We start from the raw sequence: 57,671 nt of genomic DNA, 5'->3' as shown, positions 1-57,671 counted from the left end.
GGAATGGTCGCAGCAGGACATTGAGGAAGCGATTAGCGGAGAAGAAAAAACAATTCTTATCTATTTGTATACGCCTATGTGCGGAACCTGCCAGATGGCAGGAAAGATGCTGGCAGTTACAGAGCAATTGCTGCCAGGTCAAAAAATGGGGAAAGCGGACTTAAATTATATGCCGCAATTGGCTGAAAAATGGGGAGTGGAAAGCGTACCCTGCCTCCTCATCTTCAGAAAAGGAACTTTACATGAAAAATTATATGCTTTCCGATCCGTACCCTATTTATTGGATAAAATCAGAAGCATCGATTAGCAGAAACCAGGAGCAAAGCAGCCTGGTTTTTTGCATGTTTTAAAAAAGCCTTTTCACTATTCAAAATATATTTACAAACCCATTCCGAAAGAGTATGATACTTAGGGAGTCGAAATAAAAATCATACAGTGCAGGAAGGGATCCGCATGGCATTTTACAGGGAGTGGGCTGGTCAATTTAAAGGTTATAACCGCAACATAAAATTGGCTTTTATGGCGAATATCCTTACACAAATTGGTTTTGGGATATTCATGGTAATTTATAATTTCTACATAAGGGAGCTCGGCTACTCAGAAAGTGTTAATGGACAAATCATATCCATGACTGCTCTCGCGACAGCAATGATTCTTGTGCCGGCAGGGATCGCCAGCGACCGAATTGGCAGAAAAAAAGCGATGATGTTTGGTGCAGTTGCAACAGGTGTAGTTATGCTCTTCAGAAGTATAGTTGAAATGCAGGAGCTCCTGATTTTATTTGCATTTTTAACCGGGCTGACAACAGCCTTTCTTCAGGTATCCGGCATACCATGGCTGGCTGAAAATTCAAAGGCTGATCAAAGGGTTCATTTATTCAGTATCCATTTTGCTATAATGACGGGCGCCAATGTGATCGGGAACTTAAGCGGGGGCATCTTAACGGATGTATTTTCTTTGTTTACGGATCAGCTCACCAGCATACGCATCACCCTTCTGATTGCAAGTGTGTTTTTCATAGCCGGCTTATTTCCAATTTTGCGTTTCGCAGAGGTTTCGAAAGATCGAAAAGGTGCAAAGGGCATAAAAGGCTGGTCATTCAAAAAACTCTCAGCTAAAAATGACGGTGTCAAAATTATCGCGATGTTTGCTTTTGCTCAGCTGCTGATTGGAATTGGTGCAGGACTAGTTATTCCCTATCTGAATCTATACTTCGCAGACCGCTTTGAAGCCTCCAATTCAGCTATTGGCATGATTATTTCATTAGGGCAGGCTGCCACGGCCTTTGCCATGATTATCGGACCGGTTGTGGTAAGAAAAGTGGGAGAGGTAAAAGCTGTTGTGATCCTGCAGCTCATGTCACTTCCTTTCCTGCTTTTAACCGCTTATACTGAAAACCTTTGGCTGGCTGCCATTGGCTTTTTGTTCCGGCAGGCGTTGATGAATGCGGGAAATCCTATACAAATGTCATTGATGATGTCAAAGGTAAATGATTCGATGAAAGGACTGGCAAACTCAGTCAATCAGATGGTGTTCAATCTGGGCTGGGCTGTAATGGGCCCGGTTTCAACAGGAATCGTCATGAGATATGGAGATTATTGGGGATATGCACTCGTATTCACCATTACAGCTTCTTTATACTTGATTGGCTCTCTCTACTTTTTCTTTGTATTCAGAGGCTATAAAAAGACAAAAACTGAAGCAGCCTCTGTGAAAATAGTATGATCTGACATATTTCTCGGGAAATGAAAAGGCAATGCCAATTAAACAGGCAATGCCTTTCTGATTTTGTCGAATGAAAAATAAAGGATTAAAGCACTTTATTACTGAATATTAAAGTCAATTGACCCCATTAAAAGAGGTGAGGCTGTGAGGAGTTTACCTGATGTATTTATCCGGGAATTAAAGGCTAAAGGGCATCTTGGATTTTTCTTAAGAAGTTCAAACTTTTCTCTGCTTATTAAGGCGGGAAACACATGCATTCCTTTGAAAATTTCGAATGGGGAAATACAGAAGGCAAGCCGCACCAGCCATTTTGATGTTGAAATCTCGGGATCGGAAGAAGCTGTATTGTCACTGATTACAGGAAAAGTAAAGCTAAGGGATGCCATTTCCCAAAACGAAATAATGCTTGAAACCACTTACAGAAAAAAGTTGCTTCTCGAGTCTTTTTTCTGTTTAGGGAAAATTTCACTGCACAATACTTGACCGTTTTTTTAATAGTATGATAATATCGTTTTAATATTAATTAACTGAATATTCTTATCAAGAGAGGCGGAGGGACTGGCCCAGCGAAGCCCGGCAACCGGTAAAATACACGGTGCTAAATCCAGCAGAGCAGAATGCTCTGGTAGATAAGAAGAGTCGATATAGCCCTCTTCTTATGAAGAGGGTTTTTCTGCTTTTAAGAAATGAAATAAAAACATTTTTATAGAGGAGAGATAGCGATGACGGACAAACAGAAAAATTACCGCTTTGAAACAATTGGAGTACATGGGGGGCTGAAGCCTGACCCTGTAACTGGCGCGAGGGCGGTCCCAATTTATCAGAATAATGCTTATCAGTTCAAAAATACAGATCACGCTGCAGATCTCTTTGCCCTGAAAGAACCGGGATATATTTATAGCAGGATACATAATCCAACTGTCAGTGTGTTTGAGGAAAGAGTGGCCATGCTTGAAGGAGGAGTGGGTGCGCTGGCTCTTGCCAGCGGCCAGTCTGCTATTACACTTGCCATTTTAAATATCGCCGAAGCTGGTGATGAAATTGTAGCCGCATCCAATTTATATGGGGGCACTTATAATTTATTTGCAGTTACACTTCCCAAGTATGGAATAAAGGTAAAACTGGTGGATCCAAAGGATCCGGAAAATTTCCGGAGTGCCATTACAGATAAAACAAAGGCTGTCTTCGCCGAAACAATTGGAAACCCCAGCCTGAAAATCCTGGATATTGAAAAGGTTGCCGCAATTGCCCACGAAAACGGTGTGCCGCTGATTGTCGATAACACTTTTGCTACCCCTTATCTTTGCAGGCCTATTGAACATGGAGCTGACATTGTCATACACTCTGCGACAAAATGGCTGCTCGGCAATGGGACCACAATGGGGGGAGTTATTGTGGACGGCGGAAAATTTGACTGGAATTCTCCTAAGTTTCCGGGCTTTACAGAGCCTGATCCGAGCTACCATGATATTGTCTATAGCGAAGCAATTGGCGAAGCTGCTTATATTATCAAAGCACGGGTACAGCTGTTAAGAGACTTAGGACCTGCAATGAGTGCGCAAAGTGCATTCCAGTTCACACTGGGTCTTGAGACTCTGCATGTGAGAATGAAGGAACATGTTGCCAATACCAAAAAGGTAGTGGAATATTTGGAGGCGCACCCAGCCGTTAATTGGGTGCTCTATCCAGGTCATGAAAACCACCCGGACAAAGACTTGGCAGATAAATATTTGCCAAAAGGAGCCGGGGCAGTGGCTGTATTTGGAATTGCGGGCGGACGAGAGGCTGGAGCCAAGCTGATCAATAGCTTGCAGCTATGGGCACATGTGGCAAATGTCGGGGACGCAAAGAGCCTGATTATCCACCCTGCAAGCACTACTCATCAGCAGCTGGATGAGGAAGGTTTAAAGGCTGCAGGAGTGCCGGAGGACCTGATTCGGATTTCGATCGGCATCGAAAATGCAGAAGATTTAATTGAAGACCTGGAACAGGCGATAGAAGCAGCTGCAGGTCTCACATCGCTAGCTGCAAAAGCGTAAAGGAAAATTTACCATTCACTTTTTTCCGAAAGTTTGAAATTTCATCGTTGACACCTTTTTAATGGCTATGATACGATAGCAAACGTAGTTAAAAAACTGCTTAATTCATTTAAAGTATTAATTTAATATAGAACGTTACGCTCTTATCAAGAGAGGTGGAGGGAAGTGCCCTATGAAGCCCGGCAACCGTCAATTAGTTGAAATGGTGCCAATTCACTCAAAGCATAGCTTTGATAGATGAGAGAAAGGACTAAATTTTTTTATGCCTTTCTGCTCATGTGCAGAAAGGCATTTTTGCTTTTGCGCATGAAAGCCTATATAGAGTGAAGAATAGGGAATAAAAGCAGTCTATTAATTATTATCTGTATCTTTCGATAAAAGAGGTGACTATCACGTTGATTTCCATAAAAGATGTACAGAAGATATTCTCTTCAAAAAACGGTCAGGTAAAAGCAGTTGACGATGTGAACCTGGAGGTAAAAGAAGGAGAAATCTTCGGTGTTATCGGATACAGCGGTGCAGGTAAAAGTACCTTAATCCGCATGCTGAATGGGCTGGAGCTTCCTACCCATGGCAGTGTAACAGTAGCAGGCAATGAGGTTTCAAAGATAAAGGGAAGCAAGCTAAGAAAAGCGCGGCAGGAAATAAGCATGATTTTCCAGCACTTCAACCTGTTATGGTCGAGGACAGTAAGAGAGAATATTGCATTTCCGCTTGAAATCGCATCCGTTTCCCGGCAGGAAAGGCTCAAAAGAGTAGATGAGCTCATTAAACTCGTCGGTCTCGAAGGAAGAGAAGATGCCTATCCTTCCCAGCTTAGCGGGGGTCAAAAGCAAAGAGTTGGGATTGCCAGAGCCCTAGCCAATAATCCAAAAGTGCTGCTTTGTGATGAGGCAACATCTGCCCTTGATCCGCAGACAACAGACTCCATTTTGGAGCTGCTTGTTGACATCAATGAGCGGCTGGGCTTAACCATTGTCCTCATTACACATGAAATGCACGTAATCCGTAAAATTTGCCATCGGGTTGCTGTTATGGAAGGCGGCCGGATTGTGGAAATCGGCCCTGTATTGGATGTCTTTAAGAATCCGAAAGCTGTGATTACAAAGCGTTTTGTCCAGCAGGTGACAGAGCCTGAAGAAACGAAGGAAACAATTGATCATCTGGTCGATTTGTATCCAAAAGGAAAAGTAGTCCAATTAGGATTTGTCGGCGAAGCAGCTGAACAGCCATTGATTACAAACCTGATCCGTCACTTCCAGGTAACTGTTAACATTCTGCAGGGGAAGATCTCCCAGACGCAGAATGGCTCCTACGGTACCCTATTCATCCATGTTGATGGAGAAGCAGAGGAAGTTGCAAAAGCGATTGAATTTATCCATTCTCAGCAGGTGGGCGTGGAGGTGATTTCCAATGCTTAATGAATGGTTTCCAAATGTGAAATGGGACTCCATGTGGGAAGCTACTGTGGAAACTCTCTATATGACAGCTATTTCTGTTATTGCAACGTTTATTTTAGGAGCGATTTTGGGGCTGCTGCTCTTTTTGACCTCAAAGGGGAATATCTGGGAAAATGCAGCAATCAATAAAATTATCTCTGCGTTCGTCAATATTTTCCGTTCGATTCCATTTATTATCCTTATTGTATTACTGATTCCATTTACGAAGTTTTTGCTTGGGACAATGATTGGGGAGGATGCAGCATTGCCTGCATTAATTATTGGTGCTGCCCCGTTTTATGCCCGAATGGTGGAAATCGGCTTGAGGGAAATTGACAAAGGGGTAATTGAAGCGGCCAAGTCAATGGGCGCAAAAACAAGCACGATTATCTGGAAGGTTCTGCTTCCGGAATCAATGCCCGCCCTTGTTTCGGGAATAACCGTGACAGCTATCGCGCTGGTTGGCTACACAGCCATGGCTGGTGTAATCGGCGCCGGGGGTCTAGGAAATCTGGCTTATCTGGAAGGATTCCAGCGGAGCCGAAGTGATGTAACGCTTATGGCGACAGTCATTATTCTAATCATCGTATTTATCATCCAGTTTATTGGAGATATCATTACAACAAAATTAGACAAACGATAAGGAGAGATTGACATGAAAAAATGGTTATCACTTGTTCTTGCACTGGCAGTTGCACTTGTACTTGCAGCTTGCGGCACTTCAGAAGAGGGCGGCAATGCCGGTGAAGGCGGAGATAGTAAAGAAAGCAAAAAGATTACAGTGGGGGCTTCCAATGTCCCTCATGCTGAAATTCTTGACGAAGCAAAGCCATTACTTGAAGAAAAAGGCTTTGAACTTGATGTTGTGACATTCCAGGATTATGTATTGCCAAACCAGGCTCTTGAATCTAAAGAGCTTGATGCAAACTACTTCCAGCACATTCCTTATCTTGAGTCACAAAAGGCTGAGCATGGATATGATTTTACGAATGCAGGCGGAATTCATATTGAACCAATCGGTGTGTATTCCCAAAAGTATAAGAACCTTGAGGAGCTTCCTGAGGGTGCAACCATCATCATGAGCAACTCTGTCGCTGACCATGGCCGCATCCTTTCCATGCTTGAAGCTGAGGGACTTATCACTTTAAATGCAGATGTGGAAAAAACGGAAGCAACACTGGAAGATATAAAAGAAAATCCGAAAAAATTAAAGTTTGATACTGAATATGAAGCATCACTTCTTCCTCAGATCTACAATAATGGAGAAGGAGACGCAGTCCTGATTAACTCCAACTATGCAATCGATGCAGGGTTAAATCCTCTTAAAGATTCAATTGCCATCGAGGACAAAGAATCACCATATGTAAATGTGATAGCAGTCCGCACAGGTGATGAAGAAAAAGAAGGAATTAAAGCTCTTGTAGAAGTGCTTCGTTCAAAGGAAATCCAGGATTTCATTCTTGAAAAATATGAAGGTGCCGTTGTGCCGGTATCTGAGTAAAGGCAGAAATGCAGGCGTTCACAGCGCCTGCTTTTTTTTGTGGATCAGCAGCCCCACTTGCCGTATAGATTGAAATGCAATCAAACATACTAACCTTGATACTATTTGAAATGGAGTGGAGATCGATGGAACATTATCATGAACCTTCAAACTCAATAGAAGAAGCCCTGCATGATTATAAAGTCGGATTAGGAGTTTTCACTGAAAAAATGCCTGATTTGGCAAAGCATTATAATGCTTTTACAGAAGCCTGCTTTAAAGAAGGGGTTTTATCTCAAAAAGAGAAGCAGCTGATCGCGCTCGGCATCAGTTTATATTCTCAGGATGAATATTGCATTATTTACCACACAAAAGGCTGCATTGATCAAGGGGCGTCCGAAGAAGAGATTCTTGAGGCAGTAGGAGTAACAGCAGCTTTTGGTGGCGGAGCGGCCATGAGCCAGGCGGTTACGCTCGTCCAGGAGGCCATGACCGAATTGAATCAGCAAAATCACTGAGAATCTTCTCCTGCTTGGCAGCAGGAGTTTTCTTTTGCAATGGTGATTTTTCAGAAAATTTATAAAAACAACCATTAATCCAGAGCATTCGGCCAGAATTCTAAGGATAGGAAGTATGAAAGCGTTTCACCAGTTCTCATTCCTTATTTTGCTAAAAAAATCAGGTTTTTTCCGCTTTGTGCGGGGTATAGTGTGAGTGTTAAGATTTTAGATGTAAAACCAAATGCTGAAAAGCATAAAAACCGAAAGGATTGATTCATTATCAGTCAGTTACAGCTGAACTACACGAGTGAAATGGAAAAAGCTATGCAAGCTGCCCATGGAGTTGGATATGAAGTGTACAGCCGGAAACATGATATTCGAATGGAAGTTGAAAAAAGACGTGAAGAAGATTATCTTCAAAGCCAGCGATTAGTTGCAGATCTTGAAAGAAAAATTCATTCCTAAGTTAAAGGTATATATAATAATGAAGTAAATAGTAACCAGTGCCAATGATGCACTGGTTTTCTTTTTGCAATACATGAAATTACAGTACCGGGAAAAAATAGACAGGACATGCTGGTTTCCGGTAATTTCACTCTTTGATGACAAAGAATTTATATGATAAAATTTATATTTACAGGCTTTCTAAACTTTTTCGTTTGAAAAGTTTGTTAATGGTCTCAAAGAGTTGCTATGATATTTGATTTGTTATAAGATTGTAATGAGAATAAAATGAGAATAGAGATTTGCGGATGAAACCGATTTACAAATCTTCTTTTATTGACGGAGGTATATATTATGGCAGGATCAGTACTTACAATTAAAGACCTTCATGTTTCTATTGAGGGAAAAGAAATACTAAAGGGTGTAAACCTTGAGATTAAAGGCGGAGAAATTCACGCAATTATGGGGCCGAACGGTACAGGTAAATCTACTTTATCTTCTGCTATCATGGGCCATCCAAAATATGAAGTAACACAGGGAAGCATCACTTTAGATGGTAAAGATGTTCTTGAAATGGAAGTTGACGAGCGCGCACGTGCCGGCCTGTTCCTTGCAATGCAATATCCAAGTGAAATCAGCGGCGTAACAAATGCCGATTTTTTACGTTCTGCAATTAACAGCCGCCTTGAAGAAGGAAATGAAATTTCTCTTATGAAATTCATCCGCAAAATGGACAGCAAGATGGAATTCCTTGAAATGGATCTTGACATGGCTCAGCGTTATCTTAATGAAGGTTTCTCAGGCGGAGAAAAGAAGCGCAATGAAATTCTTCAATTAATGATGCTTGAACCTAAAATGGCTATCCTGGATGAAATCGATTCCGGTTTGGATATCGATGCATTGAAAGTTGTTTCAAAAGGAATCAATGAAATGCGCGGAGAAGAGTTTGGATGCTTAATTATCACACACTACCAGCGCCTTCTTAACTACATCACACCTGACCATGTTCACGTGATGATGCAGGGCCGCGTTGTAAAATCAGGCGGACCGGAGCTTGCACAGCGCTTAGAAGCTGAAGGATATGACTGGATTAAGAAAGAATTGGGCATTGAAGACGAAACAGTTGGGCAAGAAGCGTAAGCGTTAGGGGGATCACTATGACAACGGAAATAAAACTACCATTTGATAAGGAATATGTTAGTTCCTTTTCAAAAGATATGGGCGAGCCGGCATGGCTGACAGAACTCCGTCTAAATGCGCTTGCAGACGCGGAAAGCCTGCCAATGCCAAAGCCTGATAAAACCAAAATAGCTAAATGGAACTTCACACAGTTCGAAAAGCACATTGTCGGAAGCGAAGACTTTGCGTCTCTAAACGACCTTCCTGAGGATGTAAGAAACCTGATTGATACAGAAGCTGGCGATCAGAATTTATATATTCAGCGCAATAATAGACCAACTCATTTGTCTGTATCTAAAGAACTTCAGGAAAAAGGTGTTATTTTCACAGACATCTTTACAGCGGCAAGAGAACACAGCGAGCTTCTTCAGAAATATTTTATGAAGGATGGCGTCAAAACGGACGAACACCGTTTAACTTCTCTGCACGCGGCTCTTTTAAACGGCGGAGCGTTCTTGTACGTTCCGAAAAATGTGGAAATTTCAGCGCCAATTCAGGCTGTATATATCCATGATGATAAAGAGGCAAACCTATTCAACCATGTATTGGTTGTAGCTGATGATAACAGCTCAGTTACTTACGTGGAAAACTATGTTTCTGTAGTTGAGGAAGCGAACGGCATCTTCAATATTGTTACAGAGGTCATTGCCAATGCAAATGCACGAGTACAGTATGGTGCAGTTGACACACTTGCTAAGGGAACAACAGCTTATGTGAACCGCCGCGGGGTTGCAGGCCGTGATGCCCGCATTGAATGGGCTCTTGGACTTATGAACGATGGCAATACAGTTTCAGAGAATACAACTAACCTTGTTGGAGACGGTTCTTTCGGGGATACTAAAACAGTTGTTGTAGGACGCGGAGAACAGACTCAAAACTTTACAACGAAAGTAGTTCATTTCGGAAAGAATTCCGAAGGCTACATTTTAAAGCATGGGGTTATGAAAGACTCTGCTTCATCCATCTTTAATGGAATCGGTAAAATCGAGCATGGGGCTTCCAAGTCAAATGCCGAGCAGGAGTCACGCGTACTGATGCTAAGCGAAAAAGCGCGTGGGGATGCCAACCCGATTTTATTAATCGATGAAGATGATGTAACAGCAGGACACGCAGCTTCAGTTGGCCGTGTGGATCCATTGCAGCTTTATTATCTAATGAGCCGCGGTATCTCCCAAAAAGAGGCTGAACGTCTTGTTATTCACGGCTTCTTGGCGCCTGTTGTTAATGCTCTTCCGATCGAAGGCGTTAAGAAGCAGCTGACTGCCGTCATTGAAAGGAAAGTAAAATAATGAATGCCCGTGAGATTCGGCAAATGTTTCCCATCCTGGATCAGGAAGTCAATGGAAAGCCTCTTGTTTATCTGGACAGTGCCGCTACTTCCCAAAAGCCTGTTCCGGTAATTGAGGCGATTGATAAATACTACCGGGAATATAATTCGAATGTTCATAGAGGCGTCCATACGCTAGGCACGAGAGCAACGGATGGCTATGAAGGTGCCAGGGAAAAGGTGCGTAAATTCATTAATGCCAAATCGACTGAGGAAGTTATTTTTACAAGAGGAACAACAACTTCCATCAATACAGTTGCAGCAAGCTACGGACGTGCTAACCTGTCTGAAGGCGATGAAATTGTGATCTCCTATATGGAGCACCACAGCAATATCATTCCGTGGCAGCAGGTAGCTAAGCAGACGGGTGCCACATTAAAGTACCTTCCCTTGCAGGAAGATGGTACCATCTCCCTAGAGGATGTCAGGACAACCGTAACAGCTGATACGAAAATCGTATCCATTATGCAGGTGTCGAATGTGCTTGGTGTTATGAACCCGATTAAGGAAATTGCAAAAATTGCCCATGAGAACAGCGCAATTATGGTTGTGGATGGTGCGCAAAGTGCTCCGCATATGAAAATTGATGTTCAGGATCTGGATTGTGATTTTCTTGCTTTTTCCGGTCATAAGATGTGCGGCCCTACCGGCATTGGTGTTCTTTACGGAAAGAAAAAGCACCTGGAAAAAATGGAGCCGGTTGAATTTGGCGGTGAAATGATCGACTTTGTCGGCCTCTATGAATCAACATGGAAGGAGCTTCCGTGGAAATTCGAAGGAGGCACGCCAATTATTGCAGGTGCCATTGGATTAGGTGCTGCAATTGATTTCCTTGAACAGATTGGCCTGGACGAAATTGAGGCGTACGAGCACAAGCTGGCCGCTTATGCTATGGAAAAAATGTCTGCTATAGACGGAATGACCATTTATGGGCCAAAAGAAGCCTCAAAAAGGGCCGGCCTGGTTACGTTTAATATAGACGATGTTCATCCACATGATGTGGCAACTGTATTGGATGCAGAAGGAATTGCAGTCCGCGCCGGCCACCATTGTGCACAGCCGCTGATGAAGTGGCTCAAGGTGTCGGCAACTGCACGTGCAAGCTTCTATCTGTACAATACGGAAGAAGATATTGATAAGCTTGTTTCAGGACTTGTCAAAACAAAGGAGTATTTCAGCGATGTCTTCTAAAAATTTAGATACCCTTTACCGCCAGGTTATAATGGATCATTATAAAAACCCTCGTAACAAAGGGGTACTTGAAGATGACAGCCTGACGATCAATATGAATAACCCTACATGCGGGGACCGGATTCAATTGACGCTGAAGCTTGAGGACGGCAAAGTGGCTGATGCGAAATTTGAAGGCGAAGGATGTTCCATCTCCATGTCCTCAGCTTCCATGATGACTCAAGCCATCAAGGGTAAAAATATTGAAGAAGCCTTAAAGCTTTCCAAAGTTTTCTCGGACATGATGCTGGGAAAAGAATATGATGAAGATGATCTGGATCTTGGCGATATCGAAGCTCTTCAGGGAGTTTCCCAATTTCCTGCCCGAATCAAATGCGCCACTTTGGCATGGAAAGCAATGGAAAAAGGCGTTGGCACGGAGAAAGAAGAACAGGAATAAATTAATCAAACGTTTGATTAAAAACTTTTTCGTCTGCCTTGTGTGCTAAAAAACTATGAATTGATAGGGTGTGAACCCTTTCCTATATGAATGGAGGAATACGACGATGGCAAAAAAGATGCCTGAGATCGGCGATTACAAGTATGGTTTTGCCGATAAAGACGTTTCCATTTTCCGATCAAAACGCGGTTTGACAAAAGAAATTGTTGAAGAGATTTCAAAATTGAAGGAAGAGCCACAATGGATGCTTGACTTCCGTTTAAAATCATTGGACCATTTCTACAACATGCCTATGCCGCAATGGGGCGGAGATTTAGCGTCATTAAACTTTGATGAAATTACGTATTATGTAAAGCCTTCTGAAAAAACTGAACGCTCTTGGGATGAGGTTCCTGAAGAAATCAAACAAACGTTTGATAAATTGGGTATTCCGGAAGCGGAGCAGAAGTATCTTGCTGGTGTTTCTGCACAGTATGAATCAGAGGTTGTTTACCATAACATGCAGGAAGACCTTGAAGCAAAAGGAATCGTATTTAAGGATACAGATTCCGCTCTTCGTGAAAATGAAGATATCTTCCGTGAGCACTGGGCAAAGGTTATCCCTCCAACAGATAACAAATTTGCTGCATTAAACTCAGCCGTTTGGTCTGGCGGATCGTTCATCTATGTTCCTAAAGGAGTTAAGGTTGATACGCCATTGCAGGCTTATTTCCGCATTAACTCTGAGAACATGGGGCAATTTGAGCGTACCCTAATTATTGTTGATGAAGGCGCACATGTACACTATGTAGAAGGCTGTACAGCACCTGTGTACACAACCAACTCTCTTCATAGTGCGGTTGTTGAAATCATCATCAAAAAAGACGCATATTGCCGTTATACAACCATCCAAAACTGGGCAAACAATGTATACAACCTGGTGACGAAGCGTGCGGTTTGTGAATCAAACGCAACAATGGAATGGATTGACGGAAACATCGGTTCAAAACTGACAATGAAATATCCGGCAGTTATTCTTAAAGGAGAAGGCGCACGCGGTATGACCCTTTCCATTGCATTAGCAGGCAAAGGGCAGCATCAGGATGCAGGTGCGAAAATGATCCACCTTGCACCAAACACGTCTTCAACGATTGTATCGAAATCGATATCCAAGCAGGGCGGTAAAGTAACATACCGCGGAATCGTTCACTTCGGCCGCAAAGCTGAAGGTGCACGTGCCAACATCGAGTGTGATACGTTGATTATGGATAACCAGTCAACTTCAGATACGATTCCATACAATGAAATCCTGAACGACAACATTTCTCTTGAGCATGAAGCGAAGGTTTCAAAAGTATCTGAAGAACAGCTATTCTACCTTATGAGCCGCGGAGTTTCAGAGGAAGAAGCAACAGAAATGATCGTAATGGGCTTCATCGAGCCATTTACGAAAGAACTTCCAATGGAATACGCAGTAGAAATGAACCGCCTGATCAAGTTTGAAATGGAAGGTTCTATTGGTTAATAATAATTTTAAAAAAAATGATTGAACGGCTATGCCGTTCAATCATTTTTTTGTTTAAGAGACTCTACCTTTGAAGGAAGGCAGTTAGTCAACCTGTATTTTTCCACTCCAAGTCCTGCCGATTTCTTTATGTCTTCATTTAGGATTTCCATCTTTTATAAAATGAATGATAAATAAAGTGTTAGGTGAAAATAAATAGCAGGTGATGAGTTTATGGAGAAAATCATATCTTTCCTTCCAAAATGGGAACACTTATTTGGTGCATGTTTAGCTTTTTTAATTCCCTATTCTATTTCCAAAGTTTCAAAATGGTTACGATCAATAAAATCCAGTTAAAGATTTAGCATCCTCTTAATCAAAATTTCCACACCTAAAGTGTAGCTTAAAACTTACCAGTCTCGAAAAAATATTTTATGTAAGCAGGTGAGGGAGATGAATCAATGGGCTTGGCTGCAAAAAAAGAAAAAACAAACGAAAAATGCTCATCAACAAGTAAAGATACATGGGACAGATGTATTCTTTTCATCTAGTTTGGATTCTAACCTCGAGCAAATACAAAATATTTTAGGAAATAACCCTGATATCGCGATTCGCAGATTTAATATTGACTTATATAACGTTAAAGCAGCTGTCGTTTTTATTAAAGGGCTTGCCGATAAAGAGCAAATTCATGAACAAATATTAAAGTCAATCATGTTAGAACTTCAAATGCGAGAATGCTATGTAAAACAAGACCGGGCCACCGGCTCGCACATCAAAGAAATCATTAAAGACCATGTTGTAACGCTAACCGATGTCGAAGAAAACAACAAGATAGAAGACTGTGTGATAGGGGTTTTGAATGGAGATACGGCATTACTAATTGATAACGTCGATACATCCCTTATACTTGGAACAAAAAAATGGCCATCAAGACAAATTGAAGAACCAATTACAGAAGCTTCTGTAAGGGGGGCAAGAGAAGGGTTTGTCGAAAATATTCTTGTGAATATATCTTTAATTCGAAAGCGAATAAGAGATCCCCATTTAGTTTTAGACAAATATACAATCGGACGCAGAAGTCAAACACCGGTTATCATGGCATATATAAAAGATATTACAAATGACAGCATCATCCAAGAAGCCAAAAAACGAATAGAAAAAATTGATATTGACCAAATACTTGAATCGGGGATTATTGAGCAGTTCATTGAAGATGATTTTTTATCACCGTTTCCACAACTCATAACAACTGAAAGGCCGGATAAAGTAGCAAGTGGATTATTAGAAGGTCGTGTAGCCATCTTAGTTGATGGAACGCCTTTTGTATTGCTTCTGCCAGTCACGATTACCTCTATTCTTCAGGGGCCGGAAGATTATTATGAACGATGGTTTGTTGGTACCCTCATTCGCTTCATGCGGTTTGGAGCAGCGTTTGTCTCTTTATTTGGTCCTTCATTATACGTAGCACTTATTTCGTATCATCCAGGGTTAATTCCAACTGATTTAGTAATTTCGATTGCAGGAAGCAGGGAAGGAGTGCCATTTCCAAGTATTGTAGAAGCATTATTGATGGAAATCACAATTGAAATACTGCGGGAAGCAGGTGTAAGGCTTCCTAAACCAATTGGACAAACAGTTGGAATTGTAGGAGGGCTAGTTATTGGGGAGGCGGCTGTTACAGCGGGCTTAGTCAGCCCAATGATGGTCATTGTTGTGGCAGTTACGGCAATTTCTTCCTTTTCTTTACCGCAGTATGGGGCGGCAATAGCTATTCGAATCTTACGCTTTGGAATGATGCTTTCAGCTGCTGTATTAGGGTTATTTGGAATTATTATGTTTGCGATGGCCATTACGATTCACCTTGTCAAGCTTAAAAGTTTTGGTGTTGAATATACCTCTCCATTTGTTCCGTATCAATTTAAAGATTGGAAGGATGCAATACTTCGATTACCATATAGTGTTCTTAAAGAGAGACCTGAAATGTTAAAACCCAAAGACTCCACTCGGATTAGATAAAGGAAGATCATAGTGAATGGTTCAAACGAAAAAATTACACCTACACAGGCTACAGTCGCTTTAGTAATGACAATCATTGGTGTGGGGATTGTAACATTACCCCGCGTAAGTGCAGAGGAAGTTCAAACGCCTGATATTTGGATCAGTATGTTTTTAGTGGCGGAATCACATTTGTTGCTGCTTTTTTTCTAACCAAGTTATGCCTTCGATTTAAAGGAATGACGATTTATCAATTTAGTCCTATATTGGTTGGCAAATGGGCAGGTCTTGTTTTTAATCTATTTATTATTATGTATTTCATATTAGTTAGTGGATATCAGGCACGATCAATGGCTGAAGTGCTTCGCGCTTATTTGCTGGATAAAACTCCGATAGAAGCAGTGATTATCGTTTATATCGCAGTAGGCGTGTATATCGTGATCAGCGGCATATATCCTATTGTAAAATTGCTTCAAATTTACTTTCCGGTTGTTTTGGTATTTATTTTTTTTATGCTGGGTCTTAGTGTAACAAATGTTGATCTAAATAACCTTCGCCCTGTCTTAGGTGAAGGATTTAAGCCAGTTGTCAACGGGATTAAGCCAACAACTTTATCTCTTGCTGGAATTGAAAGTTTTCTTATATTAATCGCATATATGCAACGTCCACAACAAGCTATGAAAGCTGCAGCCGTGGGAATATTTATCCCGTTATTTTTGTATATCCTGATCGTAATAACTGTTATTGGCTCATTAACAGTAGATGAGGTTAGGCAGTTAACATGGCCGACGATCGAACTGGTCAAATCAATTGAAATGAAATTCCTCCTTTTAGAAAGGTTTGAAAGCTTTTTTATCATTCTTTGGGTGATTACAACGTTTACATCCTTTATAATGAATTTTTATTTTGCTAGTTTAGGTTTGAGTCAAGTTTTTAAGAAAGCGTACAAACCTTTTGTGTATGGTCTTATACCATTCATTTATCTATGTGCGATGTATCCGGAAGATATAAATGGAGTTTTTAAATTAGCTGACTATATTGGCAACATGGCCATCATAATTACAGGAATTATCCCCATCCTTTTTTTAATAATTGCCTTCATAAGGAGGAAACGAAATGCGAAGAATTAAAAAAAGCATCTTGATATACTGCTGCATCTCGATCCTTTTTATGGGAGGGTGTTGGGATCGCGTTGATATTGAAGATATAGGTCTGGCTGTTGGTGTCGGAGTGGATTATCAAGAACATTCAACAAAACGCATAACTCCTGAATTTACAATTCAATCTGTTGTACCTAAAGTATTGGCTGGAGAGAATGGAGGCGGCGGCAGTCAAGCAGAGCCATTTCAAAACTTAACAATGGAGGAATCCTCTTTATTTGAAGCGGGCCGTGAAGCTTCCACGGCTACAAGTCGCAGTCCGAATTATGCCCATTTAAAAGTATTGGTAATTAGTAAGGAAGCAGCACAATCCATTAATTTACTCCAATTATTGAATTTTTTCTTTCGCGACCATGAAATAAGACGGACAGTTCATGTATTGATATCAGAGGAAAAAGCAAGCGAAATATTAAGCATAAAAGGAACAAAGGATCCAGTACCTGCTTTAAAGCTATTGTCTATAACTGAAAATATGAAAACGAAAACAGCAAAAATGCCCCCAAAATTATCCTTAGGCGATTTCTCGGAAAAAATGTCGGCCAGTTCAAGCTTTTTGGTTCAGAAAGTACAAAAATTTAAAGGTGGAGTTCAAATCATTGGAGCAGCAGTTATCAAAGGGAATACACAGAAAATGATTGGGGAGCTTGATGAAGATGAAACCATTGGCATTAATTGTATTACAGGTGAAGCAAAAGCAGGTGCCGTAACAGGAGTCGATAAAGAAACGGGCAAAATCATTACATATGAAATTGATCAGCTGAAAAGTTCAATTAGGCCTCAGGTAAATGGAGGGGATATTTCGTATACAGTAAACATTAATACTGAAGGCCGATTATCTGAAGATTGGATTCCAAACAGTGATGCTTTTAATGAGAAATTTATTCGAGAAGCAGAAAAAACAGTTGAAAAAGAATTTATGCGATTAATGGAATCAGGATTAACCAAGACTCAAAAAGAATTAAAAGTAGATGTCGCTGGATTTGGAGAGAGTTTACGAATCAATCAACCGAAAGTGTGGAAAAAAGTAAAGGGAAATTGGGAGGAACGGTTTCCTGAAGCTTCAATTAATATTAACGTGAAGGTTAACATTAAACAATTCCAGACTCAAGGCAGAAAAATGAATAAATCGAAATAATAAAAGTGCAAAAGGAGCAAAACCTTCAACTAGCTTATACACGCCCCTTTAATTTATATAAGTAGCAACTTCCCAATATAGGGTAAAATCAGAGGAGTAACAAAATAAGAATACTTCACAGCCATAGGACGCTTTCTTAGAGTTAAGGAGAAAGCGTCTTGTTTTATATATGGCAAGAACTTGGAGTTCAATAAAATCAATGCTTAGCAATCAATTGTTTATTATTTTAAAGGAAGTTTAAAAAATCCTATGGTAAACTGGATTAAAAATCTTGGAAATTGAAACTTTTAATAAATTATAATCATATAGAGTTTCAGTACAAAATTTTCCGTTAAAAGAAAAGTAGAGTAAAAAAACGGAGGTGTTTCAATGATTATCATCGGCGTAACAGGCTGGGGCGACCATGATAGCCTATATACGGGCAATGTTTCACCTAGAGATAAGCTAAAAGAATATGCGGGCCATTTCCCTACTGTGGAGGTGGACTCTGCTTTTTATGCGGTGCAGCCAAAGCGTAACTCTTCCAAATGGGTAAAGGACACGCCTGAATCTTTTCAATTCATAGTAAAAGCGTACCAGGGCATGACAGGTCATCAGAGAGGTGAAATCCCTTTTGAAAGCAAAGAAGAAATGTTTGAAGCGTTTAAAGATTCATTGGAGCCTTATATCGAATCCGGCAAACTGGCTATGGTACTGTTTCAATTTCCGCCATGGTTTGACTGCAAAAAAGCCAATGTCGATTACCTCCGCTGGTGCAAGGAGCAGATGGGGGATATCCCATGTGCCCTGGAGTTCAGGCATCAATCATGGTTTCGTCCGGAGTTCAGGGAAAGCACATTAAGCTTTATGAAAGAGGAAGATTGGATTCACAGCATCTGTGACGAGCCGCAAGCCGGTGAAGGTTCAGTTCCGACAGTTCTGGAAACAACCAGTACTGACAAGGTACTCGTTCGTTTTCATGGACGCAATTTTCACGGCTGGCAGAAAAAGAATGCGGACAACTGGCGGGAGGTCCGCTATCTTTACCGCTATAACGAAAAAGAACTGGCAGAATGGGCAGAACATCTGAAATTGCTCGAGAAAAAATGTAAAAATGTATTCGTCGTTTTCAACAACAACTCTGGCGGTGACGCGGCAGACAACGCTAAACAAATGATCGAAATGCTGGATATCGAATATCAGCAGCTTGCTCCAAGACAGCTTGATTTATTCTAAAGCGGGTGACAGGCACCTACACCACTTCAGCCAACTGGTATAGGTGCCTGTCACTTTCACCCTTTTCCTTGTCCGCACATATTGTGTAAGGGAAAAGGAAAGGAGTGGGTGCAGGTATGATTGATTTGAAGCCGATTGATATAGATGGCCACACTTTTTTGAGTGTTTCAGTGCAGCTGCCGAAGACCAATCTGCTGGTGGTAACGAATGATAAAGGGTATATCATGTGCGGAGCCCTGGATGTAGCTTTGCTGAATGAGAAGCTTAAGGACCGAAAAGTAATTGCCGGCAGGGCTGTCGGTGTAAAAACGATAGACCAGCTGTTAAATGCCCCGCTTGAATCTGTCACTTATGAGGCGGAGGAACTGGGTATTGTTAAAGGAACCATTGGAAAAGAAGCACTTCTAAAAATGATTTAAAGGCATGCCTGAATAGGGCTGTCTTTTTTTAATGCATGAGCGCTCTGCACATAAATTACTCTATCCGCACGTAAAAACAGGTTATCTTCATATAAATCTTTCTATCCGGAAATATATCATAAACTTACTCTCATGCCGGAAATTTTGTCGTATAATGTAAATAAAACCAAATAATTCCCGAAATATAAGGTAGCACCGAAAAAAGGATAATGGGAGATATATATGAGATTAGCAGCAACCAATACAATTGAGACTGGCAGTGTTTTGGCCAAAGCTATATATAATGACAAGGGTCAGGTCCTTTTGCAAGAAGGTGTGGAACTGGCTGATAAATTAATACATAAACTGCAGGAAATGGGTATTACCTATGTGTATATTAAGGATTTGCGCACTGAGGATATCCAATATAAGGACCCTCTGACTCCCAAAATGCGCAAACAGGCTATCGAAACCATTGAAACCGTTCTGAAGGAAGTACAAGCAAATAAAGAGTTATCAGGCTCTCTGGTAATTGAGAATGCCTCCAAGCGGCTCTCAGGGCTGATACGTCAGCTACTCATTGAAATAAGGGGAAATAAAGAGCTTCTTACGATCCTATCAGATGTTTATACATATGATCACTATATTTTCACACACTCCCTGAATGTAACTCTGTATTCACTGGCAATCGGGATGAAGCTTCAGCTCCTGCCAAAGGAACTTGAAATCCTGGGGCTGGGTGCTATTCTTCATGATGTCGGAAAGATGAAGGTGCCTGCAGATATTCTTATGAAACCGGGTAAATTGACAGAGGACGAATTTGAATCAATAAAGAAGCATCCGGAAGATGGATTTAATATATTAAGAAAGGTAGAGACGATTCCTCTCCTCGTTGCGCATTGCGCCTTTCAGCATCATGAGAGATTAAATGGTTCAGGCTATCCGCGCGGCCTGCAGGGGAAGGAGATTCATGAATTCGGCAAGATAATTGCGATTGCCGATGTGTTTGACGCAGTAACATCCAACCGCATTTACAGACAGGCTATGCTCCCGCATGAAGGCCTGGAAGTTCTGTATGCAGGGGCCGGAAAATTATTTGATAAGAAAGTCATTGAAGTTTTCCGGCAGGCGGTTGCCGTGTATCCAGTTGGTGTTACAGTCGAGCTGAATGACGGAAGAAAAGGTGTTGTCTGCCGGCAGAATCCGGGTCTCAGCGACAGGCCAGTCATCCGCATACTTGAAGAAAAGGGCAGGAATGTGGAGCCCTATGAAGCGGATTTAGGGCTTGAATTGAATTCTGTTATTACAGGCTGTGATACGACTTTAGTACAACAATAAAGTGAAACTTTCTTCAGTGGGGCTTAGTTGAGGCCCACAGGACAAGGAAGGCTTCGTCAGCATGAGCATCGCACGACCAAATGCGTCAGCTTTTGGGAGGAAGTGGCGTTCTTAGTCTTTGTCCTTCTTTCGGGCCTTTACATTATAAAGCGAGGCGACTTGCCCAGGGGTGACAAGCGAGCCCCTAGGAGCCGCAGCTAGATTGGGCAGTTTGGCCCCACTTATCCTCCTTTGATTCGGCTGAGTCTTGAAGTGGGGTCTTACTGTCCGTTAGACTGCGATAAAGTGAAACTTCAATCAGTGGGGGCTTTTCTTTTCCCCACTGATTGTTAGTTGAACCAATCGGGCCTTTACGGGCAGTCTGACCCCCCTGATCCTCCTTTGATTCCGCTGAGACTTGAAGTGGGGTTTTACTGCCCGTTAGACTGCGATAAACTATTTTGAATTTTTGAGCCTAGTTCCCTCCTTTACAGCATACATATAGCTTGTAAAGGGGGGATTTGTTTTGGCAAAATTTCGCGGCCGGCTGCCCCGGAAAGGTCCTCTTCCATTTCGCTATGTATTTCTTCTGACCTTTGTATTTTTTGTTATTTCAACAGCTGCCGGCCTCTGGATTATCAATGAAGGGCTTAAGCCAACACTCATGAGCTATGCCGATTCACAGACAAGGAAAATTGCATCATTGGTGATAAACAATGCGATTAATAAAAAAATTACCAATGTGATGGATTTAGAAGATATGTTTGAAGCAAGCGAGAGCGGTGTTGTCAGCATAAACGTGGAAAAGCTGAACAGAGTCAAAGCGGAAGTAACCGAACTGGTTCAGGATAATATTAAGAAAGCGGAAAAGGGCGATTTGGATGCGTTGGAGTCCTTTACAGATGTGGAAATCAATACGGAGGAAATGCAGCACTCAAATGGAATTGTCTATTACGTGCCGCTTGGCCAGGCAACCAATAATGCCCTCCTTGGTAACTTGGGTCCCCGTATACCGGTGAAGTTTAATGCAGTCGGTTCCGTTACCTCCAATTTCATAACTGAGACAAAGGATCACGGTATAAATAATGTGGAAGTGAAGGTGCTGGTCCGCCTGGACGTACAGGTTCAAATTATCATTCCTTTTGCCACCAAAATTATCACAGTACAGGAGGATGTGCTGGCGGCTTATGGCATTTACCCGGGAAAGGTCCCGCAATTTTACAATGGCGGAGGGGGCACCTCGCCATCAATAGAAATACCGGCCGGCCAATAACTCTTGCTAATAGGTTAGTATTTTGATAAAATTCTACTATAATTTCATAAAAACCTTATCATATCCGATGGGGTAGAGGTGCAGGATTCAAAAGTACGCTGTGTGAGGATGACAACGACGACCGCAGCCGAAAGGGAATGTTGCCGAAGCAGAATTAGTGAGTCAAAACTAATCATGCTGGGGTTACTTCGAATAGGAGTAACACTGTCATTATGAGGGGAAAGTATGAATATACTTTGTCAAAGCCCTTCATAATGGGGAGCTACAGATCGTGATGGAGAAACTAATTACTTCAAAAGAGTAATGATAGATTTTTCTCTATCGTTACTCTTTTTTTATTTTGGTTTTCGTCATCATCCTTGTTGTTTCCCCTACGAAAAGCGGAAGGCGCCCGCTTATAAAGGAACGCAGACTAAAACCGCCACGTCCTGTGGCAACGTCTGCATGACCCGCTTCCTGCGGGCCTCAAGCATAAGACGAGCCGGCATGAAGGTTGTTCTTTAACCTTCTTGACGGATTGGCTTATGACCTCGAGCCGATGGCGCCTGTAGCTGGACACCATTCAAATTTCAGAGGAGGACAAGAAATGACTAACACGATTTTCTCCCTGCTGCCGCCTTTGGTAGCAATCGCTATGGTTATCCTGACCAGGCGCGTATTGCTGTCACTGGGAGTGGGGATCGTTACAGCCGCGCTATTGCTGGCTGAATTCAGCATCAAAGAAACTTTCAGCATCATTTGGGATGCTGTAAAAGGAATTTTTGTTTCAGACGGAGAGCTGAACACCTGGAATGTATATATTATTCTATTCTTGCTTGTATTAGGAGTTATTACTGCATTTATATCTATCTCAGGCGGAAGCCGCGCTTTTGGAGAATGGGCGATGAAGCGGGTCAAGACCCGTGCAGGCGCACAGATTGTCGGAGCTGTTTTAGGTATTATCATTTTTATTGACGACTATTTCAATGCTCTGGCAGTCGGTCAGATTTCACGTCCGATTACAGACCGCCAGCGCGTATCCCGTGCAAAGCTGGCGTACCTGATTGATTCGACTTCAGCACCTGTTTGTGTGGTTTCACCGGTTTCGAGCTGGGGAGCATATATTATTGCGCTGATCGGAACAATCCTTGCTGCACATAATGTTACCGAGTATTCAGCTTTCTCGGCATTTATTCAAATGATTCCCATGAACCTTTATGTATGGGCTACTCTTGCTATTGTATTTATCGTAGCGATAAGAGGCATAGAGATTGGGCCAATGAAAGTGCATGAGAAGCGGGCGGTTGAAGAGGGGCTAGTAATGGATCCTGAGAAGCCGGCACCTGGTGAACTGAAGGACGACCTTCCAACAAGTTCTAAAGGATCTGTTGGTGATCTTGTCTGGCCGATTATAGCTCTTGTTATTGGTACAGTGGGCTCAATGTTTTGGACGGGTTCACAGGCGGTTGAAGGAAATGCGACCGTTTTACAAATATTTGAGAACACGGATGTCTCTAAATCCCTAATCCTTGGTGGCCTGGTGGGTCTATTGGTTTCGCTTGGTTTATTCTTCCGTCAGGCGTTCTCCTTGAAAGGCGTTAATCCAAATGTTTTTGGAAAAGGGGTATGGGAAGGCATTAAATCCATGCTTCCAGCTGTTTATATCCTGCTGTTTGCCTGGGCGATTGTTGATTTAATCGGCCGTTTGGAAACTGGAAAGTATTTAGCCGGTCTGGTGGAAAGCTCAAATATGAGCACATCATGGCTTCCGTTTTTACTTTTCGCCATAGCGGGAATTATGGCTTTCAGTACTGGAACCTCATGGGGATCTTTCGGAATCCTGCTTCCGATTGCTGGAGACATTGCTGCTGCAACAGATATGAATCTGCTATTGCCGGCTATGTCAGCTGTCCTGGCGGGTGCAGTATTCGGTGACCATTGTTCACCGATTTCCGATACAACGATCCTTTCCTCAACAGGGGCAGGCTGTAACCATATAGACCATGTGATGACTCAGCTTCCATATGCCTTGATTTCAGCAGGAATCGCTGCTGTTGGATATCTGGTCATCGGATTTACTGGCAGCACTGTTATCGCATTACTTACAGTAGCTGTTCTTGTAGCGGCATTTGCTTTCCTTGGCCGCGGTAAAAAAGAAGCCTGGCAGGAAAATAGGGCAAGTTAAACACTATAGAAAAAGGCTTTCTCTTTGAGAGAAAGCCTTTTTTTGGTGTTGTCCAACATAAATAAAAAGGTTCCCCCTGAGGGAACCCTTTTATTTATAGGTTATTATTTTTTCTATTTAAGTCTTCATCATCTGTAATGTGTTCACGGTCGCCCTCAAAATGCACTTCTTCTTTCTTGAGATTTTCCTTGACCTGCTGTGTTTCCTCAACTTCCCGTTTGCCTACGACAATCTCTTCGGTGACAACGGGCTTTTTGGAGACTTCCACACGCTCTTCAGTAATAGGAATCCTGATTGTTTCATCGTCCGATATTGGTGAGACGCCGGCGCCATCCGGATCATCCACTTTTCTTCTTTCTACATATACTTCTTCATGCTCGACAGGTATATTTATTGTTTTTTGTTCTTCTACAACGTCCTTCTGGATTTCAACTTCTCCGGCTTGTACACGTTCTTTCGACACATCGAGCTGTTCTTCCCGCAGTTTTAATGATTGCTCATCATCTGCAGTTGAATTTCTTAGTTCATCATATCCGCCTGTGTAAGTGCTGTCCTCTCTGACTTCTGCAGTCCCTGCACCGGAAAAGCCTTTTGGAGTATCCATACTATCACTGTATAAAATGATTTTCCCCTCGTTCACATACGTTTCATACTTGCGGGCTTCATCCTCTGACATGCCCAGTTCTCTGAACTTTTCACCTGCAGAGTTGCTGCTCATGCGGTCATCATCAAACCAGGATGCCAGACTGTTTAAGAAACCTGCACTTTCACTGCTGTCTCTATTCTTAGTCTCGAAGGTTTCTGTATGAACACCGGTTTTATCTTCAAGAGATGTATCCAGATGTTCAGTCTGTGCAATGATCGAAAGCTCCTGAACAGGGAATCCGTCATTTTGCAGTTCTTGAATGGCATTTACTGCTTCCCTTTGTGAATTATAAACTCCGATAATATTGGTATCCATTTGTAAAAACCTCCTCAGTATTTCATTTATGCTTATGCTATATTTGGAAATTTTTAAGCACATTGGTTATATTCCCGGGGCCACGAAGAACAAACGAGGTTAATTTTAACATTCACATAATATAATTTTGAATTATCTGAATAAAAAAACGAAAGTTTTTAAGTTTTAGGAATAAATTTTACAAAGGAGGTGAGGACAGGGATAACGTGGTCAGTTTTGGTAGGATAACTCCTGACCGGGTGGAATCCAAATGGAAATTAAAATAGGAGTATATTAATTTTTATTGACGCTTTACTGTGGTATTGTACTAAAACTAATTATTTCGAAAAATATTACTATTAGGAAAATAATGTTTTGACAGAATATCAAAAACTAGCTATACTAGGCTTAGTCAGTTTTAATTATCTGAAAATATAAAAAGTTCCCATTGTTCTTTTTAATTGGGAGAATTTACAGGGGGTAGGATTTACTATGGATAATCGTCCGCAGTGGGGATCCAGAGCTGGGTTTATTATGGCAGCCGTGGGTTCAGCAATTGGTCTAGGAAACATTTGGCGTTTCCCGGCAGTTGCTTATGAAAATGGAGGGGGAGCATTCTTTTTTCCATATTTGTTTGCCTTGCTGACAGCAGGTATACCGCTTTTGATCATGGAATTTACAATTGGCCATAAGTATCGCGGATCAGCGCCATTGTCTTATGCAAGATTAAGTAAAAAATACGAATGGCTGGGCTGGTGGCAGGTCGCCATTTCATTTGTGATTTCAACATATTATGCAGTTATCATCGCATGGGCAATGTCATTTGCAGGCTTCTCGTTTAACCTTAAATGGGGTGACGATCCAAATGGATTCCTCTTTGGAGAATATTTAAAGCTTGCAGAAACGCCTGGAGATGTAGGCGGAATTGTACCGGGAGTATTTATACCATTAGTTATTGTTTGGGTTGTGACGCTTGGAATCCTGTTTAAAGGGATCAAAAAAGGTATCGAAATCGCGAACAAAATTTTTATTCCTGTCCTTGTAGTTTTATTCTTAATTATTGTTGTTCGCGCATTGACACTCGACGGAGCTATTGCTGGTTTGGATGCATTCTTTAAGCCAAACTGGGAAATGATAGCGGATCCTAAAGTCTGGGTAGCGGCCTACGGCCAGATTTTCTTTAGCTTATCAATTGGATTTGCCATCATGGTAACCTATTCAAGCTACCTTCCAAAGAAAACGGATTTGACAAACAGCGCCTTCATTACCGGCTTTGCAAACTCCGGTTTTGAACTTCTTGCTGGTATCGGTGTTTTTGCGGCACTTGGATTTATGGCTGCACAGCAGGGTGTAGGCATTAATGAGGTAGTATCATCAGGTGTGGGATTGGCATTCGTTGTATTCCCGCAGATCATTAACGAATTCCCTGCTTTAAATGGCTTATTCGGTTCTTTCTTCTTCATCTGTTTAACACTGGCCGGCTTAACGTCGTTAATCTCAATTGTTGAAACATTTGTTGCCGGTGTACAGGATAAGTTTAATGTATCTCGTAATAAAGCTGTTCTTGTTGGCGGCGGTTTATCTGCTGTAATTTCCATACTGTTTGCGACTCAGGGCGGTTTATACTTCCTGGATGCGGCTGATTACTTTATCAACCAATTTGGTGTTGCGTTAGCAGGCCTGGTACAGGTTGTTATTGTTGGCTGGGTGCTAAAAGAGCTCAAGAATCTTCAAAATCATGCAGATGCTGTTTCTGATATAAGACTTGGTTCCTGGTGGAAGATATGCTTGACAGCTATTACACCAATCGTGCTTGGCTATATGATGGTTCAAAACATTATTACGAATATTAAAGAGAATTATGAAGGGTATCCTACCAGCTTCCTTCTCTATTCCGGATGGGGAGTAGCAATTGGAGCCATTATCTTAGGATTTGTGTTTATGGCTATTAAAAAGAATGATACACAGACTAAGCTTACAATACCAGCTGATAAGGAGGTATCTCAATAATGTCTATAAGTGCAATTACAATGATGGTGGTTGGGATGCTCATTATCTGGGGCGGCCTTGCAGCAAGTATCATGAATGCTGTGTCCAAAGCAAAAAAAGCTAAATAATAAATGAAGGACTGCCTGGCTAATGGGCAGTCCTTCATTTATTTTCTTCTGGCTTTAATCCGTTCCTGTCTTTCCCATAATCTTAAGTGTGGATATGGATCGTAGGACCATTCAGTATAGCCGTTGTCTTTGTAGATGCCATAATGAAGATGTGGCGGGAATTTGCCTGATGTACCCGGAGGCCCATATCCGGAGCTTCCTACTCCGCCTATCATCATGCCGGGTTCGACGATTTGGCCGACTCTGAGCTCCTTGGCAAACCCGCTTAAGTGGGCAAAATAATGGTAATTGTTATTAATGTCACGGATGCCAATTCTCCATCCTCCATATTTGTTCCAGCCCTTCATTTCCACTATTCCATAGGAGGTAGCCCGGACGGGTACCCCGTAATCAGCAAAAATATCGGTTCCCTCATGAATCCGTCTGCCGCCCCAGCCCCTTGCGTCACCCCAGGTATTTCTGTAGCTGTAATTGCTCCTCAAGGGGACGGGGAAGGCATGATCATCGAGATCAAGGCGGCCGAATTGTTTATAAATTTGGGCTTTGCCGATGACAATGCCAACAGCTTTATCCCGCTTATAATAATTCCACAATCCAATTTTTAAATTATCATGGTCTGTACCATAGGAGAGAAGGAAATTTGCAAAGGAATGAAGAACATCTTCATCACTTTTCAAGCTGGCTTTACCGTCCCCGTCCCCGTCAAATCCTATTCCATTGAAAAATTGAATGGATGCAGGGTTTTCATCAGCTGGATCCGGATTCAGAATTCCCGCCCATTCTTCAGGTTTAAAATAGATTCCTGTTATGCCTTCAGCCTTGGGAATGTCTCTTCTTGACTGCCGGACATTCCTTTCATATTGGTCAATCCCCGCAAGGTAATACCAGGGAATGTTCGTAACAGCTTCTACTCTTTTATATAAGGCCATTCTTTGTTTATATATATCAGCTGCATTTTCTTGCGCACTGACGGTACATAAGGAAATCAGAAAAAACGATAAGGCCGCAGCAGCGGTAAATATAATACGCACGGAAATCCTCCCTTCTGTGATGGTCTGCTTATATAGTTTGTGATGAATGGATAATTTAATAAATATCAATTAATGGTAATACCAGAATCTTCGGCTTGTCCTCTTCAATTCATTATGATAAAGTGGCATCAGGTGAAGCCTAATCAGCTTAGTCGGAATTGTATGACTGGCTTTTTTAATGGGCAGAAAGTATAAATTCTGAAGTCAGAAAAATGGTCTAGCTCAAGCAGCGTAGCCCCCTCGATGTTTCGGGAGTGGCGGACAAGGGCGCTTGCGCTTTTCTTTACGTCTAGCTTCAGATTAAGGAGTGGGAAAAATGAGCAAGAAAGAAGAGTATTTGCGCAAGCCGGAATGGCTGAAAATAAAGTTGAACACAAATGAAAATTATACTGGCCTAAAAAAAATGATGAGGGAAAAGAATCTGCACACTGTATGTGAAGAAGCTAAATGCCCCAATATTCATGAATGCTGGGCAGTAAGAAGAACGGCTACGTTTATGATTCTTGGCGATGTTTGTACGCGTGCCTGCCGTTTCTGTGCTGTCAAAACGGGCCTGCCTACTGAACTGGATCTTCAGGAGCCGGAACGCGTGGCTGATTCTGTGGCTCTTATGAACTTAAAGCATGCTGTTGTAACAGCTGTAGCAAGAGATGATCTAAAGGACGGAGGTGCAGCTGTTTTCGCAGAAACAGTTCGTGCCATCAGAAGAAAAAGTCCGTTTACTACCATTGAAGTATTGCCTTCCGACATGGGCGGTGTTTATGAAAACCTGAAAACACTTATGGATGCCCGTCCCGATATCCTTAATCACAATATCGAAACTGTTGAGCGCCTGACTCCAAGAGTAAGAGCACGTGCGAAATATAAGCGCTCTCTTGAATTTTTAAAGCGTGCAAAAGAAATGCAGCCGGATATCCCTACAAAATCCAGCCTGATGATCGGGCTTGGTGAAACAAAAGAGGAAATCATTGCAGTAATGGATGATTTGCGTGCTCATGATGTTGACATTATGACAATAGGGCAGTACCTGCAGCCATCCAAGAAACATATTAAAGTGCTGAAGTATTATTCACCTGAAGAATTCCAGGAGCTGAAGGACATTGCAATGAGCAAAGGATTCAGCCATTGTGAAGCAGGGCCTCTTGTCCGATCTTCCTACCATGCTGATGAGCAGGTAAATGCGGCAGCTAAACAAAAGCAGATTATGGGAGAAAAGGAAATTCAGCAAGCATAAATTAAAAAGAGTCCAGCGCCATCGCTGGACTCTCTTCTTTGAAAAGGTTTTCTGGGGAGGAAACTTTCCTGTTACCGGTTTCCTGCTTTTTTGACGGTTTCTCCAAGATCATCTTTATCCATATCATCGTTTCTTTCGCCTTGCATTTCACCGTTTTCATTTTCACTTTCACTCATTCTTTCTCCTTGAGGAGATTTAAGCATTTGTTTGATTAACTGGTTAATGCCATTTTCAGCATTACGTCCATCAGAGTCCACTGTTGCATAGTTTTCAACATTTTTCCTTAAAGATGTATCATCACTTACATAGACATGATACCATCTTGGGACAACAGACATAGCCATCTTCTTGACCTGATCAGCTGTCTGATTTCGGTTTTTTGTGTCAGTATTATATACAATCAGGACTTCTTCATCTGTTACAAGAGTTGAAATATCGTCCACATTCGGAACTTCTGTGCAATATTTCCCGATAATATCTGCAACCTGTTCACGGTCAATGGCAGCATAGTGGTCTGCTGAAACGTTGTCTCCCATAATTGGGCTTTTTTGATGGCGTACATAGCCAAAGTCTTCACCCATATTGTTTCGGCCGTTTCGGCCGTTGCCCATATCCCTATTGTATAAATCAGCACGCTGGTCATTTACATTTACGGTATGACCGGTTTCTTCATAGATATCTTCTTTTGCGGCATTAGTTTGGCAGGCAGTCAGTGCAGCCATGCCGCTAATGCCAAGAATGATTAGTGATTTCTTCACTATTGACACCTCCTCATTTATAGAATTGCCACGTCTAAATTTTTTTCTCTTAGTAATTGATGGGGAATCAGTTATAATTTAAATAAAGACAAAATATTGGTTTGTTTTCATATCATGTTATTTTCAATATAATACTGTTACAATATGCTCTTAAAATGAGGTGAAAAAATTGGTTAGCATTAACAATATCAGTTATGAATTGATCCAGGAAGAACGGGATGGTTTCAATGAGGAGGCATTCCGGGCCAGATATAGCGAAATTTTATCTAGATATGACTATATTGTCGGGGACTGGGGATATGGACAGCTTCGTCTCCGCGGTTTTTTCGATGATCAGAGCCAGAAGGCTTCATTTGATACAAAAATCAGCACACTTACCGAATACCTTTACGAATTCTGTAATTTTGGCTGTGCCTATTTTGTTGTGAAAAAAGTTAATAGCTAAAAAGGGCAGGGGAAACCCGGCCCTTTTTGCGCATGCGATTTGTTTAAGTCTCTGTGTATGGCGGTTCTTCGTTTTTATCAGGATCGTCATGCGGAGGGTGCGCACCTGGCATTTGCCGCGGCAAGTTTTGGTGAAGGGACTTGAACTCATAGTTAAAGGCGCTGTAATAGCGCTGGCCCTCCCGCCAAGGGGTGCTTTTATTCTCTACCGGTTCATCCGCATTTCTGGGAGCGCCATATGCCCCTTCAGGCAAGTCCTCGGGAATCAGGAAATTCCTTTGGGTTTCCACATTTGAGAAGTCGGTGTATGTGCGTCTTTCTTTATCGTCCATGCCATCACTCCTTAAGAAGTTATAGGAAGCAGGGTCTTTAAAGAAGAAAAAGGAGAACCCACCAAAATAGGTTCCCCTTTAGTATCTGTTTATTATCGTATATTAAACGATTTCCATCAGAAATGTATTAAACGATTTCCATCAGAAATGATTTAAGGTCCTCTGCATCTTCCTCAGAAAGCTGAAATACATGCTCAAGATAGCCTTCTTCCTTTAAGTCATCTTCTCCTATGATGGCAAAGCGGCTTCCCTGAATATCAAGGACCAATTGTTTGCCGTAATAGCGATCAGAACGAACGATAGCTAAATCGAATCGCTGGTTTTCCCCCATAAAGCTGACAAATCTGGTTTTTGTATCTTCAAGATCATCATATAAGAAAAAGCGTTCTGCCAAATATAACACTCCTTAGTTGTTTTATCGCAGTCTAACGGGCAGTAAGCCCCCCTTTCAAGACTCAGAGGAATCAAAGGAGGATAAGTGGGGGTCAAACTGCCCGTAAAGGCCCGATTGGTTCAACTAACAATCAGTGGGGGATGAGGAAAACCCCCACTGATTGAAGTTTCACTTTATATACCGATTATAGCATGTCCTTTTAAGGTTTATCCCCCCGAATCTGAAATAACTCAACGTGATCCCATTGAAGGTATTGAAAACTTTATATACAATATAAAGGTATAGAGAACTTTAGGATTTCGGGTGGCTGTGATGACACGGATGCAGGCGGATACTCTAAACCAGGAGCCTGAAATCTTCATAGGAGGAACGAAGTGTTATGTATTTCGTAGACAGGGAAAAGATTGAAGACACACTCGGTTATCTGGAACAGCAAATCTCCCTTTTTAAAGAAGTGAAAGAGTGGACATCCCCTATTGAAAAGGCAGCCTTGGAGCGGATTGCCCAAATTATGATCGAAGCGATCCTTGATATTGGAAATACGATGATAGACGGTTTTATCATGAGGGATCCAGGCAGCTACGATGATATCGTGGATATTCTTGACGATGAAAAAGTAATCAGCAAAGAAATGAGCGAGAGCTTTAAACAATTCATTACATATCGTAAAATGCTCGTCCAAAACTACACAGATGTCAATCATGAGGAGCTAAAAGCAGCGATAAGCAGCCATATCCCTATGATTAAAGAGTTTCCTGACCGGGTCAGAGAGTATTTGATCAATGAACTCGGACCGGTTTCTGCATTTAAACCTCAATAAGGATCGGAGTAATCCGATCTTTTTCTCTAGGGCAGATTAGTCTTGAATAAAGAGAAGGGCGGTGAAGTTATGCATATTGGAGAAAACTCCACAAGAGATATGATTCTGAGGTTAATCAAAACAGCGGGAAAACGATCCATTCTGGAAATGGCCCAGAAGTTAGGGATATCCGAAATGGCCGTCAGAAAGCATATTCAGTCCCTTGAAAAGGATGGATTTATTACATCTTCAATCCAGAGGCAAACAAAAGGGCGCCCTTCAAAGCTTTATCAGCTAACAACAAAAGGAGAAGATCTGTTTCCGAAAAAATACAAGCAGCTAAGTGTTGAATTATTAACCGAATTAAAAAGTATGGGGCACGGCCATTTAATTGCTGAGTTATTTTCCAGGAGAAAAAGCCGCCTCATACAGCAGTATGAGTTTCAGACAGAGGGGAAATCATTCTCCGAGAAGCTTCATATTCTGGAGGAACTCCTTCTGCTTGAAGGCTTTATGCCGGAAGTTCGGATAGAGGAAGGTCAGGTCCATCTCAAAGAATTCAATTGCCCATATATCGAAACAGCAGAAGAATTTAAACAAATCTGCAGATCTGAAAAGGAATTTATCAAAGATTTTCTTTCTGCTGATAAAGTTGATATCAAGTCCTGCATGGCTGCGGGTGATGGATGCTGTCATTATATAATAGAGCAAGATTAAGCGCGGGCTCCTGTTCATCAAGGAGTTTTTTTTTGTGGGATTGACTGTATCCCGTTAATCATGAAAAATTGCACAATTCACCTCGTTCCTTTAAGATATCCTTTATGGGCGAAAGCCAAGTTAAAAAGCAATAATTATAGGGATACTAATCAAAGCTCAGTTCATTATGGGAGGAATAATTTTGAAAGAATATAAAGGATACTTAATCGATTTAGATGGCACTATGTATCGCGGGACAGAACTGATTAGTGAGGCGGCCGACTTTGTCAAAAAGCTTCAGGAACTGGGTCTGCCTTATTTGTTTGTGACAAATAATTCGTCAAGAACACCAGGCCAGGTGGCGGATAAGCTTGTGAAGTTTGGCATTCCTGCTGAAGAGAGACAGGTATTTACAACGAGCATGGCCACTGCCAGCTACATATACGAACAGCAAAAAGATGCTTCTGTATATGTAATCGGAGAAGAAGGAATACGGGAAGCGCTGTCTGAAAAAGGGCTAAGCTTTGCAGAGGAGCATGCAGACTTCGTTGTGGTAGGGATTGACCGCTCCATTAACTATGAAAAGCTGTCCATTGCCTGTCTTGCTGTCCGGAATGGGGCAACCTTTATTTCTACAAACGGAGACATTGCCATTCCGACAGAAAGAGGCCTTCTGCCGGGCAATGGCTCACTAACCTCTGTCATTACTGTATCAACACAAACTCAGCCTGTTTTTATTGGCAAGCCGGAATCGATTATCATGGAGCAGGCTTTGAAGGTGCTGGGAACTGCCAAGCAAGAAACGCTGATGGTTGGAGATAACTATGATACGGATATTTTAGCAGGAATGAATGCCGGTATGGATACTCTGCTTGTCCATACGGGGGTAACAACGAAAGAATTATTGAAGGGATATGAGAGACAGCCGGACTTTGTACTCGATTCATTAGCGGATTGGGACTTCAAATAGAAAAAGGGTGGAGAAAAGTCTCCATCCTTTTTAAAAAGATAAGAAAGTATAATTTTAACTTCGAAAAATGTTTAGCTCCAGCGCCTGCCCCGCTCGAGGTAAGGCCCCGGGACAAGGAAGGCTTTGTCAGCATAAACATCGCACGACCGAAAGCGGTAGCTTTTGGGAGGACGTGGCGTTCTTAGTCTGCGTTCCTTCGTGGCCAAGGCGCTTGCGCTTTTCTTATTCCGCATTTTCAGCACTATGTGCAAGTCTGCTCGAAGCGGCTGCAGCGATAGCTCCTACAATATCATCAAGGAAGGTGTGGCATCTGCCTGAACTCTTATCGTTCAGATCCTTCAAAATGCCCGGCTTCAATTTATCGATATACCCGAAATTGGTAAATCCGATGGAACCATATACGTTTACTATGGATAAGGCCAGTACTTCATCTGCACCATATAATCCTTCATCTGTAGCGATAATCGATTGCAGCGGTTCCAGGAGTTTCTTTTCCTCGGCCAGCATATCCAGCTGAATTCCTGTCAAAATGGCGTTTTGCACTTCTCTTTTTGATAAAACACGCTCTACATTGTGAATGCAGTCCTTCATCTGCAAATCGGGGTGATATTTCTCCTGGAGGAAGAACACCAAATCAGCTATATCCTGTATTTCGACCCCTCTTTCATGTAGCCATTTACGTGCTGTCTGTTCTGTAAGATTAACTGCTTTTTTTTCTTCATTCATTGGCTTCACCTTTTCTGGTTTATAAGTGATTACGGTAACTTCATCAGGCCTTTAAAAGACCTGTGCTGTTTACTTTTAGATTCTTTTCACTATGTATATACCCTTTTTTTATCAAATATGCCCACTGCCGCTCAAACGGAAAAAATTCATTTTCTATATCATTTCCATGGTGCACAGTCTTATCCAAGAAAACAACAAGTTTTAAAGTCTTCTATCATATATATCCCTTAAAGATCTTTTTAACTTGAGGTGGTTTAATGTTTAGAATGCTTTTGAAAGAACAATTTGGCATAGAAGCAGAAGATACACTCAGAATCGGAAAATATGATGCATGCCGTAAGCAGGGGCATCTTTATTTACTTGTGCCTGCTGGGCATACAGATGAAGAAGAGCTTGATGAACTGGACCGAATGGCAGAACACCTGTCCAATAGCGGAGATAGAAATATAAGCACTTTTTTGAAAACGAAGGAAGGCAAGCAGTCCATTGACTGGAATGATAGCCGTTTTTGCATTTTAGTTAATCTGCATACCATGAGCAGGAAGCAGAATCAGTTTGGCCGAAAGCTGGCAAAGTTCCATCATAGAGGCAGGAGTATTTCTTTTCCTGTGAAAAAAACGAGCAGAATCGGGCAATGGAAACTGCTTTGGGAACAGCGGCTTGACCAAATGGAAAAGGTATGGAATGAGATGCTATTCCAAAAACCCGAAAATGACTTTGAGAGAATGTTTTTAGAGTCATTTCCATACTATATGGGGCTGGCGGAAAATTCAATACAGTATCTTGTGGATACAGAGCTTGACGATGAACCCGGTATGGCAGACAGCGGAACCGTTTGTCATATTAGATTGACTTCTTCCACCTGGGGAGACAATTATTATATGAAAAATCCATTTGACTGGGTATTTGATCACTCGTCGAGAGATTTGGCGGAATGGACAAGGGAAAAATACTTCCATAATATCAAAACGTATCAGCCGGAACTCCGCCAATTTTTATCGGAATATCAAAGTGTTGGAGGATTATCCTCTTTTTCATGGCGGTTATACTACGCCCGTCTATTGTTTCCCCTCCATTATTTTGAAACAGTAGAAAATTATTATGGCGCCGACTCTGAACAGCAGAAGCTGGTGCTTCAGGAGCGCCTGCAGAAATATCTCTGGCAGTCTGACGACCATGAGCGCTTTCTGGGAGGGTTTTTCGAATTTGCGGAAGTTCCGATCAAAAAACTAAGGATTCCTCTGGTGAATTGGATTAAGAGCTGAAAAAAGGCAGGGAATTCCCTCTTTCTTGGCGAAAGGAACAGTAAGCTGAGAATGTGAAAAGGGGATATTTCAATGAAACCATATGTATTTATCAGCAGGAAGCTTCCTGAGAATGTTATCGCCATATTAAAAGAAAAATACATTGTTGAAATGTGGGATCGGGAAGATATGCCGGTTCCTTACGATGTATTTCTGCAAGAAGCCGAAAAGGCGGATGCCCTTCTAACCATGCTGTCAGAGCAGGTAAATGAGGAAGTTCTGAAAGCGGGAGAGAAGCTGAAGGTTGTTGCCAATATGGCTGTCGGCTATGATAATGTGGACGTTGAAACAGCAAAGAGGCTGGGAATTACAGTGACCAACACTCCAGAGGTATTAAATGATTCAACCGCCGACCTGACATTTGCACTTGTGCTTGCTGCTGCCCGGAGAATGGTGGAGGCTGCGGAGTTTGTAAAGAAAGGCGATTGGAAGAGCTGGAGCCCGCTCCTTTTGGCCGGCCAGGATGTGCACCATAAAACAATCGGGATTGTGGGAATGGGGAATATCGGTAAAACAGTGGCAAAGCGTGCCGCAGGATTTGATATGGAAATCCTGTATCACAATCGCTCGAGGAAGCTGGATGCAGAACAGGAACTGGGAGCTCAGTACGTTAGCTTTGATGAGCTGCTCGAACGGTCAGATTTTGTTGTCTGTCTGACACCATTGACAGAAGAAACAAGAAATCTATTTAACCGAAATGCCTTCCGGAAGATGAAAAACCATGCTGTTTTTGTGAATGCCTCCAGAGGACCGGTAGTAAATGAACATGATTTATATGAAGCACTGAAGGCAGGTGAAATTGCGGCTGCAGGATTGGATGTTTTTGCGGAAGAGCCAATCGGCGCCGGACATCCGCTGTTAGAGCTGAAAAATGTGGTGGCCATGCCCCATATCGGAAGTGCAAGCATAGAAACGCGCTATAGGATGATGCAGCTGTGTGTGGAAAATATTGATCTTGTTCTTTCGGAAAAAAAACCGAAAACACCGGTGCAATAGAAGTGATGAAGGCATCCATAATGGGTGCCTTTATTGATGGATAAAAAAATTTTAAAAAATTAAAGCGCAATAAACCAGTATGTTAAGCGCTTCCACGTATTATTTTCGGAAAATTGCCTATTGTAAAAATCACTCTTGCCCCCTATAATGTCTACTATACAAATACAAATGTACTTACATAGTGAACACTTTAAGGGGGAGCTAGCGTGGAATCAATCTCAATCGGTTTATTAGGGCTAGGAACAGTTGGATCGGGTGTCGTGCAAATCATTGAGAAACATCAGGATAAGCTTATGCACCAGGTCGGCTGTCCGGTTGTTGTAAAGAAAGTTCTTGTTAAAGATGTAAATAAAGACAGAGCCGTAAAAGTGGACAGGAATTTGCTGACACTTAATCCTGAAGACATTTTAAATGATGCTGATATAGATGTAGTGATTGAAGTAATGGGCGGCATAGAAGAAACCAGAAACCATTTAAAGAAAGCTTTGGATAATGGCAAGCATGTGGTGACGGCAAATAAGGATTTAATGGCTGTTTATGGACCTGAATTGCTGGCTGCTGCTGCTCAAAACGGGTGTGATCTCTTTTATGAGGCAAGTGTTGCCGGCGGCATTCCCATCTTAAGAGGGCTGGTAGATGGTTTGGCTTCTGATAGAATTACAAAAATGATGGGAATTGTGAATGGGACAACGAACTTTATTTTGACTAAAATGAGCAAGAATGGGAGCGCTTATGAGGACGTCCTGAAAGAAGCTCAGGAGCTGGGATATGCGGAAAGCGACCCGACTGCAGATGTGGAGGGCCTTGATGCAGCAAGGAAAATGGCAATCCTGTCTACACTGGGTTTTTCCATGAATATTGACCTTGATGATGTAAAGGTTAAAGGCATTACGGATATTACGGAAGAAGACCTGCAGTACGGCAAGCAGCTTGGGTACATCATGAAGCTGATCGGAATTGCCCATCGGGAGGGGGAGAAGGTGGAAGTAAGTGTCCAGCCGACATTGCTTTCCGAGTCTCATCCTCTTGCATCGGTTCAGGATGAATACAATGCAGTATATGTTTACGGTGAAGCGGTAGGGGAAACGATGTTCTACGGGCCTGGGGCAGGGAGTCTGCCTACAGCTACAGCTGTGGTATCGGATCTTGTTGGGGTCATGAAAAATATGCGTCTTGGCGTCAACGGAAAAAGCGCGGCAGTTCCTCAATATGATAAAAAATTAAAAGATGCAGATGAAATTTATTCGAAGTATTTCTTAAGAATGCATGTAAAAGATGAAGTAGGGACATTTGCCAACATCACATCCATTTTTTCAGAGCATCATGTCAGCTTCGAGAAAATCCTGCAGCTTCCTTTAAAAGAAAAAGGGCTTGCTGAGATTGTGCTGGTTACCCACCAGGCATCCCTTCAGGATTATGAGGATATTTTAGTAAGCTTAAGAGATTTGCCGGCAGTTCAATCAATCAAAAGTTCGTATCGTGTGGAAGGGAGCGCCAGAGTATGAGATGGGAAGGCCTCATAAAGACATATAAAGACTATTTGCCAGTTAGTGAAAATACACCAATGCTTACTTTAAATGAGGGAAATACCCCCCTGATCAGGCTGGATAAACTTTCAAGGGACTGGGGCATTGACCTTTATGTAAAAACGGAAGGAGCAAATCCTACCGGGTCATTTAAAGACAGAGGCATGGTTATGGCTGTTGCAAAGGCGAAAGAAGAAGGAAGCGATGCCATCATCTGTGCCTCCACCGGCAATACCTCTGCAGCTGCGGCGGCATATGCAGCAAGAGCCGGCATGAGATGTGTGGTTGTCATCCCTGAAGGAAAAATCGCCATGGGGAAACTTGCACAGGCTGTTATGTATGGAGCGGAAGTCGTATCTATTGAGGGCAACTTTGACCAGGCACTGGCAATGGTGCGGAAGATAAGCGAAACAGAACCTATTACTCTAGTAAACTCAGTTAATCCATATCGTCTGGAAGGCCAGAAGACAGCGGCCTTTGAAATCTGCGACCAGCTTGGAGGCGCTCCGGATATCCTGGCCCTGCCTGTGGGCAATGCCGGCAATATTTCTGCCTATTGGAAAGGATTTAAAGAATACCATGAAGTGCGCGGCACTGGCCTTCCAAAACTACACGGAGTACAGGCTGAAGGTGCAGCGGCTATCGTTCATAACCGGGTGTTTGAAAATCCCGAAACGATCGCCACAGCCATCCGAATCGGAAATCCTGCGAGCTGGCATTTAGCCAATGCAGCATTGTCAGAATCAAATGGAAAAATTGATGAAGTCAGCGACGAAGAGATCCTGTGCATGTACCGTAAACTTGCTTCATCTGAAGGCATTTTTGCTGAGCCGGCTTCATGTGCTTCACTTGCGGGAGTATATAAACAGCTTCGCAATGGAGAGATTCCCCATAAAACAAAAGTGGTGGCCATCCTGACTGGGAACGGACTGAAGGATCCTAATACAGCTATTGATTGCAGCCCTGTTAAGCCTGTTTTGCTGCCTAATGATGAAAAAGCAGTTGCGGACCATATCAAGGGAGCCGTTCACATATGAGCGAAGGTGAAATGGTTGTCATTAAAGTACCCGGCAGCACGGCAAATCTCGGGCCAGGCTTCGACTCGATTGGCCTTGCCTTAAATTTATATTTGACGCTTGAAGCAGAGAAGGCAGACAAGTTTGAAATGATTCCTTTATCAGAGCCGCTAAGCATCTATCCATCTGATGAATCCAATTTTATTTTTCAAGTTGCAATGGAAACCGCGAAGAAGTATGGTAGCGAGCTTCCGGGATGCAAAGTCCGCATTTCGAGCGATATCCCTCTCACAAGGGGACTTGGGTCAAGCGCTGCAGCCATTGTAGCGGGAATCGAATTGGCTGATGTGCTTTGCGGACTCCAGCTGACACAGTACGAGAAGCTTGAACTGTCATCAAGAATGGAGGGCCATCCTGATAACGCAGGTGCCTCCCTTCTCGGAGGCCTCGTTATTGGCTGCCTGTCAGAGGAAGAGGTATCTGTTCAAAGTATTAAAACTATAGAATTTGATGTTATAGCAGTGGTTCCGAAAAACGAGCTCCTCACAAAGGAATCCAGAGGTGTTCTGCCTTCAGAATGGTCCTTTAGGGAAGCTGTCCAGGCAGGCGCAGTTGGAAATGTCATGGTAGCAGCCTTGCTTAGCGGGAATTACACCCTCGCAGGCAAGATGATGAGCGGAGACTTATTCCATCATCCTTACCGAAAGAAAATGGTTCCGCATTTGGAAGTCATTGAAAAAGCAGCACCTGGGCTCGGAGCATTTGGAGTTGCCTTAAGCGGTGCAGGGCCGGCAGTTCTCTGCCTGGCTGAGACAGGAGGTGCTCCCGCGGTGGCAGAAGGGCTTCGGAGGCTGCTCCCGGACATGGAAATCATGCCCCTTAAAATTGATCAGGAAGGCTGCACGGTTTTAAAAAAAAGCTTAGCTGAGCTGGAGATAGGCCATACAATATAAAAAAAGCGATGTCATGCAGACATCGCTTTTTGCAAAGGAAAAATTAAAAAACTTGTTCTACTTCGACTACACCAGGTACTTCTTCCAAAAGAGCGCGCTCAATACCAGCTTTCAATGTAATCGTTGAACTTGGGCAGCTGCCGCATGCACCAAGAAGGCGCAATTTAACGATGCCATCTTCAATATCCACTAATTCACAGTCCCCGCCATCGCGAAGAAGGAATGGGCGCAATTTATCTAATACTTCCTGAACTTGTTCAGTCATAGTTGTTTGTTCTGCCATGTGAAATCGACTCCTTTCCATACATTTATTATAATCAAATCAGTCTTAAAAATCTATTCAAAGAACGTAATTTCCACTCATTAGGAGAATATTTTTATCGCAGTCTAACGGACAGTAAGATTCCCACTTCAAGGTTCAAAGGAATCAAAGGAGGATAAGTGGGGTCAAACTGCCCGTAAAGGCCCGATTGGTTCAACTAACAATCAGTGGGGGATAAGGAACCCCCCCACTGATTGAAGTTTCACTTTATTAGGCAGCTCATTGTTAATGTTGTAAAATGGAGGGAAGAACAAGTTTTGCATAGGGGGAGAGAAGAGTGAAAAAAGAGATTGAAATCACTGTTTATGGGGCGGAGCAGCTTTGTCCAAGCTGTGTGAACCTGCCATCATCCAAGGAAACTTATGAATGGCTGGAGGCAGCACTATCCCGGAAATTTGCCAATCAGCCTTTTAAAATCGTGTATGTTGACATTCATAATCCACCCGAAGAAGAGGACAAAAAAGAATTCGCTCTTAAAGTGATAGAGGAAGATATGTTTTACCCTGTTGTCCTGATTGAGGATGAGATTGTCGGTGAAGGCAATCCAAAATTAAAAACGATCTATGCGAAAATGGAAAAGTATGGTTATCAGACAGTTTAATAAAAAATGAGCATCCAAACGGATGCTCATTTTATTTCTTAACCGTTATGGTATTTATACATCCAAAGTATTCCGGATTTCAGCAGGCGGGCGACGCGGCCTGTGATAGGACGTTCTGCAACCAGACCGAAACCGTGCTTTTTGCCCAGTGATCCAAGAACTCCTTTAAGCTTGATAACTGGCAATGTTTCAGGAAGCTCCTCGCCTTTCCAGCGTTTCAATAGTATTTGAACGATTTGCTCTGCCTGCCCTTCTGCAAGCTGTGCACTTGGTGCATGCGGAAGGCTCGCACAATCTCCTACCACATATACATGTTCATTCCCGGGAATATTGTGATGCTTGGTTAAGACTACTCGTCCTTGCGGGTCCTTCTCCACATTCATATCCCGAACCACTTTGGTCGGCTGGATGCCGGCGGTCCATACGATGGCATCACAGTGGATGGCTTCGTCATGATTATAAAGGGTTTTTTCTTCTACTTTTGTGATATTCGATTGGTTAATGATTTCAACATTATGCTCCAAAAACCAATTTTCAACATAGGTGCTCAATCTTTCGGAGAAGGCGGAAAGTATATGCTTCCCTCTATCAAATAATTTGACTTTCAAATCCGGACGGCTTTCATTTAATTCAGAAGCCAGTTCCACTCCGCTTAATCCTGCACCGACGATTCCAACAACAGAGCCTGGTGATAGATTATTTAAAGCTTCATATGTTCTTCGGGATTTCTCAATTGTCTGTATGCTATATGTGTGAATGTCAGCTCCCGGAACATTATGGTACTTATCTTCACATCCAAGCCCAATGATTATATCGTCATATGAAACAGGATCTTCTCCCTGAAGATATACCTTGTTTTCCTCGATGCTGATTTTTGTCACTTCACCGTATTTAATGGTCAATCTTTGGTGTTCAGGGAAGGATACACGCACATGCTGGTCAGAAATGGTGCCGGCAGCAAGAGCATAATATTCAGTTTTTAAACAATGATAAGGCACACGATCTATTAGAGTAATAGAGACATCATCGGGAAGCTGGTTAGGCAAAAGTCGGGCAAGCGCCCTCATACCTCCATAGCCTCCGCCAAGTATCACAAGATTTTTCATAGTATATTTCCCCTTTATGTCCGTACTGATTGCTGTTACCGAACCTAAATATAACCGTTATTAGTTATCTTGAAAAATAAATAAATGATATTATTAACCTCAAACCCATAAAAAGTATAACGAAATTGTGACAAAATCACAACACAAATCAGCAGGAAACTTGACAATAAACGACATGAAGTGGTAATTATGCATACTTATAAGAAATATTAATGAAATCACTTTCTTGCAGAATTCGGGTAAAAAAGGTAGCATTAACAGGGTAGAGAGGTGAAAGATGTGATTAAGCCAATCATCGAATTTTGCATCAGCAATTTGGCCAGCGGCTCTCAAAAAGCGCTTGAACAGCTGGAAAAGGATTATGATCTGGATGTCATAGAATATGGCTGTCTTGGGTATTGCGGCAAATGTGCAAGCACTCTTTTTGCGCTTGTGAACGGAGAAGTGGTAACAGGAGAAACACCAGATGAACTGGTTGAAAATATATATCAATATCTGGATGAAAATCCGATGTTTTAATATAGAAAAGGAGCGATTAAATTTCGCTCCTTTTCTTATTCCTTAATTTGCTGCAGTTTTTTGGTCCTGTCTCATTTCATACCAGCGTTCTCTGGCCATTTCAATTAATTTGGGTTCAGTGGAGCGGTTTTGCAGCTCAATTACTTTTGAGAAATATTTAACAGCCTGTTCTGCCTGATGTGTCCTTCGGGATAGCTCCCCGATCAGATAAAAAATCCTCGTTTCTGAAATAGATGATCCTTTAAAATCATCTGACATATAAGACTCCAGATATTCCTTTAGAGAAAGCTTCAAAAAGCGCTGTTCCTGAATATCATTCTTCATATTGCGGTAAAGCCAGGCAAGTCTGACTTGTAAACCAGCCATAATAATATGCTTCTCCCTTTTTAAAGTCCCGCAATATAAAGCCAGCTTATAGGTGTTGACAGCAACAATGATGGATCGCTCCTGGCCATAATCCTGGGGAATCCAGGCACTCGCAACTTTAGAATGTATCAAATCAAGGGCTCCCGGCGGGAAATAAGGAGAAAAATCCTCGGATTCTGAGTAGCCGCAATGCGGGCAGGTATGAATATGATATAAAAGAGGGTTCATGCTTTCATCAGAATAGTTAGGGCAGAAATCACTGTCATAATCAGCTGCTTTTACAAATCTGGAGCGGAGTTTTTTAGTGGTGAAACTCTGTCTGCAGACTCTGCATTCGCATTTTTTATCATAAGTAGGCTTTAATTGCTGCATAGAATGGCACCTCCGAGGATAATGATTAAGACTATTATACCGTTTTTGCTGATTTTATGAGTATAAAGAACTATTAAGTGGGTTGTGTCAGAAAAAAATTAGAAAAAGTAAAAGCCTCTTAAGTTGAGCACATACCTTTTACTGTATATACTATGTTTATAGAAGTATCCTTACATGACAGGAGGGAATAACATGGAAAAAGTTGTGGATATAACAGAAGCAGCAGCTTTGCATATAAAAGAAATGATGAAACAAAATGAGGAAGAAGATGCATTTTTGCGTGTAGCCGTTAAAGGAGGCGGGTGCAGCGGGCTTTCTTATGGAATGGGGTTTGCACACGAAGCCGAGGAAGGTGATATCCAGTCCGAGCACTATGGAATTCAGGTTCTTGTCAGCAAGGAAGACGCACCTATCTTAAATGGCACAAAAATTGATTATAAACAATCCATGATGGGCGGCGGATTCACAATCGACAATCCCAATGCCATTGCAAACTGCGGCTGCGGATCCTCTTTCCGTACCGCTTCAAATACTGGTACACCGGAAGAGTGCTAAAATAAAATCTGCCATAACGCATCAAAAAAGGACGGTCCCGAACGGGCCGTCCTTTTCTTATCTTATTTGCCAAACATGGAAGAACTATGCATTGGCTGTACTTTCGCTTTTGGATCAATGTAGGATTTTGCGTGATTAACGGCAGTTGGCGCTTCACCGAAACCGCAGGCAATAAGCTTGACCTTCCCGTCGTATGTGCAGATATCGCCGGCAGCATAGATGCCTTCGATGTTTGTTTCCATTCGGGAGTTAACAACGATGGAGTTCTTCTCGATATCAAGGCCCCATTCTTTAATTGGGCCAAGTGAGGAAACGAATCCGTAGTTAACGATCACTGCATCAACATCAAATACCTCTTTCTCCTTTGAAGTCACACCTTCAAGTACGACTTGGCTGATTGCTTCACTGTCACCAATAAGCTCAGCTGGAACATAAGGTGTTTTAATTTCAACTTTAGAGTTCTGCAGATTTTCTACACTGTGCTCATGTGCGCGGAATTTATCGCGGCGATGAACAATCGTCACTTTCTCAGCGATAGGCTCAAGCATTAATGCCCAGTCTACTGCGGAATCCCCTCCGCCGAAAACAACTACTTTTTTGCCGGCGAATTTATTTAAATCATCAATAAAGTAATGAAGGTTTTTACCTTCGTATTGAACTGCACTCTCAAGTTCAAGACGGCGGGGCTGGAAAGCGCCATTGCCGGCAGTGATAATAATAGTTTTTGAATAATGTACTTCTTTATTGGTTGTAAGCTTGAATGTTCCATCAGCTTGCTTCTCTAACTTTTCAACCGATTGCTCAAGTGATACAGTAGGCTCGAATTTAGCCATTTGTTCCTTAAGGTTATCAATCAATTCCTGGGCCCGGACTTTCGGGAAGCCGGCAACATCGTATATGTATTTTTCAGGATAAAGAGCAGATAACTGTCCCCCAAGCTGCGGCAAGCTTTCAATAATTTTTACTGATGCTTGTCTCATACCCCCGTAGAAAGCAGTGAATAAACCAGTTGGCCCCCCGCCAATGATGGTTATGTCATACACTTTTTGATCTTCTTTCATGCATATCCCCCCACGTATGTATTGAAATTCCACTCTTTATTTTAACATAAATCGTTTAAAACCTCACGAATGGAGATAAATATTATGAATGATTGGAATATTTCGAGTGGAATACATGAAAATAAAAACACGTATATTTTTTAAATTTTTCCTAAAATTTTTAAGTTTTTCGTCTATTTTTTTGGGGTTGAAAAACCCTATGAAGTAGAATAAGATTAATGGAGGAATAATGTTAATATTTTATGACAATTTTATTGAGTTTTTTTGAACTAGTTCGTGAATAAAATCACAAAGTTTTTTTATGTTTTTGGCTATAAAAAATATAAAGCAGTGGAAGATAAGAAAACATTAGAAAATACTTAAAAAAGGTGGAAGTGATACACTTGAGAAAGCCAAAGATTGTAATCCTCGGTGGAGGCTACGGCGGTTTGATGGTTGCAACCCGTTTGCAGAAATCTGTAGGAACAAACGAAGCGGAAATCGTTTTAGTGAACAAGAATGACTACCATTATGAAACAACATGGCTGCACGAGGCATCAGCCGGAACACTTCATCATGATCGTGTACGCTATGATATAAAAGATGTTATTGACCGCAACAAAGTTGAATTCGTTCAGGGCACTGCTCTTGAAATTAAAGCAGAAGAAAAGAAAGTCATTTTGGAAAACGGCGAAATTGACTATGATTATCTGGTTGTTTCACTTGGAGCTGAGCCGGAGACATTCGGTATCAAAGGACTTAAGGAACATGCATTTTCGATTGTCAATGTCAATGCTGCACGTCAAATCCGCGAGCATATCGAATACCAATTTGCTACTTATAATACAGACGCCGAGAAAAAAGATGAGCGCCTGACAATTGTTGTCGGCGGTGCAGGCTTCACTGGCATTGAATTCCTTGGAGAGTTGGCAAACCGTGTTCCAGAGCTTTGCAAAGAATACGATGTGGACTACCATAAAGTGAAAATCATTTGTGTGGAAGCAGCTCCAATGGTTCTTCCAGGCTTTGATCCGGAGCTTGTTAATTACGCTGTATCCCACTTGGAGAAAAAAGGCGTACAATTCATGATCGGAACAGCTATTAAAGAAGCTACTCCTGAAGGGATCATCGTTGGCAAGGGAGAAGATGAAGTAGAAGAAATCAAAGCTGCAACAGTTGTCTGGGCTGCAGGTGTACGCGGAAATTCTATTATTGAAAAATCCGGCATTGAAGCAATGCGCGGCCGTGTAAAAGTTCAGCCTGATTTGCGCGCTCCTGGCCATGATAATATGTTTATCATCGGAGACTGCTCATTAATCATCAATGAGGAAATTAACCGTCCATACCCTCCTACTGCCCAAATTGCTATGCAGCAGGGTGAAGTATGTGCAAGAAACATTACTGCTTTAATCCGTAATAAAACTGATCTTGAAACGTTTACACCGGATATTAAAGGTACTGTATGTTCTCTGGGCGAACATGATGCCATCGGTGTGGCATTCGGAAAGAAAATGGTTGGAACTAAAGCTTCATTCATGAAGAAGATGATCGATAACCGTGCACTTTACATGGTTGGCGGACCATCTCTTGTATTGAAGAAAGGTAAATTCAACGTTCTTTAATTAATCAGCTATCATTTATATATGGGGATGGACTCTAAAGTCTGTCCCTTTTTTTAATGGTGATTTTTTCGTGATAAAATGACGTAAAAGGGGGTGTGTGAATGGGAGTCGAACATAAAAGGGGAAAGGTGTGGCTTGCGGTTTCCGGGCTTGTTATTTCACCTGAAGGCAACTGGCTTGTTGTTAAAAAGAAATATGGAGGGCTTAAAGGCAAATGGTCTCTGCCCGCAGGGTTTGTGGAACCAGGCGAAACGGCTGATGAAGCTGCAGTCCGGGAAATAGAAGAGGAAACCGGGATAAAATGTACAGTGAAAGGCCTGCTTGGATTGCGTACAGGTGTCATAAAAGGAGAAGTCAGTGATAATATGATTTTGTTTTTGCTTGAAGCTGAGCCTGAACAATCATTAAAAGTTCAGGAAAGCGAACTACTCGATGTACAGTATCGCAATCCGAAAGAACTTGCAGATGATCCGGATGCATCAGTTCTTTTAAAATACATATTGGATACTTCGGATTCGTCCATCAAACCTTTAATTAACGGCATTAATCCCGGGGATACTTTCGGCTATACAGCTTATAAAGTATTTTTATAATTTTCTGAAATTTAGAGAATGAACGAGAAATCAGAAGTAAATAATGCTTGTATGCGTTTCCAACGATAGTTTTTCATGAAATATGGAGCTTTTCATTTATTCAAATCCTTGGTATATTATCAGAAAATTCAGTTACGAAAATCCAAAAGGAGATGAATGAAATGACAGCTAAGAAATATGAAAACAAAGAGTGTATGTATTGTTCCGGTAAAGGGTATTTTCAATTACTATTAGGCGGATCTGAAACCTGCAGCTGCTGCGGCGGTACAGGAAAGAAAAAGGAATAAAGTGAAACTTCAATCAGTGGGGGGCTTTATCCCCCACTGATTGTTAGTTGAGGCCCACAGGACAAGGAAGGCTTCGTCAGCATGAGCATCGCACGACCAAATGCGACAGCTTTTGGGAGGATGTGGCGTTCTTAGTCTTTGTCCTTCTTTCGGGTCTTTACATTATAAAGCGAGGCGACTTGCCCAGGGGTGACAAGCGAGCCCCTAGGAGCCGCAGCTAGATTGGGCAGTTTCCCCCCACTTTCCTTTGATTCCTTGAGTCATGAAGTGGGGTCTTACTGCCAGTTAGACTGTGATAAAGTCAAACTTCGCGAGCAGCGAAGTTTTTCTTTTCATAGCGGGTGTACTGACACACCCGCTTTTCTTGTTGACTCCCCAATCCACAATAAAGTAAACTAATTATTGATGTGTTAAGGGAGGAAACAAGTTCATGCAAATGACGATTTTCGTTTTGCCTATTTCGATGCTTCTGTTTTTTGTGCTGTTTTTTGGAATAGGTTTTATATTAAATATGCTATTAAGAATGTCTTGGATTATGGCTATTATTTATCCCGTAATTGCCATTTTTATCATTGATAAAGTTCGTTTCATTGAGTATTTTCAAAAACCGGAGGAATCGTTTTCCAGTCTTGGAGTAGAAATGTCCAGCCTCGCTTTGGCGGACATCCTTATACTCAGCAGCGGAATGGCAGGCGCCATTGTTGCCGGAATCACGATTAGACTGCTCCGTAAAAAAGGATATCGGATGTTTTAAATTAGTGATGAAATCTCTGCCGGGTGTGGGGATTTTTTATTTTTTTTGATTAGTGTGATCAAATCGGGCAAGCCTATGGTATTACTGGCTTTATCCTGTCTGTAATCGGCTGATGGAAGCCTTGCTTTCCCATAAGTTATGAATATTTCTCTCGAAGAAGGGAAATGACTAACTTTGGGAGGAGTGTAAAAGATGAACATAATTACAAAATGGATGAAACGTACAGTAATGTCTGCCTTATTTATAGGTGCATTATTGACAACTTTCCATTCGATTTCCGGGGTGGAAGCAAGATCAATTGTACAGCTGCAGCAAAATGCTGAACAAGCTGGCAAAGATGGAAATTCAAATTTTGAACATACATTAAAATCGGTTGGCGTAGCATTTAAGTTTTTGAAGCAGGCCGTGAGCCTGGAACCGAAGATTTCTGCGAGTGAAGCTGTCGCAATTGAACAGGCGCCGACACTGGAGGAATCAATTGACTGGTCGCAGTATCAGAAAAAACAAGTAATTGCTACCGGATATACAGCTTTTTACGAGTCGACAGGAAAAAATCCCGATCATCCGTCCTTTGGCATTACATACTCAGGTGTTAAAGTTAAAAGGGACTTATACTCTACAGTCGCAGCAGATTTAAATGTTTTTCCGATTGGGACGATCCTGTTTATTCCTGATTATGGGTATGGTGTTGTAGCCGATAAAGGCGGTGCCATTAAGGGGAATAAATTGGATCTCTATTATGAAACGGTTGATGATGTTTATAATAATTGGGGAAAGAAAACGCTCGATGTTTACATTGTTGAAATGGGCGATGGAACCCTTACGGAAGAAGATTTAAGGTTACTGAATGAAAATGAAGCCATGCAGGTTTTCAGACAGCAATATATCAAATCTGAGAAAAAATAAACAGAAGACAGGCAAATCCGCAATGAACGGATTTGCCTTTTTATATTATCAAACAGAAAATGCCTGCGGATGAATCTTTTCTGCTAATTTTATGGCGCCTTCAATCAGCCGCGGTGAAGGCCTGCAATACAGTTCTTCTTCCAAAACCAGGATTCTTTCCTGTTTTACTGCTCCCATTTCACTCCAGCCTGGACGATTCAGGACAATCTCCGGATTCACCTTTTCTCTTCTGACACCGACCCAGGCGAGACAGATATAATCCGGCTGCCGATTCAGGACATCCTCCCAATCAGTCTGGACACTTGCAAGCTCAACATCAGCAAATAAATTCCGTCCACCGGCTATTTCACTGATTTCCGTCAGCCAATTGACCTTGCCAGGAGTAAACACAGGCTTTGGCCACCATTCCCAATAGAGGCTTGGTTTTTTTTCAATCCTGCTTGAGATGTGCTTAAGTTCCTCTATTTTCTCCGTAAACTGTTTAGCCGCCAAAATCCCTCTCTCAGGCATCCCGATTTTTTCAGCAGTAAAAACCAGGTCATTTGCAATATCTGCGAGGCTTTGGGGATTTAAGACAATATGGGGAATCTGCCTTTTTTCAAGCTCTGCTACATTCTTTTCCATGCCGGGTACACTCAGGGAGGCAAGCACAAGGTCCGGTTGCAGTTCCTCCACTTTATCCATGTTAATAGACAAGTCAGGACCCAGCCTGGGCAGATTGGAAATTTGCTCCGGCCAATCCGAATAATCGTCCACGCCGGCAAGCATATCAGTAAATCCCAAGTATTCCACTAATTCAGTATTGCTTGGGCATAAGGAAAGGATTTTCATTTACATCACAACCTTTAGGAAAATAAATAATGAAGCCCTAAAGTTAATAAAATTCCAGTCAGGCCCCCAAAGAGTACTTCTATCGGCTTATGGCCCAGCAGCTCCTTCAATTCTTTCTGTTTTTCCTGACCAGCTTTTTTCTGCCATGTCTTTGCTTCTTCAACGAATTTATTGAAGTCGGCAACAAGCTGGTTTAATACAATCGCCTGTTCCCCGGCCTGACGCCGCACTCCCGTAGCATCAAACATAGTGATAATGGCAAAAACGGCAGAAACAGCGAAAACAGCAGAGTCCATTCCGGTTTCAAGTGCCACCCCGGTTGAAAGGGCAGTTACTGCAGCTGAGTGTGAGCTTGGCATTCCGCCTGTACTGGTTAAAAGGGACCAATCCACTCTTCGGGTGGCAATAAATTGAATGGGCACTTTTACAAATTGGGCAAAGAAGATGGCTGCCAAAGCAGACCATAGGGGGAAATTTGTCAATAATTCCATGTGAGACCACCTTTGGGTTGTATGATACTCCATCTTTGAATTCTATTCTGCTTTCTGAAGTTGAATCGTGTTCGGACTCTGAGTTTTTTTGCACTTTTTGTGTCCGAAGTTGAAATGGGTTCGGACTGTGACTAGCTCATTTCTACACTTTGTGTCTGAAGTTGAGCCATGTTCGGACTGTGACTAGCTCATTTCTACACTTTGTGTCTGAAGTTGAGCCATGTTCGGACTGTGACTAGCTCATTTCTACACTTTGTGTCTGAAGTTGAGCCATGTTCGGACTCTGACCAGCTCAATTCAGCAATTTGTGTCCGAAGTTGAGCCATGTTCGGACTGTGACTAGCTCATTTCTACACTTTGTGTCTGAAGTTAAGTCATGTTCGGACTCTGACCAGCTCAATTCAGCAATTTGTGTCCGAAGTTGAAATGGGTTCGGACTCTGACCAGCTCAATTCAGCAATTTGTGTCTGAAGTTGAGCCATGTTCGGACTCTGACCAGCTCAATTCTGCACTTTGTGTCGAAGTTGAGCCATGTTCGGACTGTGACCAGCTTATTTCTGCATTTTTTGTCTGAAGTAAAAACAGGCTCGGACCCTGACCAGCTCATTTCAGCTTTCTGTGTTCGAAGCTATACCTGGCTCTGACTCTGCAGATTCAGGAACTTCGTAATGTTATACTAACTAATATTCTCCAACAGATTGTTCCTTCCTGCAAGAGGGTCTGCTTTAAGTTTTTGTTAAACCGCGCTTTTTTTGAAAATATGCTGTTGCTGTCAGGGAAAGCAAAAGAATCCATTCAAAAGCATTCACGGCAGCGGCACTCTCAACTGGAATATCGATTGCGCTTCCGATAATCATCAAGACGGAACCCGCAAAAAACCAGAACCATCCTTGTTTGTGCCAAATAAATACAGATGCTGCCAGCAATACGGCGGAAATGATCAGCACCATTATCGGAGGGCCGCCCTTTGCCTCTGCGTTTGAATAGCTTAGAACTCCATATTCCCATTTCGCTTCAAGTTCAAGGCCGAAAACCTCGGTGAAAATCTCCAGAAGAATCAATCCGGCAGTGAGCAGGTATGCAGCCCCTTTTAGTGTATCTGTTTTTGCCCAATCAATATCAGCTTGTTTTAAAGTATGCCAGGAATATAGAACAAGCAGCGGTGTAAAAAAGGCATGAATCCAGAATCGTGCATAATTCATTAGCTTTAGAGTATTGCCTTCCCCGATCAAACTACCAGCAGCAAGAATTCCATTGTCGTAAATCAATCCGAGAATTACAGGCAGCAGGAAGGCAGCACTAACAGGGCCGCTGTTCTTTACAATGAGAATGGCCCATATAAATAGCAGGATATACCCGGCTGTGAAAGCGGCAAATAATAGAGGATCCATTACATTCTCCTTTCTGTCTCTATTTTCTTTACCCAATAATTAATGATTATATTTAATCTCTTTTCTTTTTGTTAGGCTGTTTTCACAGTTTGTTGCTTGATTGATATATATTATTTGCTGAGTTGATTGGAGCGGAAGGTGCGAGACTCCGGCGGGAGTAGCGGGACAGGTGAGACCCCGCAGACGCGCAGCGTCGAGGAGGCTCACCGCCCGCCCCGCGGTTCGCTGAGCATCCTGGAGCGGAAATCAACGGGCCACATTTCTGTTGAAAGAAACGATTTATACGAAAAGAGCTTTTTGTTAAAATGATCAGTACAGGATCCGGAAAATGGAGTGATTTCATGGAAGATTATCCTCTTGAATACTATGAATTCTTTGTCAGTTTCAATGAAGGTGATTATTACACCTGCCATGATCTTCTTGAAGAAATGTGGATGACTGATAAAGGCAATTTGTTTTTAAAAGGCCTGCTTCAAATGAGTGTCAGCATTTATCACTATGAGTATGGCAATGTCAAAGGTGCAAGGCTAATGATGGAGGCTGCACATGAATATTTACAGGCATACAGACCCGGACATTGGGGGTTGGATCTTGAGCATGTGTACGCTTTTATTGAAGAATGCCTCTCTATATTTCCGAAAGATATCGACCGGCTTCCATTTGATAAGGTCGGTATTCTTCCTAAATTACCTCAGCTGGTACTGTATCTGAAGGATTAACAAAGCAGAAATTAGATAGTCGAAATAATTCAATATTTTCGATATAATAAAGAGATAAATAGATTATGGGGGTGCCAGTATGTTTTCTGTTAAGAAAGAATTTGACGTTTCAGCCGATCAGGAATGCCTGATTGTTGGTGTTTTTGATAAACCAGCCAGGTTTGAGGGAATACTTGCCCGTGCAGATGAACATTTTGAGGGCCATTTGACAGAACTTGTGAAGAGCGGCGATATTTCTGCTAAGAAGAAAGCGATTGCAAAAATACATACTTTTGGAAAAATTGGGGCCAAACGATTTATTACAGTGGGTCTTGGAAAAGAAAAAGAATTCAGCTTTGAAGGTTTGCGTGAAGCTTTAGGAAAGGCATTCAAGGAAGTGAAATCGTCCAAGCTTCAAAATGCCGGTGTTTGTCTTGATACTTTTATTGGCGGTAATGTAGATGCACTGGATGCAGCACATGCACTAAGCGAGGCGTTTGCCCTTTCCACCTATAAGTTTGAAGATTACAAACAGAAATCAAATGAACCGGAAAAGGAAATTGAGAGTATTACCGTTTATTGTGAAGCTGCAGATGAAGAAGATGTAAAGGCTTCCCTTACAGTTGGATATGCCCACGGGAAAGGAACGAACTCAGCCCGCACATTAGTCAATCTGCCAGGCAATATGCTGACTGCCACCGATTTGGCAAATTACTCATCTGAACTGGCATGGAGATACGGGTTTGAAGTAGAAATCCTGGAAAAGGAAGACATGCTTAAGCTTGGCATGGGTGCTCTTTTGGCGGTTAACCAGGGTTCGGCAGAGCCTCCTAAGATGATTGTCTTAAAATATCAGGGCAAGGAAGAATGGAAGGATGTTATCGGCCTCGTCGGCAAAGGAATCACCTTCGATACAGGAGGCTATTCCATTAAGCCGAAGGACGGCATAGTCGGCATGAAATCCGATATGGGCGGTGCAGCGGCAGTACTTGGCGCAATGGAAGTCATCGGCGAACTGAAGCCTGAACAAAATGTTGTCGCAGTCATTCCTTCTACAGATAATATGGTGAGCGGAACCGCGTTTAAGCCGGATGATGTCCTCACCTCCATGAGCGGAAAAACCATTGAAGTCCTCAACACGGATGCAGAAGGACGTCTGGCACTTGCTGATGCAGTAACATATGCGAAGCACCATGGAGCAGACTACCTGGTGGATGTCGCAACCCTGACTGGCGGTGTCATTGTTGCACTGGGGGAAGAAACAACAGGTGCATTAACCAATAATGAAGAGTGGTTTGAGCAGGTGCTGGAAGCCTCCTATGAAGCTGGCGAACCAATCTGGCGACTGCCTCTTTTTGAAAAAGATAAAGAAAGAATCAGAAGCAGCAAAATTGCAGATCTGAACAATTCACCCGGACGTGCCGGCCATGCGATCATGGGCGGAGGTTTTGTTGGTGAATTTGCCGAAGACACACCATGGGTGCACCTCGATATTGCAGGTACAGCCACTACAGGAAAAAGCCATGATCTTGGACCAGACGGCGCGACAGGCGTAATGGTGCGTACATTGGCATTGCTGGTTGAAAGATTTGAAACAAAATAAAAGTGAAATCAGAACTCCGGAGCAATCCGGAGTTTTTTTATTCTAGTAAAAATCCTTAGCGGCCGGCTTATCCAAAATAACATCCGTCTGGCGGAAACTCCCATCTCGAATCGGCTTAAAATTATTGACATAAAAAGCACTAGTATGATAATTTAATACATGTGTTTTAGTTCTCTACCGATTTAGCATACTAAAGTAAAAGTGAAACAATGAATAGAAAGAGGGTTGCATCATGAATGCAGTTATACTTGCAGTTTTGATCATGCTTGTTCTCAGTCTTCTGCGCGTCAATGTGGTTCTTGCTCTTGTGGCAGGTGCATTGGCAGGCGGGCTCGCAGGCGGATTAAGTATAGATAAAACAATTGAAGTTTTTTCAAATGGACTTGGAGGCAGTGCAGAGGTTGCATTGAGTTATGCGTTATTGGGCGGATTTGCCTTGGCCATTTCCGCAACGGGGCTTCCGAATCTATTAGTGGAATGGGTCCTTGACAAGGTTGGAAAAGACGGGGAGTCCAAAGGGAAAACATTATCAAAGGCACTCATCATATTTTCTATATTATTAATGTCTATTTTTTCCCAAAACTTAATTCCCATTCATATCGCGTTTATTCCCATTTTAATTCCGCCATTATTAAAGGTTATGAATGAGCTGCAAATAGACCGGCGCCTGATCGCGTCTGTACTGACATTTGGTTTAACGGCTCCGTATATTTTGCTTCCTGCAGGCTTTGGCCAGATATTCCAAGGAATACTTGCAGAAAATATGGAGAACAGCGGGCTGGCAGTGGAAATGGCTGACATCCCGAAGGCTATGCTTATTCCAGTAGCTGGTATGGCTGCCGGTCTTTTGGCTGCATTATTTGTTTATCGTAAAAAGAGAGATTATCGTCCATCAGACTTAATTGAGAGGGAAAAAGGCAATTACTCCAAAAAGGGCATTATTTTTTCACTCATTGCAATTGCGGCAGCTCTCATCGTTCAGCTTCAGCTTGATTCGATGATCTTTGGGGCGCTGACAGGTATTATAGTTATTTATATCAGCGGTGCAATTAAATGGAACGAGGCAGATCAGCTTTTAACTGAAGGTATGAAGATGATGGCATTCATTGGATTTGTTATGCTGGCTGCATTCGGATTTGCTGATGTATTAAAAGAAACAGGCGATGTCGATAGCCTTGTTGCACAGGCGGCTGAGGTAATTGGCAATAATAAATCACTTGCAGCCTTGCTGATGCTTCTTGTCGGCTTACTTGTTACAATGGGGATTGGATCTTCATTTTCCACCATTCCGATTATTGCAACTATATTTGTGCCGCTTGCACTAGAGGTTGGCTTCAGTCCGATGGCAACGATTGCTCTAGTGGGAACAGCCGCAGCTCTTGGAGATGCCGGTTCTCCTGCTTCAGACAGTACATTGGGGCCAACAGCAGGCTTGAATGCAGATGGACAGCACAACCACATCTGGGATACATGTGTGCCAACATTCCTGCACTACAATATTCCGCTCATCCTGTTTGGATGGCTGGCGGCAATGGTCTTATAATCGTAAGCAGCTTCCCGGAAGGGGGCTGCTTTCTCATTTTTTCAGGAAATTATAAAATCGCGATTTGTATATAACTCTGTGGAAGAATTTATCTACGTCTAGCTTCAGAGCCTACCCCCTCGAGGTCACAAGCCTGTCTTGTTTCGGCTCCTAGGGACTCGGGGTCATAAGCCGTTTCCTTTCAGAAGGAAAAACTCCTTCTTACAGGAACCGTCTTATGCCTGTCGTCCCTGGGCAGTCGCCTCCACATTTCGGGCAATCCTCCCAAAAAGGCAAAGAACGCCTTTCTGGAAGGCTCGCCTTGTGCTTGAGGCCCCCAGGACAAGGCAGGCTTCGACAGCATAAACATCGCACGACCGAAAGCGACAGCTTTTGGGAGGATGGGGGTCATGCAGACGTTGCCACAGGACGTGGCGCTTTTAGTCTGCGTCTATCGTGGGCAAGGTGCTTCCGCTTTTGTTTTGTTATCAGCCCGTAAAGTAGGGTACGATAAAAGAAATGGAACGGAGGTGGCTTCAGTGTATTTTGGGAAAATCAGAAAACAGACCTCAGACCGGGTACCGCCCAATCAAAATGTGACGACTGCCTTTCCTGTATTGCATTACGGAAATGTTCCGTACTATAAGGATATGAGGGAATGGAACCTGCAAATATTTGGAGAAGTGGATAAGGAATTATCCTTTTCGCATGAGGAGATAATGAACCTTCCTCAGACTCTGTACAAAAATGATATCCACTGTGTCACGGGCTGGTCAAAGCTTGATAATGTCTGGGAGGGAGTCTCCGCCGCAGAAATTGCCAGGCTGGCAGGCGTAAAAGAAACAGCACAATTTGTGATTCTTCATGCGGAAGAGGGCTGGTCCACGAACCTTCCCATTAAGGATTATCTAAAAAGCACCAGTCTGCTGGCACATACCCATAACGGTGAGCCCCTTACTCCCGAGCACGGATTTCCGCTGCGGGCCGTGATTCCGCATCTGTATTTCTGGAAAAGTGCAAAGTGGATTAGAGGCGTCGAGTTCTCTAAAACCGACAAGCCTGGTTTTTGGGAGAAAAACGGCTATCACAACTATGGAGACCCCTTTCGTGAACAGCGGTTTAGCTGGGATGATTAATAAGAATAAAAGCGTTGCATACGCTTTTATTCTTATTAAAATCCGAACAGCATTGTGAAAATATTTCTCTTTTTTAATTTCTTCCTGGGCTTCTCCTGATCAAAAACCAGAAGGGTATCAGAAGGGATGTCCCGATTTTTAACAGCTGTCCTGGCTTCAAGAGCCTCAATTCGTTTAAGCAGGCGTGCATTTTCTTTCTGCAGTTCCTCTATTTCGCTGCGGTGCTGAAGCAGCTGATAAGACACCACATCATCTGCTTTTCCATTCAGCCGCTTCTCAAGCTCGCTGATTTTTAAATATATTTTCTCTATTGCCGGAGCGGCAGCTGCTTCTACATGAACCGTACCCTTTCTCGTCTTTTTTCCCTTTACAGTGACGTCCTGCAATATTATCCCCTGATTAAGCTGATCCTGCACCTGTTTTAGCAGGCTAATGTCGTCTTCCGTAAATAAGTAATGACCCAATTCATTTCGTTCCGTGCGGAGTTCCAGTTGTTTAACCCATCGCTGAATAGTGCTTGGTGAAACCCCTAATAATTTAGCAGCAGCACTTGTATTCATACTGATCCCCTCCCGTTTTCACAAGGAATTCTACCCGTTTAACGTGAAGTCCTTCCCGGCTGACAAAACAAGTTTTCTTTCGCTAAAGAAAGTGCGGATTTTACATTTTTTTTATCGCAGTCTAACGGGCAGTAAGACCCCCACTTCAAGACTCAGAGGAATCAAAGGAGGATAAGAGGGGGTCAAACTGCCCAATCTAGCTGCGGCTCCTAGGGGCTCGAGGTCATAAGCCAATCAGCTGATGGGAAGAAAAG

At 42.4% G+C, this 57,671-nt stretch carries 58 protein-coding genes, 2 pseudogenes and 3 riboswitches (1 of these 63 running past the window's edge); of the genes and pseudogenes, 46 read left to right on the top strand and 14 right to left on the bottom strand.

All coding sequences use genetic code 11. From position 1 onward, the window contains the following. The 22 genes and pseudogenes from AC3WTL_RS16185 to AC3WTL_RS16080 form a co-directional block, all read left to right on the top strand. Window positions 1-307, top strand: the 3' portion of a protein-coding gene (locus tag AC3WTL_RS16185; RefSeq protein ID WP_048008460.1) for a thioredoxin family protein. The gene continues 5 nt to the left of window position 1, outside the view; 307 of the gene's 312 nt are visible here — the last part of the coding sequence; the start codon falls outside the window, past its left edge; the stop codon is at window positions 305-307. 146 nt (window positions 308-453) lie between these two features. Continuing rightward, window positions 454-1,725 carry an MFS transporter gene (locus tag AC3WTL_RS16180; protein WP_252219688.1) on the top strand — a complete coding sequence of 424 codons (1,272 nt, stop codon included), beginning with the start codon at window positions 454-456 and terminating at the stop codon, window positions 1,723-1,725. A 144-nt stretch (window positions 1,726-1,869) separates the two neighbouring features. Then, a complete protein-coding gene (locus AC3WTL_RS16175) occupies window positions 1,870-2,208 on the top strand; it encodes an SCP2 sterol-binding domain-containing protein (RefSeq protein WP_048008462.1) in 339 nt (112 codons plus the stop codon). Between the two features lie 51 nt (window positions 2,209-2,259). Next, window positions 2,260-2,361, top strand: a riboswitch (SAM riboswitch). An 86-nt stretch (window positions 2,362-2,447) separates the two neighbouring features. Further along, window positions 2,448-3,764, top strand: coding sequence for an O-acetylhomoserine aminocarboxypropyltransferase/cysteine synthase family protein (locus AC3WTL_RS16170; protein ID WP_252219686.1), 1,317 nt, complete (start codon window positions 2,448-2,450; stop codon window positions 3,762-3,764). Window positions 3,765-3,904: 140 nt separating this feature from the next. After that, a riboswitch (SAM riboswitch) is annotated at window positions 3,905-4,008 on the top strand. Between the two features lie 151 nt (window positions 4,009-4,159). Further along, window positions 4,160-5,185: a methionine ABC transporter ATP-binding protein gene (locus AC3WTL_RS16165; protein WP_252219683.1), complete on the top strand. Its 1,026-nt coding sequence runs from the start codon at window positions 4,160-4,162 to the stop codon at window positions 5,183-5,185. Beyond that, complete coding sequence (locus tag AC3WTL_RS16160) at window positions 5,178-5,846, top strand: methionine ABC transporter permease (protein ID WP_048008465.1); 669 nt, start codon at window positions 5,178-5,180, stop codon at window positions 5,844-5,846. The genes AC3WTL_RS16165 and AC3WTL_RS16160 overlap by 8 nt, the downstream gene beginning before the upstream one ends. 12 nt (window positions 5,847-5,858) lie before the next feature. Next, entirely contained in the window at window positions 5,859-6,704 is an 846-nt protein-coding gene (locus AC3WTL_RS16155; protein ID WP_048008466.1) for a MetQ/NlpA family ABC transporter substrate-binding protein, read from the top strand. Between the two features lie 125 nt (window positions 6,705-6,829). Next, window positions 6,830-7,201, top strand: a complete 372-nt coding sequence (locus AC3WTL_RS16150; RefSeq protein WP_048008467.1) for a carboxymuconolactone decarboxylase family protein — start codon at window positions 6,830-6,832, stop codon at window positions 7,199-7,201. Window positions 7,202-7,495: 294 nt separating this feature from the next. Next, entirely contained in the window at window positions 7,496-7,648 is a 153-nt protein-coding gene (locus tag AC3WTL_RS16145; RefSeq protein ID WP_169799774.1) for a YuzK family famiily protein, read from the top strand. A gap of 333 nt (window positions 7,649-7,981) precedes the next feature. Beyond that, window positions 7,982-8,767: a Fe-S cluster assembly ATPase SufC gene (gene sufC / locus AC3WTL_RS16140; protein WP_048008468.1), complete on the top strand. Its 786-nt coding sequence runs from the start codon at window positions 7,982-7,984 to the stop codon at window positions 8,765-8,767. 17 nt (window positions 8,768-8,784) lie between these two features. Further along, complete coding sequence (gene sufD, locus AC3WTL_RS16135; RefSeq protein WP_048008469.1) at window positions 8,785-10,095, top strand: Fe-S cluster assembly protein SufD; 1,311 nt, start codon at window positions 8,785-8,787, stop codon at window positions 10,093-10,095. Next, a complete protein-coding gene (locus AC3WTL_RS16130; RefSeq protein WP_222499105.1) occupies window positions 10,095-11,324 on the top strand; it encodes a cysteine desulfurase in 1,230 nt (409 codons plus the stop codon). Before sufD ends, AC3WTL_RS16130 begins: the two co-directional genes overlap by 1 nt. After that, window positions 11,314-11,763: a Fe-S cluster assembly sulfur transfer protein SufU gene (gene sufU, locus AC3WTL_RS16125; RefSeq protein ID WP_035329358.1), complete on the top strand. Its 450-nt coding sequence runs from the start codon at window positions 11,314-11,316 to the stop codon at window positions 11,761-11,763. Before AC3WTL_RS16130 ends, sufU begins: the two co-directional genes overlap by 11 nt. 106 nt (window positions 11,764-11,869) lie before the next feature. Continuing rightward, on the top strand, window positions 11,870-13,267 hold the full coding sequence (sufB, locus tag AC3WTL_RS16120) for a Fe-S cluster assembly protein SufB (RefSeq protein ID WP_048008472.1): 1,398 nt from the start codon (window positions 11,870-11,872) through the stop codon (window positions 13,265-13,267). 432 nt (window positions 13,268-13,699) lie between these two features. After that, window positions 13,700-15,265: a spore germination protein gene (locus AC3WTL_RS16115; RefSeq protein ID WP_222499107.1), complete on the top strand. Its 1,566-nt coding sequence runs from the start codon at window positions 13,700-13,702 to the stop codon at window positions 15,263-15,265. Window positions 15,266-15,331: 66 nt separating this feature from the next. Next, window positions 15,332-16,374: pseudogene (locus tag AC3WTL_RS16110) on the top strand (GerAB/ArcD/ProY family transporter). Further along, entirely contained in the window at window positions 16,361-17,539 is a 1,179-nt protein-coding gene (locus AC3WTL_RS16105) for a Ger(x)C family spore germination protein (protein ID WP_222499111.1), read from the top strand. Before AC3WTL_RS16110 ends, AC3WTL_RS16105 begins: the two are co-directional and overlap by 14 nt. A gap of 369 nt (window positions 17,540-17,908) precedes the next feature. Further along, window positions 17,909-18,754, top strand: a complete 846-nt coding sequence (locus tag AC3WTL_RS16100) for a DUF72 domain-containing protein (protein WP_163142573.1) — start codon at window positions 17,909-17,911, stop codon at window positions 18,752-18,754. Window positions 18,755-18,870: 116 nt separating this feature from the next. Beyond that, the gene (locus AC3WTL_RS16095; RefSeq protein WP_035329361.1) at window positions 18,871-19,173 is read left to right on the top strand and encodes a YunC family protein; all 303 of its coding nucleotides are present in this window, start codon (window positions 18,871-18,873) and stop codon (window positions 19,171-19,173) included. Between the two features lie 222 nt (window positions 19,174-19,395). Further along, window positions 19,396-20,490: an HD-GYP domain-containing protein gene (locus AC3WTL_RS16090; protein WP_048008477.1), complete on the top strand. Its 1,095-nt coding sequence runs from the start codon at window positions 19,396-19,398 to the stop codon at window positions 20,488-20,490. A gap of 505 nt (window positions 20,491-20,995) precedes the next feature. Continuing rightward, window positions 20,996-21,742 (top strand): sporulation protein YunB, encoded by a 747-nt coding sequence (yunB, locus tag AC3WTL_RS16085; protein ID WP_048011994.1) that lies wholly within the window; start codon window positions 20,996-20,998, stop codon window positions 21,740-21,742. 65 nt (window positions 21,743-21,807) lie between these two features. Further along, window positions 21,808-22,015: riboswitch (Lysine riboswitch) on the top strand. Between the two features lie 313 nt (window positions 22,016-22,328). Continuing rightward, window positions 22,329-23,906: a Na+/H+ antiporter NhaC family protein gene (locus AC3WTL_RS16080; protein ID WP_248349495.1), complete on the top strand. Its 1,578-nt coding sequence runs from the start codon at window positions 22,329-22,331 to the stop codon at window positions 23,904-23,906. Window positions 23,907-24,000: 94 nt separating this feature from the next. On the opposite strand, the gene AC3WTL_RS16075 is transcribed toward AC3WTL_RS16080, so the two are convergent. Beyond that, window positions 24,001-24,867, bottom strand: coding sequence for a YsnF/AvaK domain-containing protein (locus AC3WTL_RS16075; protein ID WP_252219676.1), 867 nt, complete (start codon window positions 24,865-24,867; stop codon window positions 24,001-24,003). A gap of 471 nt (window positions 24,868-25,338) precedes the next feature. On the opposite strand from AC3WTL_RS16075, the gene AC3WTL_RS16070 reads away from it, so the two are divergent. Continuing rightward, window positions 25,339-26,856, top strand: coding sequence for a sodium-dependent transporter (locus tag AC3WTL_RS16070; RefSeq protein ID WP_048011991.1), 1,518 nt, complete (start codon window positions 25,339-25,341; stop codon window positions 26,854-26,856). Beyond that, the gene (locus AC3WTL_RS16065; RefSeq protein WP_156185225.1) at window positions 26,856-26,963 is read left to right on the top strand and encodes a methionine/alanine import family NSS transporter small subunit; all 108 of its coding nucleotides are present in this window, start codon (window positions 26,856-26,858) and stop codon (window positions 26,961-26,963) included. Before AC3WTL_RS16070 ends, AC3WTL_RS16065 begins: the two co-directional genes overlap by 1 nt. 38 nt (window positions 26,964-27,001) lie before the next feature. On the opposite strand, the gene AC3WTL_RS16060 is transcribed toward AC3WTL_RS16065, so the two are convergent. After that, window positions 27,002-27,994, bottom strand: a complete 993-nt coding sequence (locus tag AC3WTL_RS16060; RefSeq protein WP_222499117.1) for a M23 family metallopeptidase — start codon at window positions 27,992-27,994, stop codon at window positions 27,002-27,004. Window positions 27,995-28,310: 316 nt separating this feature from the next. Between AC3WTL_RS16060 and lipA the strand changes: the two genes are divergently transcribed. Beyond that, window positions 28,311-29,228 carry a lipoyl synthase gene (gene lipA, locus AC3WTL_RS16055; protein ID WP_048011989.1) on the top strand — a complete coding sequence of 306 codons (918 nt, stop codon included), beginning with the start codon at window positions 28,311-28,313 and terminating at the stop codon, window positions 29,226-29,228. Window positions 29,229-29,299: 71 nt separating this feature from the next. On the opposite strand, the gene AC3WTL_RS16050 is transcribed toward lipA, so the two are convergent. Next, on the bottom strand, window positions 29,300-29,986 hold the full coding sequence (locus AC3WTL_RS16050) for a YhcN/YlaJ family sporulation lipoprotein (RefSeq protein ID WP_252219674.1): 687 nt from the start codon (window positions 29,984-29,986) through the stop codon (window positions 29,300-29,302). A gap of 169 nt (window positions 29,987-30,155) precedes the next feature. Between AC3WTL_RS16050 and AC3WTL_RS16045 the strand changes: the two genes are divergently transcribed. Continuing rightward, a complete protein-coding gene (locus tag AC3WTL_RS16045; protein WP_197246759.1) occupies window positions 30,156-30,431 on the top strand; it encodes a YutD family protein in 276 nt (91 codons plus the stop codon). A gap of 43 nt (window positions 30,432-30,474) precedes the next feature. Here AC3WTL_RS16045 and AC3WTL_RS16040 read toward each other — a convergent pair whose 3' ends face one another. Both AC3WTL_RS16040 and AC3WTL_RS16035 read right to left on the bottom strand, forming a co-directional pair. Continuing rightward, complete coding sequence (locus tag AC3WTL_RS16040; protein ID WP_035331961.1) at window positions 30,475-30,762, bottom strand: hypothetical protein; 288 nt, start codon at window positions 30,760-30,762, stop codon at window positions 30,475-30,477. Between the two features lie 127 nt (window positions 30,763-30,889). Further along, window positions 30,890-31,156 (bottom strand): DUF3055 domain-containing protein, encoded by a 267-nt coding sequence (locus AC3WTL_RS16035; protein ID WP_035331963.1) that lies wholly within the window; start codon window positions 31,154-31,156, stop codon window positions 30,890-30,892. A gap of 379 nt (window positions 31,157-31,535) precedes the next feature. Here AC3WTL_RS16035 and hepT point away from each other — a divergent pair, with 379 nt between their 5' ends. From hepT to AC3WTL_RS16020, 3 genes are all read left to right on the top strand, one after another. Beyond that, on the top strand, window positions 31,536-31,976 hold the full coding sequence (hepT, locus tag AC3WTL_RS16030) for a type VII toxin-antitoxin system HepT family RNase toxin (protein ID WP_222499122.1): 441 nt from the start codon (window positions 31,536-31,538) through the stop codon (window positions 31,974-31,976). Between the two features lie 42 nt (window positions 31,977-32,018). Continuing rightward, window positions 32,019-32,672, top strand: coding sequence for a helix-turn-helix transcriptional regulator (locus AC3WTL_RS16025; protein WP_248349490.1), 654 nt, complete (start codon window positions 32,019-32,021; stop codon window positions 32,670-32,672). Window positions 32,673-32,853: 181 nt separating this feature from the next. Then, the gene (locus AC3WTL_RS16020; protein WP_248349489.1) at window positions 32,854-33,621 is read left to right on the top strand and encodes a TIGR01457 family HAD-type hydrolase; all 768 of its coding nucleotides are present in this window, start codon (window positions 32,854-32,856) and stop codon (window positions 33,619-33,621) included. A gap of 222 nt (window positions 33,622-33,843) precedes the next feature. On the opposite strand, the gene AC3WTL_RS16015 is transcribed toward AC3WTL_RS16020, so the two are convergent. Continuing rightward, on the bottom strand, window positions 33,844-34,347 hold the full coding sequence (locus AC3WTL_RS16015) for a phosphatidylglycerophosphatase A family protein (protein WP_048011984.1): 504 nt from the start codon (window positions 34,345-34,347) through the stop codon (window positions 33,844-33,846). A 257-nt stretch (window positions 34,348-34,604) separates the two neighbouring features. Here AC3WTL_RS16015 and yutH point away from each other — a divergent pair, with 257 nt between their 5' ends. The 5 genes from yutH to thrB all read left to right on the top strand — a co-directional run bounded on the left by yutH (window position 34,605) and on the right by thrB (window position 40,142). Beyond that, a complete protein-coding gene (gene yutH / locus AC3WTL_RS16010; protein WP_222499125.1) occupies window positions 34,605-35,612 on the top strand; it encodes a spore coat putative kinase YutH in 1,008 nt (335 codons plus the stop codon). 72 nt (window positions 35,613-35,684) lie between these two features. Further along, window positions 35,685-36,647 (top strand): 2-hydroxyacid dehydrogenase, encoded by a 963-nt coding sequence (locus AC3WTL_RS16005; RefSeq protein ID WP_222499127.1) that lies wholly within the window; start codon window positions 35,685-35,687, stop codon window positions 36,645-36,647. A gap of 206 nt (window positions 36,648-36,853) precedes the next feature. After that, window positions 36,854-38,152: a homoserine dehydrogenase gene (locus AC3WTL_RS16000; protein WP_252219668.1), complete on the top strand. Its 1,299-nt coding sequence runs from the start codon at window positions 36,854-36,856 to the stop codon at window positions 38,150-38,152. Further along, the gene (gene thrC, locus AC3WTL_RS15995) at window positions 38,149-39,210 is read left to right on the top strand and encodes a threonine synthase (protein WP_222499131.1); all 1,062 of its coding nucleotides are present in this window, start codon (window positions 38,149-38,151) and stop codon (window positions 39,208-39,210) included. The genes AC3WTL_RS16000 and thrC overlap by 4 nt, the downstream gene beginning before the upstream one ends. After that, window positions 39,207-40,142 carry a homoserine kinase gene (gene thrB, locus AC3WTL_RS15990; RefSeq protein WP_222499133.1) on the top strand — a complete coding sequence of 312 codons (936 nt, stop codon included), beginning with the start codon at window positions 39,207-39,209 and terminating at the stop codon, window positions 40,140-40,142. The genes thrC and thrB overlap by 4 nt, the downstream gene beginning before the upstream one ends. A gap of 43 nt (window positions 40,143-40,185) precedes the next feature. On the opposite strand, the pseudogene AC3WTL_RS15985 reads toward thrB, so the two are convergent. Then, a pseudogene (locus AC3WTL_RS15985) lies at window positions 40,186-40,407 on the bottom strand (NifU family protein); the annotation flags it as partial. A gap of 334 nt (window positions 40,408-40,741) precedes the next feature. Between AC3WTL_RS15985 and AC3WTL_RS15980 the strand changes: the two are divergent. Then, window positions 40,742-41,065 (top strand): YuzD family protein, encoded by a 324-nt coding sequence (locus AC3WTL_RS15980; RefSeq protein ID WP_222499135.1) that lies wholly within the window; start codon window positions 40,742-40,744, stop codon window positions 41,063-41,065. A 38-nt stretch (window positions 41,066-41,103) separates the two neighbouring features. Here the strand turns inward: AC3WTL_RS15980 and AC3WTL_RS15975 are convergent, their stop codons facing one another. After that, complete coding sequence (locus tag AC3WTL_RS15975) at window positions 41,104-42,171, bottom strand: NAD(P)/FAD-dependent oxidoreductase (RefSeq protein WP_163142605.1); 1,068 nt, start codon at window positions 42,169-42,171, stop codon at window positions 41,104-41,106. Window positions 42,172-42,450: 279 nt separating this feature from the next. Here AC3WTL_RS15975 and AC3WTL_RS15970 point away from each other — a divergent pair, with 279 nt between their 5' ends. After that, the gene (locus AC3WTL_RS15970) at window positions 42,451-42,690 is read left to right on the top strand and encodes a YuzB family protein (protein ID WP_035331977.1); all 240 of its coding nucleotides are present in this window, start codon (window positions 42,451-42,453) and stop codon (window positions 42,688-42,690) included. Window positions 42,691-42,732: 42 nt separating this feature from the next. Here the strand turns inward: AC3WTL_RS15970 and AC3WTL_RS15965 are convergent, their stop codons facing one another. Then, on the bottom strand, window positions 42,733-43,428 hold the full coding sequence (locus AC3WTL_RS15965; RefSeq protein ID WP_197246766.1) for a DUF2225 domain-containing protein: 696 nt from the start codon (window positions 43,426-43,428) through the stop codon (window positions 42,733-42,735). A gap of 192 nt (window positions 43,429-43,620) precedes the next feature. Between AC3WTL_RS15965 and AC3WTL_RS15960 the strand changes: the two genes are divergently transcribed. Further along, window positions 43,621-43,983, top strand: a complete 363-nt coding sequence (locus AC3WTL_RS15960; RefSeq protein ID WP_048010921.1) for a HesB/IscA family protein — start codon at window positions 43,621-43,623, stop codon at window positions 43,981-43,983. Between the two features lie 62 nt (window positions 43,984-44,045). On the opposite strand, the gene AC3WTL_RS15955 is transcribed toward AC3WTL_RS15960, so the two are convergent. After that, on the bottom strand, window positions 44,046-45,044 hold the full coding sequence (locus AC3WTL_RS15955) for an NAD(P)/FAD-dependent oxidoreductase (RefSeq protein WP_048010922.1): 999 nt from the start codon (window positions 45,042-45,044) through the stop codon (window positions 44,046-44,048). A 383-nt stretch (window positions 45,045-45,427) separates the two neighbouring features. On the opposite strand from AC3WTL_RS15955, the gene AC3WTL_RS15950 reads away from it, so the two are divergent. The 5 genes from AC3WTL_RS15950 (at window position 45,428) to spsC (ending at window position 49,185) form a co-directional block, all read left to right on the top strand. After that, entirely contained in the window at window positions 45,428-46,645 is a 1,218-nt protein-coding gene (locus tag AC3WTL_RS15950) for an NAD(P)/FAD-dependent oxidoreductase (RefSeq protein WP_048010923.1), read from the top strand. Window positions 46,646-46,746: 101 nt separating this feature from the next. Next, complete coding sequence (locus AC3WTL_RS15945) at window positions 46,747-47,238, top strand: NUDIX domain-containing protein (protein ID WP_222499137.1); 492 nt, start codon at window positions 46,747-46,749, stop codon at window positions 47,236-47,238. A gap of 161 nt (window positions 47,239-47,399) precedes the next feature. After that, window positions 47,400-47,525, top strand: coding sequence for a YuiA family protein (locus AC3WTL_RS15940; RefSeq protein WP_159867914.1), 126 nt, complete (start codon window positions 47,400-47,402; stop codon window positions 47,523-47,525). Between the two features lie 430 nt (window positions 47,526-47,955). Next, window positions 47,956-48,279, top strand: a complete 324-nt coding sequence (locus AC3WTL_RS15935; protein ID WP_048009796.1) for a YuiB family protein — start codon at window positions 47,956-47,958, stop codon at window positions 48,277-48,279. A gap of 192 nt (window positions 48,280-48,471) precedes the next feature. Then, window positions 48,472-49,185 carry a stationary phase survival protein SpsC gene (gene spsC / locus AC3WTL_RS15930; protein ID WP_048009797.1) on the top strand — a complete coding sequence of 238 codons (714 nt, stop codon included), beginning with the start codon at window positions 48,472-48,474 and terminating at the stop codon, window positions 49,183-49,185. Between the two features lie 48 nt (window positions 49,186-49,233). On the opposite strand, the gene AC3WTL_RS15925 is transcribed toward spsC, so the two are convergent. The 3 genes from AC3WTL_RS15925 to AC3WTL_RS15915 form a co-directional block, all read right to left on the bottom strand. After that, on the bottom strand, window positions 49,234-50,016 hold the full coding sequence (locus AC3WTL_RS15925) for a cobalamin-binding protein (protein ID WP_222499140.1): 783 nt from the start codon (window positions 50,014-50,016) through the stop codon (window positions 49,234-49,236). Window positions 50,017-50,030: 14 nt separating this feature from the next. After that, window positions 50,031-50,507, bottom strand: a complete 477-nt coding sequence (locus AC3WTL_RS15920; RefSeq protein ID WP_035331991.1) for a divergent PAP2 family protein — start codon at window positions 50,505-50,507, stop codon at window positions 50,031-50,033. 725 nt (window positions 50,508-51,232) lie between these two features. Beyond that, the gene (locus AC3WTL_RS15915; RefSeq protein ID WP_492369746.1) at window positions 51,233-51,898 is read right to left on the bottom strand and encodes a hypothetical protein; all 666 of its coding nucleotides are present in this window, start codon (window positions 51,896-51,898) and stop codon (window positions 51,233-51,235) included. Window positions 51,899-52,239: 341 nt separating this feature from the next. On the opposite strand from AC3WTL_RS15915, the gene AC3WTL_RS15910 reads away from it, so the two are divergent. The 4 genes from AC3WTL_RS15910 (at window position 52,240) to AC3WTL_RS15895 (ending at window position 56,857) form a co-directional block, all read left to right on the top strand. Then, window positions 52,240-52,617 carry a DUF309 domain-containing protein gene (locus AC3WTL_RS15910; protein ID WP_197205237.1) on the top strand — a complete coding sequence of 126 codons (378 nt, stop codon included), beginning with the start codon at window positions 52,240-52,242 and terminating at the stop codon, window positions 52,615-52,617. Window positions 52,618-52,696: 79 nt separating this feature from the next. Then, window positions 52,697-54,199: a leucyl aminopeptidase gene (locus AC3WTL_RS15905; protein ID WP_222499144.1), complete on the top strand. Its 1,503-nt coding sequence runs from the start codon at window positions 52,697-52,699 to the stop codon at window positions 54,197-54,199. 232 nt (window positions 54,200-54,431) lie between these two features. Beyond that, complete coding sequence (locus AC3WTL_RS15900) at window positions 54,432-55,742, top strand: Na+/H+ antiporter family protein (RefSeq protein WP_222499146.1); 1,311 nt, start codon at window positions 54,432-54,434, stop codon at window positions 55,740-55,742. A gap of 518 nt (window positions 55,743-56,260) precedes the next feature. Beyond that, complete coding sequence (locus AC3WTL_RS15895) at window positions 56,261-56,857, top strand: sulfite oxidase-like oxidoreductase (RefSeq protein WP_197218651.1); 597 nt, start codon at window positions 56,261-56,263, stop codon at window positions 56,855-56,857. Window positions 56,858-56,892: 35 nt separating this feature from the next. Here the strand turns inward: AC3WTL_RS15895 and AC3WTL_RS15890 are convergent, their stop codons facing one another. Beyond that, window positions 56,893-57,417, bottom strand: coding sequence for a MerR family transcriptional regulator (locus AC3WTL_RS15890; protein ID WP_197249309.1), 525 nt, complete (start codon window positions 57,415-57,417; stop codon window positions 56,893-56,895). Window positions 57,418-57,671: the final 254 nt, after the last annotated feature.

The sequence above is a fragment of the Cytobacillus sp. EB106-05-05-XG126 genome (assembly GCF_058791715.1).
This window is presented reverse-complemented; position numbering and strand designations above follow the sequence as displayed.

Excerpts from the sequence above, each read along its gene's own strand:
- AC3WTL_RS16180 (WP_252219688.1), top strand. The coding sequence starts at position 454 with ATGGCATTTTACAGGGAGTGGGCTGGTCAATTTAAAGGTTATAACCGC.
- AC3WTL_RS16170 (WP_252219686.1), top strand. The coding sequence starts at position 2,448 with ATGACGGACAAACAGAAAAATTACCGCTTTGAAACAATTGGAGTACAT.
- AC3WTL_RS16160 (WP_048008465.1), top strand. The coding sequence starts at position 5,178 with ATGCTTAATGAATGGTTTCCAAATGTGAAATGGGACTCCATGTGGGAA.
- AC3WTL_RS16155 (WP_048008466.1), top strand. The coding sequence starts at position 5,859 with ATGAAAAAATGGTTATCACTTGTTCTTGCACTGGCAGTTGCACTTGTA.
- AC3WTL_RS16150 (WP_048008467.1), top strand. The coding sequence starts at position 6,830 with ATGGAACATTATCATGAACCTTCAAACTCAATAGAAGAAGCCCTGCAT.
- AC3WTL_RS16145 (WP_169799774.1), top strand. The coding sequence starts at position 7,496 with ATGGAAAAAGCTATGCAAGCTGCCCATGGAGTTGGATATGAAGTGTAC.
- sufC (WP_048008468.1), top strand. The coding sequence starts at position 7,982 with ATGGCAGGATCAGTACTTACAATTAAAGACCTTCATGTTTCTATTGAG.
- sufD (WP_048008469.1), top strand. The coding sequence starts at position 8,785 with ATGACAACGGAAATAAAACTACCATTTGATAAGGAATATGTTAGTTCC.
- AC3WTL_RS16130 (WP_222499105.1), top strand. The coding sequence starts at position 10,095 with ATGAATGCCCGTGAGATTCGGCAAATGTTTCCCATCCTGGATCAGGAA.
- sufU (WP_035329358.1), top strand. The coding sequence starts at position 11,314 with ATGTCTTCTAAAAATTTAGATACCCTTTACCGCCAGGTTATAATGGAT.
- sufB (WP_048008472.1), top strand. The coding sequence starts at position 11,870 with ATGGCAAAAAAGATGCCTGAGATCGGCGATTACAAGTATGGTTTTGCC.
- AC3WTL_RS16115 (WP_222499107.1), top strand. The coding sequence starts at position 13,700 with ATGAATCAATGGGCTTGGCTGCAAAAAAAGAAAAAACAAACGAAAAAT.
- AC3WTL_RS16105 (WP_222499111.1), top strand. The coding sequence starts at position 16,361 with ATGCGAAGAATTAAAAAAAGCATCTTGATATACTGCTGCATCTCGATC.
- AC3WTL_RS16100 (WP_163142573.1), top strand. The coding sequence starts at position 17,909 with ATGATTATCATCGGCGTAACAGGCTGGGGCGACCATGATAGCCTATAT.
- AC3WTL_RS16095 (WP_035329361.1), top strand. The coding sequence starts at position 18,871 with ATGATTGATTTGAAGCCGATTGATATAGATGGCCACACTTTTTTGAGT.
- AC3WTL_RS16090 (WP_048008477.1), top strand. The coding sequence starts at position 19,396 with ATGAGATTAGCAGCAACCAATACAATTGAGACTGGCAGTGTTTTGGCC.
- AC3WTL_RS16080 (WP_248349495.1), top strand. The coding sequence starts at position 22,329 with ATGACTAACACGATTTTCTCCCTGCTGCCGCCTTTGGTAGCAATCGCT.
- AC3WTL_RS16075 (WP_252219676.1), bottom strand. The coding sequence starts at position 24,867 with ATGGATACCAATATTATCGGAGTTTATAATTCACAAAGGGAAGCAGTA.
- AC3WTL_RS16070 (WP_048011991.1), top strand. The coding sequence starts at position 25,339 with ATGGATAATCGTCCGCAGTGGGGATCCAGAGCTGGGTTTATTATGGCA.
- AC3WTL_RS16065 (WP_156185225.1), top strand. The coding sequence starts at position 26,856 with ATGTCTATAAGTGCAATTACAATGATGGTGGTTGGGATGCTCATTATC.
- lipA (WP_048011989.1), top strand. The coding sequence starts at position 28,311 with ATGAGCAAGAAAGAAGAGTATTTGCGCAAGCCGGAATGGCTGAAAATA.
- AC3WTL_RS16040 (WP_035331961.1), bottom strand. The coding sequence starts at position 30,762 with ATGGACGATAAAGAAAGACGCACATACACCGACTTCTCAAATGTGGAA.
- hepT (WP_222499122.1), top strand. The coding sequence starts at position 31,536 with ATGTATTTCGTAGACAGGGAAAAGATTGAAGACACACTCGGTTATCTG.
- AC3WTL_RS16015 (WP_048011984.1), bottom strand. The coding sequence starts at position 34,347 with ATGAATGAAGAAAAAAAAGCAGTTAATCTTACAGAACAGACAGCACGT.
- yutH (WP_222499125.1), top strand. The coding sequence starts at position 34,605 with ATGTTTAGAATGCTTTTGAAAGAACAATTTGGCATAGAAGCAGAAGAT.
- AC3WTL_RS16005 (WP_222499127.1), top strand. The coding sequence starts at position 35,685 with ATGAAACCATATGTATTTATCAGCAGGAAGCTTCCTGAGAATGTTATC.
- thrC (WP_222499131.1), top strand. The coding sequence starts at position 38,149 with ATGAGATGGGAAGGCCTCATAAAGACATATAAAGACTATTTGCCAGTT.
- thrB (WP_222499133.1), top strand. The coding sequence starts at position 39,207 with ATGAGCGAAGGTGAAATGGTTGTCATTAAAGTACCCGGCAGCACGGCA.
- AC3WTL_RS15975 (WP_163142605.1), bottom strand. The coding sequence starts at position 42,171 with ATGAAAAATCTTGTGATACTTGGCGGAGGCTATGGAGGTATGAGGGCG.
- AC3WTL_RS15965 (WP_197246766.1), bottom strand. The coding sequence starts at position 43,428 with ATGCAGCAATTAAAGCCTACTTATGATAAAAAATGCGAATGCAGAGTC.
- AC3WTL_RS15960 (WP_048010921.1), top strand. The coding sequence starts at position 43,621 with ATGGAAAAAGTTGTGGATATAACAGAAGCAGCAGCTTTGCATATAAAA.
- AC3WTL_RS15955 (WP_048010922.1), bottom strand. The coding sequence starts at position 45,044 with ATGAAAGAAGATCAAAAAGTGTATGACATAACCATCATTGGCGGGGGG.
- AC3WTL_RS15945 (WP_222499137.1), top strand. The coding sequence starts at position 46,747 with ATGGGAGTCGAACATAAAAGGGGAAAGGTGTGGCTTGCGGTTTCCGGG.
- AC3WTL_RS15940 (WP_159867914.1), top strand. The coding sequence starts at position 47,400 with ATGACAGCTAAGAAATATGAAAACAAAGAGTGTATGTATTGTTCCGGT.
- AC3WTL_RS15935 (WP_048009796.1), top strand. The coding sequence starts at position 47,956 with ATGCAAATGACGATTTTCGTTTTGCCTATTTCGATGCTTCTGTTTTTT.
- spsC (WP_048009797.1), top strand. The coding sequence starts at position 48,472 with ATGAACATAATTACAAAATGGATGAAACGTACAGTAATGTCTGCCTTA.
- AC3WTL_RS15925 (WP_222499140.1), bottom strand. The coding sequence starts at position 50,016 with ATGAAAATCCTTTCCTTATGCCCAAGCAATACTGAATTAGTGGAATAC.
- AC3WTL_RS15920 (WP_035331991.1), bottom strand. The coding sequence starts at position 50,507 with ATGGAATTATTGACAAATTTCCCCCTATGGTCTGCTTTGGCAGCCATC.
- AC3WTL_RS15915 (WP_492369746.1), bottom strand. The coding sequence starts at position 51,898 with ATGGATCCTCTATTATTTGCCGCTTTCACAGCCGGGTATATCCTGCTA.
- AC3WTL_RS15910 (WP_197205237.1), top strand. The coding sequence starts at position 52,240 with ATGGAAGATTATCCTCTTGAATACTATGAATTCTTTGTCAGTTTCAAT.
- AC3WTL_RS15905 (WP_222499144.1), top strand. The coding sequence starts at position 52,697 with ATGTTTTCTGTTAAGAAAGAATTTGACGTTTCAGCCGATCAGGAATGC.
- AC3WTL_RS15900 (WP_222499146.1), top strand. The coding sequence starts at position 54,432 with ATGAATGCAGTTATACTTGCAGTTTTGATCATGCTTGTTCTCAGTCTT.
- AC3WTL_RS15890 (WP_197249309.1), bottom strand. The coding sequence starts at position 57,417 with ATGAATACAAGTGCTGCTGCTAAATTATTAGGGGTTTCACCAAGCACT.